This window comes from Streptomyces sp. NPDC090106 (assembly GCF_044747265.1).
Lineage (GTDB): Bacteria > Actinomycetota > Actinomycetes > Streptomycetales > Streptomycetaceae > Streptomyces.
The window spans coordinates 55,696-112,803 of the sequence record NZ_JBIVDS010000001.1 but is presented as its reverse complement, the minus strand read 5'-3'; the positions used below and the strand labels follow the sequence as shown (position 1 = coordinate 112,803).

Here is a 57,108-nt window from a genome sequence, read left to right as displayed (position 1 = left end):
CGGGCGCGTTCTCCGACAACACCGTCCAGGAGTACACGGGCCTCAGGGGCAACAAGCTGACGGGCGCCCAGAAGAAGAAGCTCCTCGGCATCGTCGAGGCGTTCGTGGGCCGCGCCAAGGCCGACGCCGCGAAGGTCCGGATGGCGGAGGTCGCCCGGCACCTCTCCGACACCTACGTCACCTGGTCGGGCGGCACCGGCGACGACGACGCCTTCTACGTCCGGGTGCACAGCCCGGTGGTGTGGGTCGAGGTGGACTGCCAGGCCCCGGGCCCGCTGGCCGGTGCCTACGGCGCCACCCAGGGCGACGGCGCCACCCAGAAGCACGTCCACTCCGTCATCCGCACGCCCAACGGCAACGACTACGGAAGGGAGCTCCTCAGGCAGCACTACCTGACGTCGCCGCACCACCGGTGACAGAAAACTTCCCGTCATACGGCAACCTCTGCGGGACCGGCGGCGACCTGAGGGCGAAGGAGTTCCCCCGAACACAGGTAAGGACCTCATCCGTGGTGTCCTCTTCGCATCATCGCCGCCGCCCCCGCAGGGGTCGCGCCGTCGCCGTCTCCGCCGTCGTGGCGGCCGTCGTCCTCGCGGCGGCCCTGGTGGCGGCCCTCCGTGACGACGACGGCGGGGGAGGCGGCACCACCGTGGCCGGCCGCCCGGTCGCGGCACCGTCGTCCACCGCGCCGCCCGCGCCCGCACCCTCGGAGCCCGCGTCGGCCTCCCCGTCCGCCTCCGCCTCCGCGTCGGTCTCCCCGTCCGCGTCACGGACCGCGGCCCCGGCGTCCGGCGCCTCGAAGCGCCCCGCCACCACGCCCACCCGCGAGGCCGCCGCCGTCCCCGCCGGCGCGCCGCTGGCCGGCCGTATCGTGCCGGGCCGGACGTACCAGGGGGTCGCCACCTTCTACGACACCGCCGACGGCGACGGGGCCTGCACCTTCGGCCCCACCGACGACACCATGACCGCGGCGATGAACCACACCGACTACGAGACGTCCAAGGCGTGCGGGGCGTACGTCGTCGTCCGCGCCGGCGGCGCGTCGGTGACGGTCCGGATCACCAACGAGTGCCCCGAGTGCGGGCCGGGCGACATCGACCTGAGCCCTCAGGCGTTCGCGAAGCTCGCGGCGCCGGTCACCGGCCGGATATCCGTCACCTGGACCCTGACCAGCCCTGCCGACGCCGGCACCCTCTCGCTGCGCTACAAGACCGGGTCCAGCGCCTACTGGTGCGGCGTCCAGGTCCTCGGCCACCGCAACCCGGTGGCCCGGCTGGAGGTGAGCAGCGGCGGCGGCTGGACCGCCCTCCCGCGCACCGAGTACGACTACTTCCTCTCCGAACAGGGCACCGGCTGCGGCGGCACGATCCGGATCACCGACATCTACGGCGAGCGCCTGACGGTCCAGGCGCTCCCGGTGCGCCCGGACACGGTCCAGCCGACCCGGGTCCAGTTCACCCGCCGCTGACCCCGCGCCCTGCCGTGCGGGACGACGGACGCCCCCTTCCTCCGCCATGGGGGAGAGGAAGGGGGCGTCCGGTCGTCGGTGCCGTGCGGTCAGCTGGTCGTGACGGCTGTGTCGTCGATGACGAAGCTGGTCTGGAGCGAGGAGTCCTCGACGCCGGTGAACTTCAGCGCCACCGTCGAGCCCGCGTAGGAGCCGAGGCTGAAGGACTTCTGGACGTACCCGGAGGCCGCGTTGAGGTTGGAGTACGTGGCCAGGGTGGTGGATCCGGCGGTGACCGTCAGCTTGTCGTACTGGGTGCTGGTGGTGGTCTCGGCCGTGTCGATGTGCAGGTAGAAGGTGAAGGTGGTGCCCGTGCAGCCGCTCGGGATGGTCACCGACTGGGACAGCGTGTCGGTGTGGGTCGAGCCGTAGCCGTCCAGCCACGCCTTGTAGGAGCCGGTGCGGGCCGCCTGGCTGCTGGAGCTGGTGATGACCCCGCTGGTGGCGGTCCAGGAGGTGCTGCCCGACTCGAAGCCCTGGTTGGCCAGGAGCTGGGTGGAGGTGCAGCTGCCGCCGCCGGTGGAGCTGACGGTCCAGGTGAAGGACGCGGTGCCGGTCGCACTGGCGCTGTCGGTGACCGTGACGGTCGTGCTGTACGTCCCGGCGGTGGTCGGCGTGCCGGAGATCAGGCCGGTCGAGCTGCTGATCGACAGGCCGGTGGGCAGACCGGTCGCGGCGTAGGTCAGGGTGCCGCTGTTGGTGGAGCTGGCGCTGATCTGGAGGCTCGCGGCGGTGCCGACCGTGCTGGACTGGCTGCCCGGGTTGGTGACGGTGACGCCGGTCGTGGGCACGGTGATGTGGCTGCCGACGTTGATGCCGGCGAAGGCGTTGCCGACCCCGGCGTACTGGACGGAGCTGGAGCCGTACAGCGCGGAGGCGGCGCTGAGGGCGGCGGTGCGGGCACCGGCGTAGTTGGTGCTGGACGTCATGTACGTCGTCAGCGCCTTGTACCAGATCTGCAGGGCCGCGGCCCGGCCGATGCCGGCGACGGCGACACCGTCGGAGGTCGGGCTGTTGTAGGTGACCCCGTTGATGGTCTTGGAGCCGCTGCCCTCACTGAGCAGGTAGAACATGTGGTTCGCCGGACCCGACGAGTAGTGCACGTCGAGGTTGCCGATCCCGGAGTACCAACTGTCGGCCGACGAGCCGTCCTTGTCGGGCTCGTCCATGTAACGCAGCGGCGTGCCGTCGCCGTTGATGTCGATCTTCTCGCCGATGAGGTAGTCGCCGACGTCGGTGGAGTTGTTGGCGTAGAACTCCACACCGGTGCCGAAGATGTCGGAGGTCGCCTCGTTCAACCCGCCGGACTCACCGGTGTAGTTGAGGTTCGCGGTGTTGGAGGTGACGCCGTGGGACATCTCGTGTCCGGCCACGTCGAGCGAGGTCAGCGCGTGGGTGGAGCTGGTGCCGTCGCCGTAGGTCATGCAGAAGCAGTCGTCGTCCCAGAAGGCGTTGACGTACGCCGTGCTGTAGTGGACGCGGCTGTAGGCGGCGACGCCGTCGTTCTTGATGCCGCTGCGGCCGAAGGTGTTCTTGTAGAAGTCCCAGGTGGTCTGGGCGCCGAAGTGCGCGTCGACGCCCGCGGTCTGGGTGTTGGAGCCGGAGCCGGTGCCCCAGGTGTCGTCCGTGTCGGTCATCAGGGTGCCGGTGCCGGACGTGCCGTTGCTCAGCGTGTACGTCTTGTGCCCGCCGCGCGAGGTGTCGTACAGCTGGTACGTCGAGCCGGACAGATACGTCCCGATGGTGACGGTGCCGCTGTACTGGCTGTTGCCGGTGCCGGTCTTGACGTCCTCGAACCGGGAGAGCTCGGCGCCGGTCGTGGCGTCGTTGATGACGTGCAGCCTGCTGGGCGTGCCGTCGTCCTGGAACCCGGAGACCACCGTCTCCCAGGCAAGCTTCGGGGTGCCCTCGCCGGCCCAGACGACCTTGCGGGCGCTCTGCGCGGCGGGCGACTCGGCGTCGAGGGCCTTCGCGGTCTTCAGCGCCTTCGCCTGCGCGGAGGACTTGGTGAAGGTCGCGGTCGTCGACTTGACCGAGACGGTGCGGCGGTTGTTGTTGAAGGTCGTGCTGACGGTGCCGGCGGCCAGCGAGGCCGGGGGCGTGTGCACGACGAGGTCGCCGCCGAGGACCGGCAGGCCGGCGTAGGTGCGCTCGTAACGGGTGTGCAGGGTGCCGTCGTTGTCCTTGACGACGTCCTTGACGACCAGCTTCTCCTTGGCGCCCAGGCCCAGGGTGTCGGCGGTCGCGCCGGTCTTCTGCGTCTGGGTCCTGATGAGCGCGGTGCGCTGGGCCGGAGTGAGATCGGCCTGGAGGCCGCCGGAGCGCACGGGGGAGGGGTGGGGGGAGGCGGGTGCCGCGGTCGCGGGGACCGACTGCACGCCGAGTGCCAGCAGGGCGGCGGTCGCGGCCAGGGCTCCCGCCGCGGTCGCCTGTCGGGGGGTTCGTCTCACTCTTGCTCCTACTGCGACGGTCGCCGCTGTGGGCGGCCGGTGCCGGAACGGGCAGACGGGGTGTGCTGCCCGGGTGCGCTGAGCAGTGCGGTGCGGGTGACCGTGAGTGGGGGGTAGGACGTGGGGGGTGGGACGTGCAGGCAGGATGGCAGCTTTGACGTAGGCATGTCATTGCTGTGCGGGTGTTCGAGGGGTGCCGGGAGGCATTCGAGGGTTAACCCTCTACGCGGGTCCCCCAGGCAGGGGCGCCTGCCAGGTCTCGGCCGTGCCGCGGGCGCCGCCGTCACCGTCGTCGCGCACCGTCAGGCGGACACCGGCCCGGCCGTCCGGCAGGGTCGCCGTCGCGTCCACCGCCACCTCGATGCGGGTCACGCCGGGGCGGCGGGAGGCGGTGGCGAGGGCCCGCCGCAGCGCCGTCAGGAGGTGGCCGGCGGTCTCGTCGGGGACACGGGACTCCACCGCGCCGGTGAACTGCGTGGAGGGCGCGAAGCCGAGGACGGCCGCCGCGCCCGCCGTCTCCCGCAGCACCTTGCCGCGGAACGTCGTCGGGGCGTCCGCCGGAGGCTGCTGGAGGGCGAAGATCGTCGTACGGACCTCCTGGATCGTCGACTGGAGTTCGTCGACGGCCCGGCCCAGGGTCGCGGTGACGGCGGCGGTGTCGGCGGACCCGCTGCGGCGCTCGGCGCTCTCCAGCATCATCCCGGTGGCGAACAGCCGCTGGACGACCAGGTCGTGCAGGTCGCGGGCGATGCGGTCGCGGTCCTCGAAGACGGCGAGGCGCTCGCGGTGGTGCCGGGCGTCGGCGAGGACGAGGGCCAGCGCGGCCTGGGAGGCGAACTGCGTGGCCAGGAGCCGTTCCACGGAGGTGTAGGGGCGGTCGCCGCGGCGGCGGGGCAGGGCCAGGGTGCCGATGAGCCGGCCCTCCGCCTGGAGAGGGAGCATCATGCTCGGGCCGAAGCGGTGGCGCACATGGGTCGTCATCCGCGGGTCGGTCGCCGAGTCGTCGATGAACACCGGCTCACCGCCGAGGAGTTGCACGAGGACCGGGCTGCCGGGGGCGATCGTGGCGCCGACGATGTCGCCGGGGTCGTCGTACGTCGAGGCGGTCACGATCTCCATGCCGCCCTCGTCGGTCGGCTGGAGGATGACCCCGGCGCGGGCGTCGGCGAGGATGCGGGCGCGTTCGGCGACGGTGGCCAGGGCGTCCTCGGCGCAGACGTCGCTGAGCAGGGCCGTGGTGACGGCCGCGGCGCCCTCGATCCAGCGCTCGCGCTGACGGGCCGCCTCGTACAGCCGGGCGTTGCCGATGGCGATCCCGGCCTGGGCGGCGAGGACGTGCAGGAGCTGCTCGTCCTCGGGGGTGAACAGGGCGCCCGGCTCCTTGTCGGCGAGGTGCAGGGTGCCGAAGTCCTCGTCCTGGACCGTGATCGGCACGGTGAGCGTGGCCGCCGAGGCGGGCGGCACGGCGCCCGGGGTGCGGAGCTCGATGAGTCCGTCCTGCCCCGGGTCGGTCGTGCCGAGGGCGGCGTGCCGGGCGCCGGTCAGCTCGGCGGCGGCGTCCACGATGTGCTGGAGCGTGGTGCGCAGTTCGAGGTCGGTGCCGACGCTCAGGACGGCCTCCAGCAGGGGCGGGAGCGGATCCCTCGGCACGGGCGGCTGCGGATTCGGCGGGTGGGGGCGGCGGGCGCCGGTCAGTCGGTCAGGGGCGCCAGGGCGATGGGCTCGATCCGGCCCTCCAGCATCGCGCCCAGGCCCTCCACCGCGCACACCTCGGGCCGCTCGGCGATGTGCACCGGCATGCCGGTCGCCTGACGCAGCATCTGGTCGAAGCCGGGGAGCAGCGCGCTGCCGCCGACCATCATGATGCCCCGGTCGGCGAGGTCGGCGACCAGGTCCGGCGGGCAGTCCCGCAGCACCTTGCCGATGCCGTCGAGCACGGCGGTCAGCGGCGTCTGGATCGCGTCGCGCACGGCGGCGGTGTCGACCTGGACCGAGCGGGCCAGGCCGGTCGCCACGTCCCGGCCGTGGATCTCGGTGGAGGTCGGGCCCTGTGCGGTCAGGCCGTTGCCCGACAGGGCGAGCTGGAGCGGCCGTACCGACTGGCTGGGCAGCATCAGCTCGTGCTGGTGGCGCAGGTGCTGCACGATCGCGTGGTCCACGGCCTCGCCACCCACCGGGATGCGCTGGGCGGTGACGATCGAGCCGAGGGAGAGCACGGCGATCTGGGTCGCCGCGGCGCCGCAGACCAGGATCATCGTCGCCTCGGGGCGCTCGACGGGCAGTCCGCAGCCCACGGCGGCGGCGATCAGCGTGTCGACCAGCTCCACCCGGCGGGCGCCGAGACCGACCAGCGTCTCGATGCAGGCGCGCTGCGCGAGGGGGTCCGCGTCGTGCGGGGTGCAGGCGGCGGCGCGCAGGATCGGCTTGCGGCGCAGCGAGCGGCGGATCTTGTCGCCGAGCAGGTGCCGCAGCATGCGCTGGGCCATCTCGATGTCCACGACGGTCCCGCCGGACACGGGGCGCACGACCCGGATGTAGTCGGGGGTGCGGCCCGTCATCCGCTCCGCGAACTCGCCCACCGCGATCAGCGCGCCGGTCCGGGTGTTCATCGCGGCGACCGACGGCTGGTCCACGACGAGCCCGGCGCCCTTCACGTACACCCGCGTCCGCGCCGCGCCCAGGTCGACGGCGAAGTGGCAGCGGCGCAGCTGCTCCAGACTGGCACTGGCGGTCATGGCAGGGTCCTCCCGAGAGCACTGACCGTGGGGCGCGCCGGGCGGCGGGCCTCATTGGCATCGTGGGCGGGGCGGGAGGGGCGCGCCGCTTGGAGGGGGCCGGGTGGGGAGCGGCTGAATGGGGGTTTTTGCGGCTTATGTCCGATGTAAGGGTTGGGTAAATGTCGGGTGGGCGGTGTGCGGGGCGCCGCCCGCGCGAGGTGCCCGCACGGGCTCTCCCGATCCCGTTCCCCACCTCAGCGGAGCCGGATCACCCCCAGCTCCGCCAGGTCCTGCGGGCGGATGCGGAGCTGGTCCGCCGTCGCCTCGGTCCGCTCCGGGGGGCGCTTCAGGATGGCCGCCGCGAGCTCCGGGGCGATGACGGAGAAGTAGCTGTCGGGGGTCGCGTACGTGGCGCCGGGGGCGGCCAGGGCGAGCGCGCCGCCCGAGCCGCCCTCGCCGATCAGCAGGGTGGTGACCGGGGTGCGGGCGGTGGCGACCGTCATGAACAGCTCGGCGATCGCCGCGCCCGCGCCCGCGCGCTCCGCCTCCGCGTCGTTCGCGGCGCCGGGGGTGTCCACGAGGGTGAGCACGGGGACGCCCAGCCGGTCCGCGAGCCGGACGAGCCGCGTCGCCGTGCGGTAGCCCGCCGGACGGGTCGCCGTCCCGGTCTGCGCGGCGTACGCGATCGTCCGGCCGTCGCGTGTACCGAACCCGCACAGCATGCCGGGGTCGACGCCACCGCAGCGGTCGCCGGAGAGGGGCAGCCGGTGCTCGAAGTAGGCGTCCAGGTAGGCGGCGGCGCGCGGCCGTTCGGGTGCCCGGGCGCGCCGCACGGCGTCCCAGCCGGTGGCGGGGAGGCCGGTCGCGCCCAGCGGGCCGGGGGGCGGGGCCGGGGTCGCCGTGCCCCCCGTCAGCAGGCGGAGCCAGTCGCCCAGGGTCCCGCGCAGCTCCTCGGGGGCGACGATCGCGTCCACCGCTCCCGCCGCCAGCTGGGACTCCGCCGTGTACGCCGTCGGGTCGGTGTCCGGCGGGCGGACCCGGGAGCCGGCGAAGCCGATCTGGGCGCCGGGCAGGGCGAGGGCGATGTCGGCGCCGGCACCGAGGGTGGCCCAGCCGCCGCCGGTCGTCGGGTCGCGCAGGACGGCGACCTGGGGCAGGCCCGCCTCCCGGGTGAGCGCCGACTGGCGTGCCACGCGTTGGAGCTGGGTCAGGGCGAGCATGCCCTCCTGCATCCGGCTGCCGCCCGTCGCGATCAACGGGACCACGGGCAGCCGGTGTTCGCGGGCGTATGTGTACGCCGCCGCCAGCCGGTCGCCGGTGCGCACGCCCAGCGAGCCGCCCAGGAAGCCGAACTCGAAGGCGATCAGCACCGCCGGGGCGCCCTGGACGTGCCCCGTGCCGCAGACCGCCGACTCCTCCTCGCCCGTGCGTTCCCTCGCCCGGGCGCGCGCGGCGTCGTACCCCTCCCAGCCGAGAGGGCCGTCCGGGGGCAGGACCGTGGACGGGGAGGGGAGCTCCTCGAAGTCGTCCGTCAGCAGGCCCAGGATCTCGCGGGCCGGCCGGCGTCGCGGGCGGTCAGGCACGCAGCGCCCGCTTCATGATCTTGCCCATGTCGTTGCGGGGGAGGACGTCGAGCCAGTGGACGACCCGCGGTCGTTTGTGCGGGGCGAGGCGCGCGGCCACGTGGTCGGCCAACTCGGCCGCGGACGGCGGGGACTGGGGGTCCGCCGGGACGATCCAGGCCACGACCCGTTCCCCGAGGTCCGCGTCCGGTTCGCCGGTCACGGCCGCCTCCCGGACCGCCGGGTGCTCCAGCAGCGCGTTCTCGATCTCACCCGCCCCGATCTTGTAACCGCCGCTCTTGATCAGGTCGGTGGCCTTGCGGCCGACGATCCGCACATAACCGTCGGACTCCCGCACCGCCATGTCACCGGTGCGGAACCAGCCGTCGGAGGTGAACGCGGCGGCCGTCGCGTCAGGCCGGTTGAGGTACTCGGTGAACAGGTTCGGCCCGCGCACCTGGATCTCGCCGACCGTCTCCCCGTCGTGGCCGGGGATCGCCGAACCGTCCTCCTCCACCAGCCTCAGCTCCACGCCCGGCAGCGGCACTCCGACCGTTCCGGCCCTCGCCTCGCCGTCCGCGCGGACACTCGTGTTCATGAGGGTCTCCGTCATGCCGTACCGCTCGACGACCCGGCGGCCGGTCGCGGCGGTGATCCGCTCGTGGTCGTGGACGGGCAGCGCGGCCGAGCCGGAGACCAGCAGCCGCGCCCCGGACAGGGCACGCACCAGCCCGGGGTCGTCGGCGAGGGCGCCCGCGACGCGGTGGTACATCGTCGGCACGCCGAAGAGCATGGTCGCGCCCGAGGTCAGCTCCCGCGCCACGCCCTCGGTGGAGAAGCGGCCCAGATGGCGCACCGAGCCGCCGCGCCGCAACGGGCCCAGGGTGCCGAGGACCAGCCCGTGCACATGGAAGAGGGGCAGCCCGTGCACGAGGACGTCGTCCCCGGTCCACTCCCAGGCGTCGGCCAGCGCGTCCAGGGTCGAGGTGATCGCCCGGCGGGGGAGCACCGCGCCCTTGGGCGGGCCGGTCGTGCCCGAGGTGTAGACGACGAGCGCGGGGTCCTCGGCCGAGACCCGGGGCTCCGGGGCCGGTGCCGTGGCCGCCGCGTCCACGGCCCTGTCCGTCTCCACGTCGAGCCGGGGCAGATCCGCCAGCGGCGGGGGCAGCTCGGCACCCGGTGCCGCGAGCACCAGCGTCGGCGCGCTGTCGTTCAGGATGTGCCCGAGCTCCTTCTGGCCCGACTTCGGGTTGAGCGGTACGGCGGCCACGCCGGCTTCCAGCACCGCCGTCACCGCCACCGCCGTCTCCAGCTCCGCGGTGGCCCACACGGCCACCCGGGCGTGCCCGGCCAGCCGGGCCGCCAGGGCGGCGGTGCGGGCGGCGAGTTCCGCGTAGGTGAGCGCGCGGTCGCCGAACCGCAGGGCGGGACGGTCCGCGTCGGTGCCCCTGAGGGCCGGGAAGAGAGAGGTCTCGCTGGTCATGCCGGACAACTCCTGGTCTTTCGTCGTCTGTCGGTCCTACCCCATGCCGGGTACGACCGTCACCCACCACACCACCACGGCCACCACGGCCACCACGATGCTCCCGTAGAGCATCAACGGCCGGAAGAAGCGCTCACGGTCGACGTCCGGCGCGGCGGCCGACGCCCTCGCCCGCCCAGTCGATCGTGCCCATCTCGTCCAGGACACCGACGTACGTCAGGACACCGCAAGCACGTCCGCCACCGCGCAGCACACGTTGTCCGGGGCGCCCGCGGTGTTCGTCGTCGTGATCAGGGCGTGGACGGCGTCCTCGGGGGTGGCGGCCGTGGTGAGGATCTCGCGCAGCCGGGACTCGGGGACGGCGGTCGTGAGACCGTCCGTGCACAGCAGATAGCGGTCGCCCGGCACCGGCTCGTGGAAGCGGAGGTCGGGAGGCGCGGTGCCCAGCGCCTTGAGGAGCAGGGCGCGCTGCGGGTGTGTCGCGGCCTCCTCCGGGGTCAGCCGGCCCGCGTCGACCAGGGACTGCACGAGGGTGTGGTCCTGGGTGATGCGGAACAGGCCGCCCGCGCGCAGGAGATAGGCCCGGGAGTCGCCGATGTGGACCAGGGCCAGCGCGCCCGCGTCCGTGCGGATCAGGGCGGTCAGCGTCGTACCGGTGCCGGGCACACCGCGCACCGCCTCGGTCGCCTCCTCCAGCACCGTCAGGACGTCGCCCGCCGCCGCCAGGCCCGGCTCCAGGTGCCGCAGCGCGTCGACCGCGGCGCCGCTGGCCCGCTCGCCCTCGGGTCCGTAACCGTCGGCCACCGCCAGCAGGCCGGGGCCCGCGTACGCGGTGTCCTGGTTCTCCGCACGCACACGGCCCCGGTCGGAGGCGGCGGCGCAGCGCAGCCGCAGCCCGGGGGCGGGCGCGGTGTCCGCCGAGGCCAGATGGGCCACCAGGAACCCGGCGAGATCGCGGCGCTCGGCCGTCTCCGCCTCCACCCGCTCCCAGTACGCGCGGATCTCCGCCGCCGCGGCCCCGGGCCCCAGCGCGCACACCTCGCGGATCCGGGCGAGCGGCATCCCCACCCGGCGCAGCCACGCCACCAGCCGGGCCCGCGGCAACTGGTCGGGCGTGTAGTAGCGGTAGCCCGTCTCCGGGTCGACCCGCGCGGGGCGCAGCAGGTCGAGGTCGTCGTACAGCCGCAGTGCCTTGGGGGTCAGGCGGCAGGCCTTCGCGAAGGCCCCGATCGTCAGCATGCGTGTTCCCGTCCCTCCGGCCCCGCGCGTTCCGCCCCCGATGCTGGGGCTTCACCGAGGGGGAAGGTCAAACGGGTTGCCGTGGTTGCGGCCGGCCCGGTTAGCCTGCCGGTGATCCGCAGTACCGGCCGTACCGGAAGGGACCCCGCCCGTGCCCCGAGTCGCCCTCGCCACCTACGACCCCCGGCCCGAGCCCTCCAAGGACCGTGACCTGCCGGTGCTCCGCCAGGCGCTCCGGGACGCCGGTGCCGAGGCGGACGCCGTCCCCTGGGACGACCCGGACGCCGACTGGGGCTCCTACGACCTCGTCCTGATCCGCTCCACCTGGGACTACAGCTGGCGGGCCGCCGAGTTCACGGCCTGGGCGGAGCGGTGCGCGAAGGCCACCCGGCTCGCCAACCCGGCCGAGGTCGTGCGCTGGAACACCGACAAGCGGTACGTCGGACAGCTCGCGGACGCCGGGGTGCCGACCGTCCCCACCCGGTACCTCGCCCCCGGCGACCCCGTCGACCTGCCCCGGGAGCACGAGTACGTCGTCAAGCCGACCTCGGGCGCCGGTGCCCGGTACGCCGCCCGGTACACGCCCGGGCAGCACGGGACCGCCGTGGCGCAGGTGCGGCGGATGCACGCCGAAGGGCTGACCGCGATGGTCCAGCCGTACATGCGGGGCATCGACACGGGCGGGGAGCGGGCGTTGCAGTTCTTCGGCGGGAGTCTGCTGCACGCCAGCCGCAAGCGGGCCGTCCTCGCGCCCGGCACCGCCTTCGACGCCGACAAGGTCGCCCACCCGGGCCTGGAGCGGTGGCAGCCCACGGAAGCCGAACTCGAAGTCGCCGAACGGGCGTTGGCGGCCGTGCCGGACGGGGCGGAGGTGCTGTACGCGCGCGTCGACCTCGTCGACGGTCAGGACGGGAAGCCCCGGGTGATGGAGCTGGAGCTCGTCGAACCGAACCTCTTCCTGTTCCTGCACCCCGAGTCGCTGCCCCGGGTCGTCGCCGCGGTGCTGGACGCGGCGTCCGGTCACGCCTGAGGGCCGTCCTGCACGCCGAGGCGTTGCAGCAGCCCCCAGGTGAACTCCGCCGCGCACTCCCGCGGCACGCCGTCCCGGTCCGGCGCGGTGAAGGCCAGGCCCCAGCGGGTCGGCGCCGTGCCCTCCAGGGGGCGGGCCGGGGCGAACGCGCGGGCCACCTCGTCGACCGTGCACGACCAGGGCGTGAGGTCGTCGAGCGTGCGCGGCTCGGGCCCGGCCGCTCCCGGTGCCCTGACCAGCCACTCGTTCCACACCGACGTGCCGCCCGGGGCCAGCAGCACCTCGAAGCGGAGATCCGGCCACAGGGGGACCGGGAACAGCCACGCCTCGCACTCCATGTCGCCCACCGTGCGGGTGACCACCCGCTCCGGGGCGCCGAGCACCGAACGGTAGCGGGAGGCGGCGGGCCGGGCGCGCGGCGAGCGGAGCATCGCCTGCCACCGCTTGTTCGCCTCGCGCATGTCCGCGAGGGAGACGCCCAGCGCGTGGCGGGCGTCCTCGACCAGGTCCGGGTTGTGGTCGGCCATGCGGCGCAGCAGCACCAGCTGGAAGTCGAGCGGGGTGAGGGGCCTAGCGGGAGGCTTCGCGGGAGGCATGCCCCCCATGGTGCCCGCCGTGGCGTCCTTCACGGCGCCCTTCACGGCGCTCCTCAGGGTCGCCGCGCCGCCGTGCCCGCGGGCGTCGGCCGTCCGGGAGGAACAGGACGGAGTTGACGTAGCGCGGCCCCCGGAACGGCAGCACCCGGCGCAGCAGCCCCTGGCGCACCACGTACGACGCGGCCTCCTGATGGGCCCGGAGCGGGAAGTCCGACAACCGCACCCAGGTGCGGCCGGGCAGCACCCAGCCCGCGTACCCGAGGACCTCCAGATACGTCACCACCGGGGCGACCGGCCGGATGCGGGACTCCAGCTCGATGAACAGGGCCGGGCGGTCGCGGGCCAGGATCGCCGTCGCGCCGCGCAGCACCGCCAGCTCGCCGCCGTCCACGTCGATCTTCATGAACCCCACGTCCCGCAGGCCCAGTTCGTCCAGGGCGACACAGCCGACGTGCAGCGCCCGGTCGTGGATGTCGCGGCGCAGCAGCGAGGAGACACCCCGGTCGCCCGCGTCGTCCGGGGGCAGCCAGAGGCGGGCCGTGCCCGGGCCCTCGGCCGCCGCGGCCTGCACCACCCGCACGTTGGCCGGGGCCGTCGCCGCGAGCAGCCGGGCCAGATGGGGCACCGGCTCCACGGTCACCACCCGGCGGGCCCGCCGCGACAGCCGCCGCGTCCACGGCCCGTACCAGCCGCCCACGTCCACGGCGGTCCCGCACCCGGCCGGACACAGCTCGTCCAGCCGGGCCAGCTCCGGCTCGAACCGCGGGTACACGGCCCGGGCGAGGGCGGCCACCAGCCGGGTGGGCAGCACGGGGGCGACGCGCGCGGCCAGCGTCATGGCACCATCCGCCGGAGGAGTTCCTCGTGCTCGTCGTCGGAGACCTGCTCCCCGGACGACGGCAGCAGCTGCGGGATGCCGTCGGTGATCGGGTAACGGCGGCGCAGCCGCGGGTTGTAGAGCGCCTCGCCCGGGTCGATCAGACGCAGCGGCCCCTTGTCGAGCGGGCAGGCGAGGATCCGGAGCAGCGGGTCGTCGGGTTTCACGGTGGGGTCAACTCCTCGGCCGGAACGGCGGATCGGGCGGGACGGTCGTGTTTGGGCATGGACAGCAGCACGGACACCGCGAGCGCGGTCCCCGCCAGACGCAGCGCGAGCCGCACCGGATCGTGCGGCAGCGCCTCACCGAACGACAGCGTCCCCAGCACCGCCGTGAACAGACAGGTCACCGTCGTGCACACCGGCACGATCAGCGAGGCCCGGCACCGCTGGAGCGCCGCCTGCGACATGACGAGCCCGAACGCCCCGGTGAACAGCAGGAGATACGGGTACGGCGAGCGCAGCACGTCCATCACCGCCGCGCCGGGTCCGCCGGACGTCAGCCGGCTCGACACCCCTTTGATCGCCAGCGAGCTGACCCCGTACAGCAGCCCCACCGCCACCCCGTACTCGACGCCGGTCGTCGGCAGCCGGTGCCGGTGACGGGACCGGCGCTCGGCCGAGCCGTACAGCCACACGCCGAACGCGAGCGAGGGCACGCAGATCAGCAGGATCAACTGGTAGGGCGCCGACCGGCTGACCGTGTCCGTGCGCTCGTCCAGCGACAGGACGACCATCAGCAGCGCCCCGAGGATCGCCCCGAGCGCGTACCGCTCGCGCCCACTCGTCTCCTCGCCCAGCAGCCGCGCCGACAGCAGCACCAGCAGCACCAGGCCGGAGACGAAGATGCCCTGCGCGGCGGCGATGGGCAGCGTCCGGTACACCACCAGCTGCGCCGCGAACCCGGCGGCCAGCGCCACCGATCCGCCGATCCACAGCGGGCTGCCCAGCACCAGCCGCAGCAGCCGCGCGGGCTCCCGGACCGACACCGCCGGCAGGGAGCCCAGCGCCCTCTTCTCCAGGACGAAACCGACGCTGTACAGCGTGTTCGCCAGCAGGGCCGCGGCCACTCCCCACCACATGGTCCACGCCCCTCTACGTCTTCCGCGCGTGCAACAGCAGGATCGAGGCGAGCGACGGTCTGCGGCACACCAGCCGGTCCAGCGGCCGGAGCGGACGCGGCACCCCGTGGAAGGGCGCCCCCTGGAGCCCGACGACGGCGAAGCCGGACGCGGTGACCAGCTCCCGCAGCGCGCGGGCCGTGCACAGCCGCAGATGCCCGACGACCTCGCGCCCGGGACGCCCGTGGATCGCCCGCAGACTCACCTCGGAGAACACCGGCTGGACTCCCGCCAGCAGCAGGGCGCGGTTGTACCAGGCCGCCAGGTTCGGGGTGGACAGCAGCAGATGGCCTCCGGGGCGCAGCACCCGCCGGATCTCCTCCAGCGCCGCGTCCGGGTCGACCAGATGCTCGATCACCTCGCTGAACAGCACCGCGTCCACCGACTCCGTGCCGAACGGCAGCCCGCTGTCGCCGAGTTCACCGCGCACCGCGTACGGCAGCCGGGTGCGGGCGCGGCGCAGCGCGTCCTGGGACCAGTCGACGCCGACGAGCCGGTGCCCGGGCAGGAGGGGGGCGGCGAGGGCGGCGGCCGTGCCGTCGCCGCAGCCGATGTCGAGCACCGTCCGCGGCCGGCCCGTGCCGAGGGCGGCGGCCAGCATGCGGGCCTGGCGCAGGCTGCGGGACGGGCCCGACGCCACCGGGACCGCCGGGTTCTCGTAGAAGTCCCGCAGGCCGGGAGGGTGCGATGTGGTGGCCGTCATCGCGGGCCCCCGTCCGTGGTGTGCAGATGGTGCTCGAACAGGTCCCGCAGATGCGCTCCGTCGCCGTGGCTCAGCAGCGTGCGCGACCAGCGCAGGGCGAGGTGCAGCCGGCCCGCGGTGGAGGCCGTCGTGACGGTCAGACCGCGGGGCATCCGGGCCGGCGCCGAGAACCACACCGCGTGGGCGCGGCCCGCCTCCTCGCCGAAGTCCAGCGGGTAGGGGACGCGGCCGATGTTGCTGAGCAGGGTCGTGGACGTCCAGGGCGCGGCGGCGCGGCGCAGCCCCCTGGTGAGGGCGGCCCGCCAGGCGACCGGTGTCACCGGTGCGGTCAACAGGGTCGCTCCATGGCCGAGTTGGGGGCGGGGCCGGGACTTCAGGGCGCGGGTGCGGGCCGCCGTGCGGGTCAGCAGGGCGGGCAGGTCCCTCGTCGTCAACTCCGCCGGTGCGAAGGGGACTTCGACCAGGCGGGTGCCGTTGCCCATCGGCATGGTCATGTCGCGGGGGCGGTCGTCGACGGGCATCGTGATGCGCAGGGGGCGGGGCCGGTCGCCGTGTTCGCGGTTCCAGTGGGCCAGGGTCAGGGCGGTCGCCACCATGAGCTGGTCGTTCACCGTGTACGGGGCGCCCCTGGGGCGGTGGGGGAGGGGCAGGTCGGTGAGGAGCATGCCGTTGCCGGGGGAGGGTTCGGGGGTGCCGGGGGCGACCCGTGCGGGGCGTGACCAGTTGGACGGCATCCTGGTGGCGGGTTCGTGGGGGCGGGGCGCGGTGCGGACGGGCGGCGCGGCGGGGGAGTTGTCCCTGCCGCCGTAGATCTCGGCGGCGGTCGCGAGGACACGGAGGCAGGCGGGGCCGTCCAGGGCGGTGTGGTTGATGGTGAGGAGGAGGACCGTGCCCGGGTGCCGGCCGGCGGACGGGGGCGCCTGCCGCCGCGGGGCGGGTGCCGCCGCGCCCACCGGTGCCGCCCCGGCGGCACGGCTGCCCGCGGCTTCGCCGGTGGAGCCGGTGGGGCCGGTGAGGTCGTTCGCCACCTCCACCACCTCCAGCCGCACCGGTGGCGAGTCCGTCAGGGGCGGGGCCGTGGTCAGGGCGCGGGTGCGGGCGTCCCGCAGGGCGTCGCGGCCCGGGGCGGGGAAGGTGACGACCTCGACGTCGGGGCGGTCGGTGAGCTCCCAGGTGTAGCGGCGGCGGTACCAGCGGCCCCGGGCCTCGCGCATGAGGGCGCGGGGGTGGCGGGCGAGCGCCTCGTGGAAGGCCTTGCGCAGATGCGAGGGGTCGAGCCGTCCCGGCAGATGCACCTCGATGTGGACGGTCTCCGGTTCCTCCTCCTGGAGGCAGTGCCGGGCGACCTCGTCCACGACGGGGAACGGGATGGTCCTCATGCCGTCCCGCCCCCTCGCACCCGGGGCAGTTCCCGGGTCGGTGGGTCGTCCGGCTCCCGCCCCGGCTCCGGTTCCGGTTCCCGTACGCTCACCAGCCCGGCGAACAGGCCGATCAGCGCCAGCAGTTGAGCGACGTGCCCGAAGGCGCCCTCGCCCGCGGAGACCGGCTCGCCCGCCCCGGCCGCCGCCGCGATCCCCGCGCCCGCGAGGCCCACGAGGGCGATCGGCACGAGCCACTGGTGCCGCCGGTGCGCCAGCAGCGCGAGCGCCGGCACGAGCAGCGCGAACCAGCCGGCGATCACGACGGCCACCGCCGTCAGGGCGACCGCGCCGAGCCACGGCCCCGGCGCCGCGGGCACCGGCCGCGGCCCGTCCTGGCTGGGCGAGCGCCGCCGCCACAGCCCCAGGGCCACGAGCACCAGCAGCGCCGCACCGGCGCCGATCAGCGCACCGTCGTAGGTCTTGGCGGGCTCGTAGGACAGTTCCACGGTGCCGCCCGCGCCCGTGGGCACGCGCCAGCCCTGCTGCCAGCCGTCGAGGCGGACCGGGGAGAGTTCCTTGCCGTCGAGGGTGGCCCGCCAGCCGTCGTTGACGTTCTCGTACGTCGTCAGATAGGCGGCGGCGCCCGAGCCGACGGTCACCGTGCGGCGGTCGCCGAGCCAGTCCCGGATCTCCAGGGAGCGGGCGGCGGCGGGTTCGGCGACCGTGCCCCGGGTGAGGGTGACATCGGTCGGCGTGAGCGCCCCGGCGTCACCGGCCTCGACGCTGTGCTCGCCCTCGCCCAGCTGCACCTCCGGTGCGGAGCGCCCTTCCTGGCACAGCGTCAGGGACACCCCGCGCCGCTCGCGCAGATCACCGACGGTGCCCTTGACACCGGTCTGGTACAGCTCGCCGTCGACCGCGAGGTCCGGGCCCTTGCCGCAGGGCAGGGTGAACTCCCGGTCGCTGTCGGGCTGGGGGGTGCGGGCCGACGACGTGAGGGTCTCCAGCGACGGCAGATAGGCCTCGGTGAGACCGACCGGCAGGCGCAGGTTCTCGTCGACCATCGGGTTGTAGAGGGTGACCGGGGCGGTCCGCGTGACGGTGATGTCGAGGCGGTCCGTGGTGATGGCGGGGAAGCGGACCCAACCGTTCTCGTCGACCGCGGCGACCGTGGAGCCGTCCGGGGAGCTGATGTCGACCTCCGTCGGCCGGGTGGACAGACCGCCCGCCGGGGCCAGCACCAGCTCGCCGACCGGTTGCTTCCCGTTCCAGCTGAGATGGAGGGTGGGCCGGTCGCCCGCGATCCACGCCGTCGTCAGGTCGCCGTCGGTGAGGTTGCGCGCCGACAGGCCCGTGCCGAGGGTGGAGGTGGAGTCGGCGGTGGCGACGACCCGGTTCGTCTGCTCCGGGTCCTCGGGCGCCACCTCGTACAGCATCCGGTCCAGGGCCTCGCCCGGCACGGTCGCCGCGCTCGCCCGCACCTCGTACGTGCCCGCCGTCGCCGTCGTGAAGCGGCGGTGCAGGCCCGCCTCGGTGCCGTCGGCCGCGCGGTGCAGGGAGATCAGATCGGCGTCGGCGGCGCCGCTGCCGTCGGCGTCGGTCGGCAGCCGCAGCAGCCGGGTCACCTGGACGTCCGGCAGGGTGATCTCGGAGAAGCCCGCGCCCAGCAGGTTGGCCCGGCGCTCCACGGAGCCGACGATCGTCAGCCGCATCCAGTCCGTCTCGCCCGGCGGCGCCTTGACGCTCTGCGCGGAGCCGTCGGCGCGCAGGAAGCTCGTCCGCGCACCCTTCTCCGTCTCCACCCGCACCTTGGTCGGCGCGGCCCGCACGCTCTCCTGCGGCAGCGGGGCCACCTTGAAGGAGGACGGCATGTCGTAGGCGCCGTCCGAGAACGCGATGCGCAGCCACTGGCCGTCCGCCGAGCCGAGCGAACCCTCCACCCACGCGGTGTCCGGGTCGCCGTCGAAGGCGTTCACCGGGTCGAACTGCGGGAGATGGAAGAGCCAGTTGCCGTACGAGGACGCCGTCACCGAGGCGGCGCCGCGCAGTTGGGCGACCGTCTGACGGTCCTGGCCGGTCGTGGGGAGGATCTGGTGCGGTGCGTCACCGGCGTCCTGGGAGGCCCCGGACGCGTTGCGCTCGCCGCTGGTGTACGTGTACGAGGTGTTGTGGTTCACCAGCCCGAACCGGGTGTCCGCGCGACGCAGCCCGTCCCCGGTGATCCGCAGCGGGGGCGTCCCGAGCCCGGGATGGTTGTCCCCGCTCAGCACGCTCGCCCGGCCCCGCAGTCCGGAGGCGAGGGGCAGCAGCGACTCGGGGCCGCCGGAGACCACGGCGGTGTCGGAGACCTGCGTCAGCGCGGCCTGCCCCGGACGCGGGGTGCCCTCGGGGGGCTGGTAGATCTCCACGGCCCGCTGCCTCGGGTACAGGCCCTCCACGGCGAGCGGCGCGTCGTGCACGATCCGGCCGCCGGTCATCACCGGGCCGTACCCGATCATCCGGGTGTACCCGGACTGCTCCAGGGTCCGCTTCACCACGGTGGTGGAGACGTACCCCAGCTGGTCCGGGTCCAGGTCGTTGCGGACGACGACGAAGAAGATGCCCGAGCGGGCCAGGTAGTCGGCCAGCCCCGGCACCGCCACGCCGCCGGCCAGCGCCTGCTCCACCGCGTCCATCGCCCGCCGGTTGCCGGGGGTGCCGAAGGGGACGTAGTCGCGCTGCGCCCAGCGGGACTCGGCGGTCACGTCGAGCGGCTGGTCGATGGTGGAGCCCCAGGTGTGGATGCCGTGCGCGGTCGCGGGCACGACCAGGGCGCGGGAGTCGGGGGAGTACTCCTTGAGCCAGGAGGCCGTCGCCGTCCAGTACTTGGGGATCTCCTGGAAGGAACCCGGGCTGAGGATCGACCCGTTGAGGTACGGCCACAGCAGCCCCGGCAGGATCAGCACGGCCGCGACCAGCGGGGCCAGCCGCCGCCCCCGTACCGGACGGGCGCCGCGCGACTCGGCGGCGACCCCGACGAGATGGGCGATCCCCAGGACCAGCGCGAGGGCGAGGCCGGTCTGGAACTTGTAGATGTTCCGGAAGGGCGCGAGCCCGCCGTCCAGCCAGTCCTGCACGATCCCGTGGAAGGGCGCCCCGAACGCGCCGCCGTACCCGGCGAGCAGCACCAGCACCGCGACGAGCACCGTCAGCACCAGCCAGCGCCGCTCCGGCATGTCCCGCCGGGCGAGCCCCGCGAGACCGAGGCCCGCCGCGAGCGCCGAGCAGACGATCACGACGACCGACGCGGCGACCGTCCACCCGGCGGGCAGCCAGGCCTCGCCGAAGTGCAGGTAGGCGACCCAGTTCCCGGCGCCGCGCAGCGCCTCGACGGCCGACATCGGGTCGGTGGTGGTCTGCGCGCTCTCCACGTACGGCAGGAAGTTCTCGCCGTACACGCCGAGCAGCAGCAGCGGGATCCACCACCAGGCCGTCGCGAGGACCACGCCCGGGATCCACCAGGCGAGCAGCCTGCGCTGCCGGGGTCCGGGCGGCCGGGACAGCAGATACAGGCCCGCCGGGAGCAGCGACGCCAGCGTCGAGGACGCGTTGACGCCGCCCATGAACGGGACGACCAGCGCCGAGCGCACCGCGGCGACCCGTGCCGTGTACCGCTCGTCGGCCAGCGGCAGCAGCACCCAGGGCAGGAACGCGCCGGGCAGCGCGGCGGCCGAGGTCGAGCCGACGACCACCGTGAACACCGGCCACAGCGCGTACGCGAGCGACGCGAGCAGCCGCGACGCCCCGCTTCCCACGCGCAGCCGCTCCGCCAGCCTGAGCGCGCCCCAGAACGCGACCGACACGATCAGCGACAGCCACAGCCGCTCCGCCAGCCACACCGGCACGTGCGCCACGTCGGCGAGCCAGTAGTACGGCAGCATCGGCCACAGATAGCCCGAGTACTGGTCGGAGATCCCGCCGAAGCCGCCCTGGTCCTGCCAGAGCTGGCCCAGGTCGCCCAGGAACCGGGCGGGGTCGACGGTGACGCCCAGCTTGGTGTCGAAGGTCTGCCGCCCCGGGTGCACCGCGAGGAGCAGGACGAACACCACGGCCCAGAACCCCAGCAGCCACCGCCGTGACCGCGGTCCCTCCGGCGGGCCCGACATGCGCGCGGTGGAGGGTACGGCGGCCGGAGGAGGGGTCTGGACCGTGGACGTCGTCATGGTGGACACCGCCGGAGGATGAGAAGGAGGTTCCAGGTGGCCACCTCGCGTATCCCCGGCGCCTTCACGACGGTCTCGGCGAGGAACGGCCAGTAGCGGGAGCGCGCCGAGACGATCCGTACGTCGTCGCGTGCGCGCACCTGCCGCAGGGTGGGGCCGATGTGCACGGCGAACAGGTTCTCGCCGAGGGTGTGCTTGGCGGCCCTGCCGGTACGGCGCCGGTAGCGGGTCCGCGCCCGCTCCGCGCCCAGGTAGTGCCAGGGCGCCCACTCGTGACCGCCCCACGGGGACAGCCAGTTGGTGAACGACAGGTAGATCAGCCCGCCGGGCCGTGTCACCCGCACCAGTTCGCTGACGAAGGTCTGCGGATCGGCCACGTGCTCGAGGACGTTGGAGGAGAAGGTGACGTCGGCGGCCCCGTCGTACAGCGGGAGCAGGTAGCCGTCCGCGATCACCGCCCCGTCGGGCGGTCTCTCCCCCAGCTCGCCCGCGTCGGGCTCGAACAGGTAGGCGTGGGCGCCGCGCCGCCGGAACTCCTCGGTGAAGCACCCGCTGCCGCCGCCGACATCGACGACGACCCGCCCGGTGACGGGCCCGTCGTACGCCTCGACCTGGTCGACGGAGTCACGGGCGAGCAGCGAGTAGCAGGCCTGCGGGTCGTCCTGCTCGCGCAGGAAGGCCCGGAAGAGGGCGACGGACCGCCGGAGCGACGGATCCCGGTACCCCGGGTCCCTACGGCGCATGGGCGGATTCCCCCCTCACCGCCTCGGCGGCCACCGCCCGGAACTGTCTGACGGTCCGCTCCCAGCGGTACCCCGCCGCCGCCTCCCGCGCGGCCTTGCCCATCAGCTCCCGCCGGTGCGCGGACAGGGCCAGCGCGCACCAGGCCGCCGCGAACGAGGACTCCCCGCGGGCCAGCACCCCGGTCTCCCCGTCCACGACGGAGTCCCGGAGCCCCGGTACGTCGAAGGCGATCGTCGGTGTCCGGCGGGCGGCGGCCTCGGTCACGACCAGCCCCCACCCCTCGACGGCGGACGGATGCAGCAGCAGCCATGCCTCGCAGAGCAGCCGGTGCTTCTCCGCCTCCGGGACATGCCCGGTGAACTCGACTCCGGGGCCCGCGAGGTGCTGGAGCCGCTCGCGCTCCGGGCCGTCCCCGACGATGACCAGCCGCCCGCCGGTGACGGGACGCACCCGCTCCCACAACCGCAGCAGCAGATCGATCCGCTTGTACTCGACGAGCCGGCCCACGGCCACGAACAGCGGGTCGGGGGAGCGGTCGGCGCGTGGTCCGGGCTCCTCGACGCCGTTGTGGACGACACGGATGCGGTCCCGTTCGACGCCGATGCCGTGCAGCGCGTGGGCGGTCGAGGGGGAGACGGCCACCAGCAGGTTGCGGCGCTGCGCCCCGGTCAGGGCCCAGTGCTCGAGTCTTCGGCCCAGGCGCGCGGCCGGGGTCAGCGGCCCGCCGAACCGCATCTGCCACAGATCGGTGTGGACGTGGTTGACCAGGCACAGCGTGGGACCGCGGTGCCAGAGGGGCGCGAAGTACGGCATCCCGTTGCACACCTCGACCAGCAGGTCGCAGTCGCCGACCTGGCGGGAGAAGGCGGAGCGGGCGCGCAGATAGTGGCCGAACTCGCCCCCGGCGGAGACCACCCGGTAGTCGCGGTACGACGCGGGACCGCCGCACAGGAGGGTGACCTGGTGGCCGAGGCGGGTCAGGCCGTCGGCGAGCCGGTCCACGAGGAGCTCGGAGCCCCCGGCGGCCTGGTTGCCGAGGTCCCGATGGGCGAGGAAAACGATTCGGCGCGGAGGTGGGGGATGCGCCGAGGGGTGCTGCGGCACCGTCCAGGAGGGGGCGGTGTGCAGCAGCGGTGGCACGTGCTGGGGCATGTGCGCTCCAACTCGTCTCAGGGTGCGGAACTTCAGAGCGGTGCGTGGTTCTGCGTTCCTGTGGGGGAATCGAGGGCTTCTTACGAGCGGGTTGTGGGCGGGCTGTGCGGAGGTGGGGGTGGACAGTTTTCGCCGCCCCGTTCGCCCTGGCTACTCACCGGCGTGACAATTTCCGGCCTTATGAGAACTGACGTCACATCACATCGTGAGAGAAGGGCCGGGCGAATCGGACGAACGGGGATGCCGCCTCCCGCGTACCACCAAAACGGAACCGGCCACCATCAGGACGAACCCGGCCACGGCGGCGCCCACCGGCACGGTCACACCGATCGCCTTCAGCTGTCCGCTGTCCGCCCTCGCCTTCTCCACGGCGTCCTTCTGCGTCGCGGTCGTGAACGCGATCCGCTCGCTGTCCAGCAGCACCACCGCGTCCTTCGTCGCACCCGGCGCCCGCAGGGTGCGCCGGGGGCCGGTCCGCGCGTACACCACCCGGCCGGTGCGCTGGTCGACGACCAGCTCGAAGCCGTGGTTGGAGTACCACTCCTCGGCCAGCACCTGCGGGCTGTCGTCCTGCCCGACGAGACTGCCCGGCACCTGGCGGGTGCCGACCCGCGTCGGGGCGACGGTTCCGGTGAACCGGTAACCCGTGTACCCCTGAACCTTCTTGCTACCCCGGTAGTGCAGCACCACCGTGTTGCCGAGGGTGTTGTCCCACCACTGGTAGTCGCGTTTTTGCACGTCGAAGGGGAACTTCAGATAGGCCTCGCCCTCGATGTACGGGGTCTCGCCGCAGCAGTGCACCGGCTCGGTCGTCCTGCGGTCCATCACCCAGCGGTGCGGGGTGAAGTCCAGCGCGTCGTGCGGATCGGCGGCCGGCAGCGTGTCGTCCGTGTCGACCGTCGTCGTGACGTCCCACACGGCGTCCCCGCTGCGCTCGCTGTCCTCGACGTTCCCGCGCACCCGCTGGGTGACGGTGATCGTCCGGTCGTCCACCGTCCTGACCTGCTCGACGTCGAACACTCTGCCCGTGCCCTTGTAGACGGCGGTCTGGTCGATGTCGATCGGGTTCACGGCGGCCCGCGGGGTCACGTACCACGCCAGCAGCGGCGCCAGGACCAGCAGGAACGTGCCGAGTCCCAGAAGAATCAAGGAAAAAGGAGAGGCTGTACGGCGCATCCGGGCACTCCAGGGGCGTCTGAGGACGGAGTTCGGGCCGCTCTATGGGCCGGGAACCGTAGGCGGGTCTTGACGCGGTGTCAATGTCTTGCTGACACTGGGCGCGACAGGCAGGGTGGGACGCCGGGGTGGGGACGACCGCCGGTACGGAGCCATGGAAAGGCTGACCCTGCGATGTCCAGACTGCTCGCCGCCGCACTGACCGTCGCGGTGGCCGCCGCGCTCGCCGTGGGCGCCGCCCTCGGAATCGTCGCCGTGCTCGACGCGACGCCCGAGCAGCCCAACACGCCGTTGATCACGTACGAGCAGGCGGGGCAGGGGGGTTGACCCCGTGACGGCCCGCCCGGCGACGGTGCCCGCGCGTTCGGCCTGGCACGACGTGCCGCGCGTCCAGGTGCGCCGGTTCGCGGCGATCGCCATGGCCGAGGCGCCCGGCCTCGCCGAGGAGATCCTGCGCGAGATCCGCCGCGAGCACCCCCATCTGCCCCTGGTCCTCGACGAGTCGGGCGAACCCATGGCCCTGGTCGGCATCCGCCGCGCCATCGAGGTCTTCGTCCAGCACCTGGAGACCGCCGAGGGCCGCCCCCGCGTCCCACCCGGCGTCTTCCAGGAGTTCGGCCGCGGCGAGGGCCTGGGCGGCCGGAGCCTGGACTCCCTCCAGGCGATCTACCGCATGGGCGTACGGCTGGCCTGGCGCCGCTTCGCCGAGATCGGCCAGCGCGTGGAGATCCCGCCCCCGGCGATGTACGAACTCGTCGACGCGGGCTACGAGTACCTCGACGGCCTGGTCGACCAGTCCGTGCGCGGCTACGCCGAGGCCGCCGCCCGCCAGGCCGGCGAACGGCTGCGCCTCCAGCGCGGCCTGATGGAACTGCTGCTGACGGAGCGTCAGCGCGGTGCCGACCCCGGCGACCTGCTCGGCGAACGCGCCGCCCGGGTCGGCTGGCCGCTGCCCGAGAAGGTCGCCGTCGGTGTGCTCCTGCGCCCGGCCCGCGAGGCGATGGCCCCGGCCGTGGGGCAGAGCGTCCTGCTCGACATGGAGTACGAGCAGCCCCGCATGGTCGTCCCCGAACCCGACTGCGCGGGCCGCCCCGAACTCCTGCACCGCGCGCTCGGCGGCTGGGCCGGCGCGATCGGCCCGCCCGTGCCGCTCGCCGACGCCGCCAAGTCGCTGCGCTGGGCGGAGGCGGCGGTGCGCCTGATGGAACGCCGGCTGCTCCCGGCCGGGGAGGTGCTGTACTGCACCGAACACACCGAGGCCCTGGTGCTGTTGCAGCCCGAGGAGCTGATCGACGACCTCGCCGTGCGCTGCCTGGCCCCCCTCGCCGACTGCGGTCCCACCCACGGCCGGCGCCTCGCCGAGACGCTGCTGGCCTGGCTGGAGACCCGGGGCGGCGCCCCCGAGGTCGCCACCCGCCTCGGCGTCCACCCCCAGACCGTCCGCTACCGGCTGCGCCAGATCCGCGAACTGTGGGGCGAGGGCATCGACGACCCCGACCGCCGCTTCGAACTCGAACTGGTGCTGCGCGCCCAGCGGTTGAGAGGAGCGCTCGGCGAGACGAGAGGATGAGCCGATGCCTCAGGACCGGCGCTTGAACTCCACCGGGCCCGCGTTCATCTCGATCGTGCCGTCCGTGTGCAGCACCGGGCGGCGTTCGTTCATCCGGCCGCTGTACGCCTCGACGTGGTGGATCGCGGCGCCGTCGGGCCCGGTGAAGTCGACCAGCGCGATCGCCACCCAGTAGCGGGTCTTGGTGTTCTCGAAGAGCGGGACGGTGACCGTGGAGCCGCGCCCGTCGTCGATCACGACCCGGGCGCCGAAGCTCTTGAAGGAGCCGAAGCCGTTGCTGACGGCGGAGTAGGCGCACAGCAGGACATAGCCCTGCTCGTCGGGCCGCACGACACGGACCGTCTCCCGGCCGGGCACCTTGGAGTCGCCGTCGAGCCGGATGTACGGCGCCTGCGTCAGCGAGCCCAGGTTCTTGTAGTAGACGACGTCCGGGGTCTCGCCCTTCTTCGCCGCGCGTGCGGTCCTCACGATCGTGCCGGGCGGCTGCGCCCCGTCCCGCAGGGCCTTGCCGGCGGGCACGAACAGGGCGTACAGATCGAGGTCGGCGCCCTGGCGGCGGCGCGAGTCGCTGCCGCCGTCCCACTCCAGGGCGACGGTGACGACGAGTTCACGGTCCTGCTTGTCGAGGCTGATCGAGACCTGGCCGCCCTTGTCGAGGCTGACCTTGCCGAGCGGCGGCTTGACCAGGCTCGGGGGAGCGGACGCCCAGGGCGGCGCGGGCTCGGGCGTCCGCTCGGCCTCCGGTTCCGGTTCCGGCTCCGACACGTCGATCCCGAAGTCCGTCGCCAGACCCGCGAGGCCCGCCGCGTACCCCTGTCCGATCGCCCGCAGCTTCCAGCCGTCACCGCGCCGGTACAGCTCCATCAGCAGCACCGCGCGTTCACCGCCGTCCAGCGGCGGCTGGCGGAAGACGACGGCGTCCGTGCCCGGCTGGGACGCCCGCACCGTCACGTCCCCCACCTCGCGGAACGTACGTGTGACGTCGTCCGGGTCGGAGCTGGCGACCAGGACCACCCGGTCCACGTCGGCGGGCAGCGAGCCGGGGTCCACCGCGATCCGCTCCGGGGTGCCGGCGAGGTGCCGCAGCGCGCCGGACTCGGCGGTGGGCTGGTTGTAGAAGACGAGGTCGGCGTCCGAGCGGACCTTGCCGCCCGCCCCGACCAGCAGCGCGCTCAGATCGACCCCGTCGCCGGAGGTGTGCAGCTCGACGGTGAGGAGATCCGCTCCCACCGGGGTGTTGCCGCCCTTGGAGAGTTCTCCCATGCCGTCCCCCAACCCGTTGAGGTCACCTTGTCACAAGGCGTGCGCGCAGGACCATTGCCCGGACAAACCCAGGTTGAGTAGCCTGTGTTCGTCATTCCGATCGGCTGTTGAAATCTCGAACGCAGCCTCACAGACACCTACAAGGGAGGGGGCCGCACGTGGGACGTCTCGTACCTGCCGTGACCCGGGCTCTCGACATCCTGGAGCTCTTCCTCGACGGGGACGGCACGCTCTCCGCCCCCGACATCGTGCGCAAGCTCCAGCTGCCTCGCACCACCGTGCACGAGCTGGTGACCACGCTCGCCGCCCGCTCGTACATCGTCCCGGTACCGGGCCAACCGGGACGGTACCGGCTGGGGGTGCGGCCGTACCAGCTCGGCAGCCGGTACGCCGAGCAGCTCGACCTCGCCGCCGAGGGCCAGCAGGTCGCGCGCTCGGTCGCCGAGACCTGTGACGAGACGGTACACGTGGCCATCCTGGAGGGTACGGACGTCATCTACATCGCCAAGGTCGACTCCACGCACGCGGTGCGCATGGTGTCCGCGGCGGGACGCCGGCTGCCCGCCCACTGCACCTCCGTCGGCAAGATGCTGCTGGCCTCGCTGCCCGCGCCGGAGCTGACCTCGCGCATCCCGGACGACGCCGACCTCGTCCGGATGACGCCCAACAGCATCACCGACCCCAACGCGCTGCGCGAGGCCCTCGACGAGATCCGTGAGCGCGGCGTCGCGGTGGAGAGCCGGGAGTCCAACCCGGACGTCTCCTGCGTGGCCGCCCCGGTCCGCGACCGCACCGGCCGGGTCGTCGCCGCGCTGTCCATCTCGGTGCCGATGATCCGCTGGAGCGACGAGCGCCGCGAGGAACTGGAACAGCTCGCCGCGAAGGGCGCCGTCGAACTCTCCGAGCGGCTCGGCCACCGGAGCGTGGGATGAACCTCTCCTACGACGTCGCCGTCCGCGCCGAGGCCACCCTCGGCGAGGGGCCGACCTGGGACGCGGCCGAGGCCCGCCTCCTGTGGCTGGACATCCTCGGCGGCCGGATCCACACCTACGACCCCGCGACCGGCCGGCGCACCGTCCGGGTCACCGACCAGCACGTGGGCGCCGCCAAGCCGCGCGCGGGCGGCGGTCTCGTCCTCAACCTGCGCGACGGCGTCGCCCTGCTGGACCCGGACGGCTCCCGCCGCTGGCTGCGCCACGAACCCGTCCCCGGCCGCCGCGCCAACGACGCGGCCGTCGCCCCCGACGGCTCCCTGTGGGCCGGGACCATGCGCTACGACGAGGCACCGGGCGGCGGCACCCTGAGCAGGATCACCGCCGACGGCACCGCGGCGACGGTCCTGGACGACGTGACCGTCAGCAACGGCACGGGCTGGAGCCCCGACGGCCGCCTCATGTACTACATCGACTCCCCGACCCGCCGCGTCGACGTGTTCGACCACGCCGACGGCCGGGTCACCGGCCGCCGCCAACTGGTGGAGATCGAGGACGGCGCGGGCTTCCCCGACGGCCTCACCGTCGACGCCGACGGCTGTGTGTGGGTGGCCCTGTGGGACGGGGCGGCGGTGCGCCGCTACACCCCCGACGGGGTGCTGGACCGGACGATCGCCCTGCCCACCCCGCGCGTCACCGCCTGCGCGTTCGGCGGCGCCGACCTCACCGACCTGTACATCACCACCGCGCGCGTCGGCCTCGACTCCCCGCACCCGGTGGCCGGTTCGCTCCTCGTGGTGCCCGGCGCGGGCAAGGGACTGGCCCAGCCGGCGTTCGCCGGATAGCCGTCACTGCAAGCCGGCCCGCTTCAACTCGTCCACGGACAAAGGCGGTTCGTCCAGGGCTGGCTTGAGCGGGCCGCGCACCGCGGCCAGCAGCACGGACGGGCTCAGCAGCACCTCCGCCCGCCGCTGGAGCGACGTCACGTCGGTGACGCGGCGGGCGATCCGCCCGTTGCCGGTGGCCGTGTACATCAGCCGGTCCACGTACGCGGCCACGAGCCGGTCCCGTGCCGTGGGGCCGCTCCCGGTGGCCCCCGGGTAGAACACGTCCTGCCCGATCGCCAGGTCCCAGGCCGCGCCGACCGGCCGGGCCACCGCCCGCTGCACCCGCCGCGCCAGACCGGGCGCGCCCCAGCCGTGCCGCCGCGTCAGGTCCCGCAGCAGCAGGGCGCTCTGCGCGCCGACGGCCAGCCCGTGCCCGTACACCGGGTTGTAGGCGGCCAGCGCGTCACCGAGGACGACGAGGTTCTCCGGCCAGGCCGGCATCCGCTCGTAGGAGTGGCGGCGGTTGACCGTCGTCCGTGTGAACGACACCTCCGACAGGGGCTCGGCGCGCTCCAGGAGCCGGCCGATCAGCGGGTGGCGCAGCTCCTCCCGGGCGAAGCGGGCGAACGCGTCGCCGGAGGCGTTCTCCGGGGTCGGTTCGCCGCCCCGGGTGCCGCTCAGGGTGACGATCCAGCGGCCGTCCTCGACGGGCAGCAGGAAACCCGCCCGGCCGGGGCCCTGGGCCCGGGGCTCGGTCTGGACGTTGACGACGGGGAAGCCGTCGCGGGCCTGCTCGGGGGCGAGGTAGAGGCGGCTGGCGTAGACGAGACCGGAGTCGACCTCGCGGACCTCCGGTGCGGGCAGGCCGAGTCCGGCCAGCCAGTGCGCGGTGCGCGAACCGCGTCCGGTGGCGTCGACGACCATCCCGGCGGCCAGCGTCCGCTCCCCGCCGTCGCGCTCGCGCACCCGGACGCCGGTGATCGCCGCCGGGCCGCCGTCCAGCCCCAGCACCTCGGTGCCGTCGAGGAGTTCGACGCGCTCGTCGGCGAGGACCTGCGCGCGGACCGTCGCGTCGAGCAGGTCGCGGCCCGCGAGGATCACATGGTGGGACTCCGGCCAGCGGCGGAACCAGCCGCGCGCCGACAGCGCGACCATGTCGGTGGTGACCGGCGCCCGCCGCGCGCCCGCCGCACGCAGCTCCCCGGTGACGCCCGGCAGCAGCTCCTCCATCGCGTGCACCCCGCCCGACCACAGCATGTGGGCGTGCCGGGCCTGGGGCAGGCCCTTGCGGGGCGCGGGTCCGCCGGGCAGCTCGTCGCGTTCCACGACCACGACCCGGTCGGCGAGGCCGGTCAGGGCCCGGGCCGCGAGCATGCCGGTGTGGGACCCCCCGAGAACCACGGCGACTCTGGCGGGGGAGGGGCGTTCAGTCATGGAGGGACATGCTCTCTGCCGGGACGGCCGCGCGGGCGCGCACCGCCTTGATCTCCTCGGTGCTGTGCAGGGCCTCGGACACGGCCTGGATCTCCTGCAGCAGATAGGTGGTGTCGGGCGCGGCCGACTCCTCGCCGTCCGGGGCGCGCCGCCGGGTCCGCACGGCGTCCTGGATCGCGACGGCCGCGGCCAGCGCCCGGGCCCGGTCGGGGCCGGAGCCGAGGGCGAGCGCGGCGGCGTGGGCGCGGCGGCGCAGCTCCTCGTCGAGGTGGCGGGCGAGGGTCAGCAGCGCGTCGCGGATGAACGTCTCGCGGCGGATCAGCCGGATCTCGGGCGGCGCGTGCAGGGAGAACGGTTCGCGTTCACCGGACACGGTCCGCATCAGCCGGGCCAGCGGTCGCAGCGCGCGGTGGCGGCGGCGGACCAGCCAGCGTTCGCGCAGATACTGTCCCGCGTGCGGCACGATGAAGCCGACCGCGACCAGGGTGGCGGCGACACAGGCCGCCGACGGGGCCACGTTGGTGTTCAGCCAGTCCAGGTCGTGTCCGCTCCAGCGGGCCACGATGGCGGTGAACTTGGCGCCGCTGAACACGAGGTTGGTGGCGTAGCCGACGCCGAGGAACCGCAGGCCCCAGCGCAGCCAGGCGTCCAGTCCTTCGGTGCGGATCCAGTTCCACACCAGCCACGCCGTCGTCGAGCAGGCCACGGTGTGCGCGGTCAGGTAGAGGAGGATCAGCTCCCGCATGAACGGGGTGTTCGCGTAGTAGGTGTCCAGGTCGCGGATCTGCTCCACGGGGGTGTCGGCGAGGGCGAACAGCACCCACAGCGCGATGACCACGCCCGCGTAGACGGACACCACCCAGCGGGTGGCCCGCCGGGTCTGCTCCCGGCGGTCGGTGGGGCCGTTGCGCCAGTGCACGACGAGCAGCAGCCAGGACGCGCACAACGCGGTGAGCAGCGAGTACACCCAGGGCGCGGCGATGTTGGGGACGCCGGTGACCCGGTTGGTCCAGGCGATCGTGCTGGGCGCGGCGAAGACGAACACCGCGCAGGCGAACAGCAGCAGTCCGCCGACGGCCCGCAGCAGCGGGTCCCGCCACAGCTTGAGGATGCTGGGCAGTTTGATCGCGAGGGCGGCGGTCAGCACGGCCGTGGGCAGCCAGAAGGAGACGTACATCCCGCTGAGCGGGTTGCCCGCCGCGAGCAGGTCGTTCACCGGTCCGTGCCCCGGGGGCCGCGGTAGCCCATCGACCGCTCCAGCGGGTCGAGGTCGAGCCGTCCGCCGCGGCCGGTGAGATAGGGGCGGAACGCCGCCGCGAGCCGGTGCCCGAAGGCCTCCGCCTCGGCCTCGTCGTGCTGCCGGGAGCCGTTGCGGGCGGCGACGGCCAGGGCGTCCTGCCAGTTCGGGGCGCCGGTCAGGGCGCGCGCGGCGGCCGGGCCGCCGCCGTGCCGGTGACCGGCGTGCAGATGCCACAGCTCATGGCCCAGGATGACCAGTTGCTGGACGGCCTCGGCCCGCTCCTCGACGATGATCAGGTCGAAGTCGGGCAGCTCGACCCAGAGTCCGGTCACCTCGATCTCGTCGGGGAACCGCTCGAAGCGCAGCTCGACGGGGCGTCCGTCGCGGTGGACGGTCATCTCCTCGCACAGCGCCCGGCACACGGCGCGCACTCCGTACGGAGGCCGGGGTCTGGCCCGGACGGCGGCACCCAGCTCGCCCGCGAGGTCGCGCATCGCGGAACCGGTCCGCGCACGCCGTAACGCTCCGGCGATCCGCCCCGCCCTCTTGCGCGCGCCAGCGGTGTCCATCCCGCCCCCTCCTCACCGCCCCCACGGCAGCCCTCAGAGCGTACGCGGCGACCTGGGCCCGCGTCACGGGTCGGCCAGGGGTTGGTTCAACCGAGAACCAACAGGTGTGCCCTACATCTGAGAACCCCCGGGCCGTCCTGAAATTTCTGCCGCACCCATTGACGTCGAAGCGCTTCGAATCTACGGTCCCGTTCGAAGTTACGGGCGCCTTTCGACATATCGAACCGATCTTGAGAGTGCATCGATCGCTCACTGACATGTAAGGGCAGGCACATAGTGGGACGACCTGACCTGAATCGCAGGCAACTGCTCACCGCCGCGGGCGGACTGGCCGTGGCGGGCAGCTTCGGATTCGCCGCGCTCGGCACCGGGGCCGACGCCCTCGCCTCCAGCGCCGACACCCGGGTCCGCTACTGGAACCTCTTCAGCGGCGGCGACGGCGCCAACATGATCGCGATGCTGGACTCCTTCCGCGCGGAGCACCCCGACATCGCCGTGAAGGACTCCACCCTCCAGTGGGGCAACCCCTTCTACACCAAGCTCGCCATGGCCGCGGCGGGCAACCGTTCCCCCGAACTCGGCGTGATGCACATGGGCCGCGTCGCCGGATTCTCCCCGGGCCGCCTCCTGGACCCCTGGGACGTGGACCTCCTCGCCGAATACGGCATCCACGAAAAGGACTTCAACCCCGCGCTGTGGAGCCGCGGAGTCATCGACGGCAAGCTCTACGCGCTGCCCCTCGACATCCACGTACAGCTCTGCTTCTACCGCAAGGACGTTTTGAGCAAGGCGGGCCTGCTCGGCGACGACGGCCGGATGATCCCCGTCGGCTCCACCACCGAGTGGTTCGACGTCCTGAAGAAGGCCAAGTCCGCCCAGAAGAAGGGCCTTCAGACCATCGGGCTGTGGACCAACGACCAGAACTTCCAGTGGTGGTTCTTCGTCGCCTTCTACACCCAGCTCGGCGGCGAGTGGTTCAACGACGAGCGCACCGAGGTCCTCTTCGACACCGACAAGGCCACCCAGGTCCTGGAGTTCTTCCGGCAGCACGTCACCGACGGCTACGTCATCCCCGGCGCTCCCACCGGCGAACAGTTCATCAACGGCGCCCCCTTCACCTGGGAGGGCAACTGGTCGGTGCCCGTCTTCTCCGGCGCGAAGCTCGACTACGGGGCGACCCCGCTGCCGCCCGTCTTCGGCAAGCAGGCCACCCACGCCGAGTCGCACGCCTTCGTCCTGCCCCACCAGGCCGGCCGCGGCGGCGCCACCGACGACGGCGCCCACCAGCTCGCCGCCTACGTCGTCCAGCACGCCCAGCAGTGGGCGGCCGGCGGCCACATCCCCGCGTACACGCCGACCCTGTCGACGCCCGCCTACCAGAAGCTCACCCCGCAGAACGAGTACGCGAGCGCCATGGACCACCAGGCCACCGAACCCAAGGTCTGGTTCGCCGGCTCCACCGGCGTCCTCGCCCAGGACCTCGGCCCGGTCGTCGTCTCCTCCACGATGGGCTCGGCCAAGCCCGACACGGTCGCCCGGACCATGAAGAGCCACCTCGTGAAGCTTCTCGCCAGCAAGAACCCCATGGACGGCAGGACCGCCGCGCAGGGAGGTGCCGTCGCATGACGACCAGCGCTCAGACCGTCGCCGTACCGGCCCGTGCCAGGACCGCCACCGCCACCGCGACGGTCCGCCGCAAGCAGGGCTTCCAGCACGGCGGCTGGTTCATCGCCCCGTTCCTGCTGCTCTTCGTCCTCTTCGTGGTGTGGCCGCTGCTGCGCGGCGTCTACCTCAGCTTCACCGACGCCAACATCTCCGGCGAGGGCGCCCGGTTCATCGGCTTCGACAACTACCGCGAGGCCTTCGGCGACCAGGCCATGTGGGACGCGCTCGGCCACAGCGCCTGGTTCACCCTGCTCGTCGTCCCCTGCATCACGGTCCTCGCGTTCGGGCTCGCGATGCTCGCCCACCACATCGAACGCGGCAAATGGCTGTGGCGGCTGTGCTTCTTCGCCCCCTTCCTGCTGCCGTCGACCGTCGCCGCCAACATGTGGCAGTGGCTGTTCACCCAGGGCATCGGCCTGTTCAACGAGACGTTCGGCCTCGACACCCCCTGGCTGACCGACAAGTCGTACGCGATGCTCGCCATCGTCATCACCACCCTGTGGTGGACCGTCGGATTCTCCTTCCTGCTCTACCTCGCCGCCCTCCAGGGCATCCCGGAGCACCTCTACGAGGCCGCGAAGCTGGACGGGGCCAACGCCTGGCACCGGATGGTCCACATCACGCTGCCGATGCTGCGCCACATCACGGGTCTGGTGATCGCGCTCCAGATCCTCGCCTCGCTGCAACTCTTCGACCAGGCCGTCGTGATGATGGACTTCGGCCCCGGACCGGAGCTCTCCACCCGCTCCTTCGTCCAGTACACCCTCGAACAGGGCTTCACCAGCTACCGCGTGGGCTACGCCTCCGCGATGTCCATCATCTTCTTCGTGATCATCGCAGTCGTCGCCCTCGCGCGGATGTGGCTGCTCCGCAACCGTGAGGAGGGCGCCCGATGAGCACCGCCCGGATACAGGTCAGGTCCCGCAGGCCCTGGACACCCAGCCAGATCGTCCTCACCGTCGTCGGCGTTCTGGTCTCCGCCGTCTTCATGGCCCCGATCGCGGCGGCCCTGTTCACCTCCCTGAAGTCCGAGGCGGAGGCGGCCGAGATCCCGCCGCACTGGCTGCCGAAGGTGTGGACGGTCCAGGCGTGGAAGTCGCTGTGGGAGACCGGCAACATCAACAACTGGTTCGTCAACTCGCTCGTCGTCTCCGTCTGCGTCACCACCGTCGTCCTCGTGGTCAGCGCGCTCGCCGGATACGGCTTCGCCCGCACCGAGTTCCGTGGCAAGAGCGTCCTCATGGGCATCGTGATGTCGGGCCTGATGATCTCCCCGGCCGTCCTCGGCGTGCCCCTGTTCACCACCGTCCAGCAGATGGGGATGGTCGACACCTACTGGGGCATGATCCTGCCGCAGTGCGCGCCCGCCGCGATGGTCTACATCCTCTACAAGTTCTTCCAGGGCGTGCCGCGCGAACTGGAGGAGGCCGCGTTCATCGACGGCGCCGGCCGCTGGCGGGTGTTCTTCACGATCGTCGTGCCGCTCGCGCGGCCGTCCCTCGCGGCGGTGGGCATCTTCACCTTCATCGCCTCGTGGAACAACTTCCTGTGGCCGTACATGGTCACCAACAACCCCGACCTGATGACCATGCCGAACGGCATCGCGACCGTCATGAACTCCTACGGCATCCAGTGGGCCCAGCTCATGGCCGGCGGTCTGATGGCGGGCCTGCCGCTGATCGTCGTCTTCGTCTTCTTCCAGCGGCAGATCGTGGCCGGCGTCGCCCACACCGGACTGGCGGGACAATGACCCTGCGCGGAACGCTCACCACGACGGCCGCGGCGGCCCTGCTCGCCCTGCTGCCCCACACCGCCCGGGCCGCCACCGACTACCCCGACCCCCGGCCGATCACCGGCCAGCAGATCATCCACGACCCGACCGTCATCCACCTCGGGTCCGGCGGCTACGTCGCCTACTCGACCGGCGGCGTCATCGGCGCCCGCCTGTCGAAGGACGGCAAGCGGTGGGACGACTCCGGCAACGCCTTCGCCGAGCCGCCCGCCTGGTGGTACGAGTACAACGCCACCGGCGACCCCTGGGCCCCGGACATCTCCTACCGGGCGGGCCGGTACTGGCTCTACTACGCCGTCTCCTCCTGGGGCACCAACCACTCCGCGATCGGCGTCGCCACCTCCAGGAGCGGTCTGCCCGGCACCTGGACCGACCACGGCAAGGTCTTCACCTCGGAGACCACCGACTCCTGGAACGCCATCGACCCGGCGCTGATCCAGGCCGGCGGCAGGCTGTGGATGTCCTTCGGCTCGTACTGGACGGGCATCCGCATGGTCGAGCTGGACCCGGCCACCGGAAAGGCCCGCACCGGCGCCACCGTCCACCACCTGGCCACCCGCCCGGACGCCCCCTACGCGGTCGAAGGGCCGTACATCGTCCGGCACGGCCGCTACTTCTACCTCTTCGCCTCCTACGACGCGTGCTGCGCCGGCGTGAACTCCACGTACAGGATCAGAGTCGGCAGGTCGACGGCGGTCACCGGCCCCTACACCGACAGCACGGGCACCTCGCTGCTGGACGGCGGCGGCGACCTCCTGCTGGCCGGCCACGGCAGGTTCATCGGGCCGGGCGGTGAGTCGGTGTTCCGCGACAAGGGCCGGGACGTGCTGGCGTACCACTACTACGACGGGGACGACGGCGGCACGCCGAAACTGGGGCTGAACACCCTCTACTGGACGGAAGACGGCTGGCCTAGTCTTCAGTAAGCGCTTTCTCGGCTTGAAAGGATCCCATGAGCACGCGTACCGCCCGCTTCACGCTCGACCCCGCCTTCACGGTCGGCGAAGTCAACCCCCGTATCTTCGGCTCCTTCGTGGAACACCTCGGCCGCTGCGTCTACACCGGGATCTTCGAACCGACCCACCCCACCGCCGACGAGGACGGCATCCGCCAGGACGTCCTCGACCTCGTGCGCGAGCTCGGCGTCACCGCCATCCGCTACCCGGGCGGCAACTTCGTCTCCGGCTACAAGTGGGAGGACTCCGTCGGCCCCGCCGAGGAGCGCCCCCGCCGCCTCGACCTCGCCTGGCGCTCCACGGAGACCAACCGCTTCGGCCTCTCCGAGTTCATCGCCTTCCTGAAGAAGGTCGGCCCCCAGGCCGAGCCCATGATGGCCCTCAACCTCGGCACCCGCGGCGTCGCCGAGGCCGTCGAACTCCAGGAGTACGCCAACCACCCCTCCGGCACCGCCCTCTCCGACCTGCGCGCCGCCCACGGCGACAAGGACCCCTTCGGCATCAGGCTCTGGTGCCTCGGCAACGAGATGGACGGCCCCTGGCAGACCGGCCACAAGACCGCCGAGGAGTACGGCCGGATCGCCGCCGAGACGGCCCGCGCCATGCGCCAGATCGACCCCGACGTCGAACTCGTCGCCTGCGGCTCCTCCGGCCAGTCCATGCCGACCTTCGCCGCATGGGAGGCGACGGTCCTCCAGGAGACCTACGACCTCGTCGACCACATCTCCCTGCACGCCTACTACCAGCCCGAGGACGGGGACGTCGACTCCTTCCTCGCCTCCGCCGTCGACATGGAGTCCTTCATCGAGAACGTGGTCGCCACCGCCGACCACGTGGGCGCCCGCCTCAAGTCGAAGAAGAAGATCAACCTCTCCTTCGACGAGTGGAACATCTGGTACATCTCCGAGTGGCACGCCATCGAGAACTCCAGCACCCGGGACTGGGCCGAGGCCCCCCGGCTCCTGGAGGACCACTACAGCGTCACCGACGCCGTCGTCTTCGGCTCCCTGCTCATCGCCCTGCTCCGGCACGCCGACCGCGTCACCGTGGCCTGTCTCGCGCAGCTCGTCAACGTGATCGCCCCGATCATGACCGAGCCGGACGGTCCCGCCTGGCGCCAGACCACGTTCTTCCCGTTCGCCCAGGCCGCCCGGTACGGCCGCGGCGAGGTCCTCGACGTCCGCGTGGACTCCCCGACCTACGAGACGAAGAAGTACGGCGAGGCCGACCTCCTGCACGCCACCGCCGTGCGCGCCGAGGACGGCACGGTCACCGTCTTCGCCGTCAACCGCGGCCGGAGCGAGGCGCTGCCCCTCGAAGTCGCCCTCGGCGGCCTCGGTCTGTCGTCCGTCGTCGAGCACAGCGTCCTCGCCGACGCCGACCCCGACGCCCGCAACACCCTCGACGACCCCGAGCGGGTCGCCCCGCACCCGGCCGAGGGCACCGCGCTCACCGACGGCACCCTCACAGCGGTCCTCGAACCGCTGTCGTGGAACGTGATCCGGCTCGCGTGAGCCCGGGCACGCACCGCGGGTGAACGTCAGGGCGGGGTCGGGCCGACGAGCTGTACGCCCACCCCGCCCGCCGTCGTCCCCAGCAGCTTCAGCCGGACGTCCCTCGGCCCCGAGTCCGTCGTGCCGTCCGAAAGGACCGCCAGCGCGAGGGAGTTGACGCCCCGGGTGCGCAGGATGCCGTTGGGCAGCACGAAGTCGTGCTGAGGGCCCACGTCGTTGACGTACTGGCCCATGTTCCAGCCGTTGAGGAAGATCTGCACCCGGTAGGCGCGCTCCGGGTCGTCGTCCAGGGTGAGCGCCACCGAGGCGTCGACGTCCGTGCCGACCGACAGCCGGAACGAGGTGCGGTACCAGGTGACGCCCTGACGGCGGTCCTCCCGCGGCGACTTCACCGCCTCCCACCCGCTGTCGTCGAGTTCCGGCAGATGCCAGCCCTCCCGCTCGCCGAACAGCCCGCCGTTGTTCAGCGGACCGCGCAGCGCGTCGGCCGGCCCCTCGCCCTGCAGACGCCAACTCGTCCTCGGCGAGCCGCCCTTGAAGGTGACGGAGGTCAGCCCGCGGGCCGCCTTGTGGGTGTCCTGGGACGTGTCGTCCAGGTCGTGCTGCATCCGCCGGACCAGCGCCGACAGCACGTGCGTGTCCCGCTCGCGCAGTTTCTTCGGCACCTTGAAGGACGCCGTCGCCGTCCACGTGCCCTGCCGGGCCGTCCGCTCGTCCGGCACCGGCATCCGGTGCGTGCCCAGCGGCTTCCCGTCCAGCCAGGCCATCAACAGGCCCTGGGTGCCGGTGCTGTAGGCCAGGGAGAGCGACTCGACGTCCGCGGCGTCCGTGAGACGTCCCCGGTACCAGACGTCGCCGTAGTGGAAGCCGTGGCCGTCCGCGGGCAGTGCGTCCGGCTCGGCCTCGGCCCACGCCGAGTCGTCGAAGTCCGGCGCGGACTCAGGGTTCTCGGCGCGCCGCCGCCAGCCGTCCAGCACGGGCAGGGTCACCGGTGCCGGACCCGGGAGCTGGCCCAGGGACAGCAGGCTCCCGGTCGCGCTGGTCCGGGTGGCCACCGGCTGCCCGTTCCAGGTGACGTGCCCGATCCCGCGCGGCCCCCACACCTCCATGCCGGTCGCCGCCGCCGTGTCCCCGGTCAGCTGCACGATCGAGTCCTGGACCGACACGCTCCGCACCAGCGAGGGCCCGTACACCAGCGCCGTCCCCGACGGCGTCTCGTACGGCCACAGCCGCAGGGCCGTCGCGTCGTCGGCGAACAGGACCAGCAGCGGCCGGTCCGAGCCGCCGTTCTCGACCATCACCCGGGACAGCAGCCCCACGCCCAGCGGCGCGTTGATGCGCAGCAGCCCCCGGTCGAAGATCCACGCCGGTTCCGCGTCCAGCCGGGTCGCCTCCGGCTCCTCCGGGCACTCGAGGACGACCTGCGCCATGTCGCCGTACCGCCCGGTGAACACGGCGATGTCCTGCCGTCCGGCGGAGACGAACATGGCGAGCTGCGCCGTCGCGTACCGCAGCGTCCGGCCGCCGAGCCGGAGATTCGCGGTCAGCAGCCGGGCGTCCCGCGCGGGGACGGTCACCGGGACCTCGATCCCGGCGTCGGGGATCGGCGTGGAGACGTCCTCGGCGGAGTCGTTGCGCACCACGTACACCTGGGCGTCGGTGTCGGGATTGGCCAGGTGGTACACCGTCAGCCGGGGGTCGGGGGAGGTGATGTCCTTCGCCCGGTCCAGCTTCGCCAGGTCCGGTACCTGGCGCAGCAGATGGCCGGTCTGGTGCATCGGCGCCAGCTTCCCGGTCTGCCGCCGCCCCTCGTCGATCGCCGCCCCGTGGTCGTACGACGTGTAGACCTGCGGCGCGGGCAGCCAGCCCCAGGAGGTGCCGCCGAACGTCATGTAGACGTTGTGGAGGGTGATCCCGTTGGCGAGGCTGGTCAGATGGAAGCGCCGCTCGTAGGCCGCGTCCCGGGTCCGCCGGGACTCCGCGTACCCCTTGCCGCCGGACGCCGCGCCGCCCCACCCGTCGGACCGGCCGCCGCCGAACTCCGGCAGGAAACCGGGGGTCTTCGGGCTCGCGGCGGCCCGGGTCGCACCGAAGGCACCCCAGTCGGGCGGGGTGGTGTCCGGCTCCGGGAAGGCGTCGAAGCCGTACAGCCAACTCCCCTTCTCGCCACCGGTGTCGAAGGAGCCGGGCGCCCAGTGGCCGTTCCTGCCGCGGTCGTTGTGGAAGAGGGGGACGTCGATCCCGTCCGCCCGCACCTTCTCGTACAGGTGGGACATGTAGGCGCGGCCGGTGGCGTCGGTGACGTCGTACTCGTTCTCGATCTGGTACAGCAGGACCGTGCCGGTGCCCTGGGTGTACTGGTGGCCGACGACGATCGCGTCGACCTCGGTCAGCCACTGGTCGACGTGCCCGAGGTACACCGGGTCGTCGGTGCGGGCCCGGCCCTCGGTGGCGGTCAGCCAGCCGGGGAAACCGCCCGCGTCGACATCGGCGCCGATGTACGGACCGGGGCGCAGCACCACGTACAGACCGGTCTCGGCGGCCATGGTCAGGAACAGGTCCAGGTCCCGGACGCCGGTGAAGTCGTACGTGCCGGGGGCGGGGGAGTGGAAGTTCCAGGCCACGTGCGCGCTGACCGTGTTGTAGCCGTGCGCCCGCATCTTCTGCAGGACGTCCCGCCACAGCGACGGGCTCGGCAGCCGGAACGGGTGCATCTCGCCCGACCACACCACGAGCCGCCGGTTGTCCACGAGCAGCGAGTACCGGTCGTACCCGATCGAGTGGGCGTAGCCGTCGGCGGCCGGGGTCGGCGGCGGGGGGCCCGTGGGCGCGTAGCGCGGTCTGCGGGGCGTGGCCGAGAGCACGCCGGCGCTTCCGGTCAGCGCCAGGCCGAGAGCCGTCGTACCGGCCAGTGCGCTGAACGTACGTCTGCTGAGATCCACGCGGGCGTCGCCTCCTGTTGTGCCTGCGTTTGCCGGGACGCGAGTGAGGGACCATTCTCCATGCCGCGCGGGGCACACTTCACAATGGACCCCATGAGGATCTCGGCACGGGCGGACTACGCGGTACGGGCGGTACTGGAACTCGCCGTACGACAGGGCGACGGGCCCGTGAAGGCGGAGTCCGTCGCCGCCGCGCAGGACATTCCGCACAAGTTTCTGGAGGGGATCCTCGGGGACCTGAGGCGCGCCGGGGTCGTCGACAGCCGGCGCGGCGGCAACGGCGGCTACCGGCTGGCGAGGCCGGCCGGGGAGATCACGGTCGCCGACGTCATCCGCGCGGTCGACGGCCCGATCGTCTCGGTCCGCGGAGAGCGCCCGACCGGCCTCTCCTACACCGGCTCGGCGGAGCCCTTGCTGCCCCTGTGGATCGCGCTGCGCGCCAACGTGCGCCGCATCCTGGAGGGCGTCACCGTCGCCGACCTCGCGGGCGGGGCGCTGCCGGAACCCGTGCGGGAGCTGGCCGCGGAGCCCGCCGCCTGGGAGAACCCATGACGAACCGTGCATGTCCGGCGGACGGGCGGGGCCCGGCCCGTGCCGCTCGGGCAGCGCGCGGGGCGTTGTCTGTGAACGTCCCCATCTCCCGCTAAGGCTGTCCTCAGATTCACCGCCTACCGTCCCCTCCCGTCCATCCCTACCTCACCGGTGGGAAAGCCAGGAAACGACGACGGGACCCTCCCCATGCGCACCCTGATCCTGCTCGCCCTCGCGGGCCTGGGCGCCCAGCTCGTGGACGGCAGCCTCGGCATGGCCTACGGCGTGACCTCCACCACGCTGCTGCTGGCCCTCGGCACCAACCCGGCGATGGCCTCGGCCACCGTCCACCTCGCCGAGATCGGCACGACGCTGATGTCGGGCGCCTCGCACTGGCGCTTCGGGAACGTGGACTGGAAGGTCGTCCTCAAGATCGGCGTCCCCGGCGCGATCGGGTCCTTCCTCGGCGCGACGGTCCTGTCGAACCTCTCCACCGAACTCGCCGAACCGGTGATGTCCCTGATCCTGCTCGGCCTCGGCCTCTACGTCATGTCCCGCTTCACCCTGCGCGGGCTGCCCAAGGACCGGCTCGGCAAGCCGCTGCGCAAGCGGTTCCTCTCGCCGCTCGGTCTGGTCGCCGGGTTCCTGGACGCGACCGGCGGAGGCGGCTGGGGGCCGGTCGGCACTCCGGCGCTGCTGGCCAGCGGCCGGATGGAGCCGCGCAAGGTGATCGGCTCGATCGACACCAGCGAGTTCCTCGTCGCGGTCGCGGCGAGCCTCGGCTTCCTGTTCTCCCTCGGCTCCCAGGGTCTCGACTGGAGCTGGGTCCTCGCCTTCCTGCTCGGCGGCCTGGTCGCCGCGCCCGTCGCCGCCTGGCTGGTCCGGCTGGTCCCGCCGCGGGTCCTCGGCTCCGCGGTCGGCGGCATCATCATCGTGACCAACGTCCGCACGCTCCTGAAGAGCGACTGGATCGGCGCGAGCAGCGCGCTCAGCATCCCGGTGTACATCGTCCTGTACGTGGTGTGGGCCGCCGCCCTGACGTACTCGATCCGCGCCTACCGGCAGGAGGAGGCGACGGAATCGGCCACGGAACCGGCCCCGGAGCCCGCGAACGCGTGACGGCCCGGTGAACGTGGCTGGGGAAGCGGGCCGGCGGTGACCCCGGTGCACTCGGGGTCACCGCCGTCGGTTCAGGAGGAGCTGACGCCGATGGTCAGGGTCGCCGCGTAGCCGTCGGAGACGTCGGAGCCGAGGGCGGTCAGGGTCAGCAGGCCCGAGGAGGCGCCGCCGTCGTCGTAGATCGAGTCGTCCGCCAGCGCGGTCTCCCTGGTGGTGTTCGCCGAGTAGGGCGAGGCCGCCTGGATCTCGGTGTTGATGTCCGGGTCGAAGAAGAGCTGCCCGGTGTGGATGATCTCGCCGCCGGTGTACGAGTCGTCGGTGAGGGTCACGTCCGTGTGCACCCGCATATGGACGTGGACCGCGCGGGACACGTAGTGGCCGGGCCAGATGGAGGTGATCCTGACCTCGCCGTTCTCGTCGGACATCTGGCCGCCGCGCAGGAACGTCCCGTTGTCCTCCTCGTCGTGGCCGTTGCCGCCCACGAAGCCGGAGTACTCGCCGAGGGCGTCGCAGTGCCAGATCTCCACCAGGGCGTCGGCCAGCGGGGCGCAGTCGTCCGCCGTGTCGACGACCGTGAAGGTGTACTGGACCTCGAAGCCCTCCTTGTCCTCCCGGATGTCCTCGCGGACGAGGGCGCCCTCCAGGGAGTAGGGGCCCTCGGTGACCTCGGCGTTCAGCACGCAGACGCCGCTGGTCGACGACGCGTCGGCGACCGCCGCCTCGGTGGTGGCTCCCTCCGTGGTGGCGCCGGTGTCGGCCGAGGCGAAGCCGGCCACCGCGAGGCCGCCCGCCACGGCGACACTGCCGCCGCCGATGAGGACCCGGCGCCGCTTGACGCCCGGGTCGATGCGGTGCCTGCCGGCTTCCCGCTGTTCGTTGGAATCGTTGACTTCGTGGTGCTCGGTGTTGTTTCCCGTCATGGGGACGAAGTTAGGGACCCATCTGAAGAAATCCTTGATGTGCGGCTGTGAATGACCTGGGGACGGATTCCTCAACACCCCTCTATTTCCCGAGAGTTCGGACACTGTGCGAGCGATGTGAAAGCAACGCCTGTGAATGGCTTGAGTTCACCCTGACCCTCCGCCGCGCGCCTTCCTACGATGCGTTCGCGCCTCGGGTCTTCACAGGAAGCACACAGCTGTGTCGGTGGGCCCGGGGCGAAGCCACCCCCCGATCCCTAGGAGAGACCATGACCGGTGGACTCCTGCTGAGCGGCGCGGTCGCCGCTCTGCTCACCACCGCACTGCCCGCCCAGGCCGCCCCGGCCGGCGGGTTCGAGGACCCGCCCCCGGACAAGATCGTCATCAAGGTCGCGACGGTGAACGGCTCCGGCTGCCCGGCGGGCACGACCGCGGTGGCCGTGTCCGAGGACAACACGGCGTTCACGGTGACCTACAGCGACTACCTCGCCCAGGCGGGCGGGGGGTCGGACCCGACGGCGTTCCGCAAGAACTGTCAGCTCAACCTGATCGTGCACGTGCCCCAGGGCTTCACCTACGCCATCGCCAGCGCCGACTACCGCGGGTTCGCCGCCCTCCAGAGCGGGGCGACGGGCACCCAGAGGGCCTCCTACTACTTCCAGGGCTCACCGAGCACGGCCTCGCGCTCGCACCCCTTCAGCGGACCGCTCAACGACAACTGGCAGGCCACGGACACCACGGACTGGGCCCAACTGGTCTGGGCGCCCTGCGGAGTCCAGCGCAACTTCAACATCAACACCGAGCTGCGGGTCGCCGCGGGCACGACCTCCGCGGACAAGGTCAGCTTCATGACCATGGACTCCACGGACGGCGACATCAGCACGGTGTACCACCTGGCCTGGAAGGAGTGCCCGGAGTCCTGACCCGGGACGCGAAGAGAGGAAGGCGAGGAACGGGACGCGAGGAACGGGGCACGAAGAGGGGCCGCGCCCGCTCCGAGGAGTGGGCGCGGCCCGGTGCCGGGGAGGTCGGGTCAGGTCAGCGTTCGACCCCGAGGGTCAGGGTTCCGGTGTAGCCGGCCGAGGGGCTGCTGCCGATCGCGGTGAGGGTCAGCAGACCGGAGGACGCGCCGGCGTCGTCGTAGATGGAGTCCTGCGCGAGGGTCGTGCGGGTGACCGTGTTGGTCGTGTACGGCGAGACGGCGGCGACCCTGGTGGTGATCGTCTCGTCGAAGAAGAGCTGTCCGGTGTGGAGTTCGGTGCCGCCGGTGAACGAACCGTCGGAGGTGAGCGTCACGTTGACGTGCACCTTGACGTGGATGTGCACACAGCGGCCCCGGTACCAACCCGGGTACACGGTGGTGATGTTGGCGACGCCGCTGGAGTCGGTCAGCACGCCGCCGCGCAGGAAGGTGCCGCTGTCCGGCTCGCTGTGGCCGTTGTTGCCGACGTACCCGGAGTACTCGCCGAGGACGTCGGAGTGCCAGATCTCCACGAGGGCGTTGGGGATCACGGCGCAGGTGTCGTCGTCGACGACGGTGAGGGCCAGCTTGAGGGGGAAGCCGGTCTTGCCCTCGGTGATGTCGGCGCGGACGTACTGTCCGTCGAGGTAGTAGGGGCCTTCGGTCATCTCCTTCGTGAGGGTGCAGACGGCCGCGGCGGCGACGGGTGTGGCGTCGGCCGCGTCGGCTGTGGGGGCTTCGGGCGCGGCGGCGCCCACGGCGACCGCTGCCGCCGTGGCGCCGGTGGCGATCAGAACGGTGCGGCGCCCGACCGGGGTGGGGGTTGCTTCCGAAGTGTCTGTCATGAACACGGCACCGTAGAAAGGGTCCCTGTCGGAGAGCTGTCAGTTAGGCAAAGTGACGGTCCGTCAAGATCCCTGCCGGACACGCCGCTTGGCGCACCGGTCGGCGGTGCGGCCGATGGGCGGCCCGCGCGGCTGCCCTCGCGGAGGGGCGCGTCCGGCCCCGCACGCCTCGCGGTCGCCGCCCCGTGGCCGTCACCCTCGCCGTTCGGGCGGCGGGGTCGCGCGTCGGCGGCGCACGGGCCCCGTCGCCGCTCCGTCCGCCACGGCTCGCGGGATGTCCGAATGCCGCTCCACCGTTTCCCGGCCGGGCGGCGCGCGCTCACAGGTTCCGGCCAGCAACGCTTCAGGTTGGTCCGGGACGTTGGCCGTCATGCATGGACACCGACCCCGAACCCCCGACGCCGAGCGCAGCCGCCGCTGGTTCATGAACAAGGCGCTGCTGGCCGGCGGAGTCGCCGCCGTGGCGACCATGACCGGCTGCTCCTCGAACTCCTCCGACACCGCCTCCTCCTCCTCGGGCGCCCCGTCCGGGATGCCGTCCGGCGGCCCCGGCGGAGGTGGCGGCGGGGGCATGGGCCCCGGCGCCTCCCAGGTGAAGTACGCCGACGTCAAGGGCGTCACCGCCGACGGCACCGTCATCGACGACCTGTACACGATCCACTCCACGGACGTCTCCACGGACGCGCTGGTCGCGGCGGCGCAGGCCTTCCTGGACGGGCTCTCCGCCAAGGAGCGCAAGTCCTGCACCTTCGACGTCGACGCCGACGAATGGACGGCCTGGAGCAACGTCGACGGCTACGACCGCAAGGGCGTCCGGATGGGCGACCTCACGGACAAGAAGCGCGAGCTGGGCTACGCGCTGCTCGGCAAGGCCCTGTCCGCCGACGGTCTCACCCAGACCCGCGGCATCATGAAGCTCAACGCGTTCCTGGGAGACTCCAACGGCGGCAACCAGAAGACCCTGACCGAGGGCCACTACTTCTTCACCTTCATGGGCACCCCGTCGACCACGAAGCCGTGGGGCTTCCAGTACGAGGGCCACCACGTCGCCATCAACTACTTCGTGCTCGGCGACCAGGTGGTGATGACCCCGACCTTCATGGGCTCGGAGCCCACCACGGCCACCTACCAGGGCGAGAAGATCACGCTCTTCCGGCCCGAGACCGAGGCCGGGCTGGCCATGGTCCGCTCCCTGACCTCGGCCCAGCGCGCCAAGGCCGTCTCCTCGCAGGAGAACGGCAACGAGGACATGAAGGCCGGCGCCGGCCAGGACAACCTCAAGCTGCCCTACGAGGGCGTCAAGGGCTCGGACCTCACTGCCGCCCAGCGCAAGAAGCTGCTCGCCCTGGCGAAGGTGTACGTCGGCTACGTCAACGAGGGGCACGCCGAGGTCAAGATGACCGAGGTGGAGAAGCACCTCGACGACACGTACTTCTTCTGGATGGGCGAGACGGAGGACGACTCCGCGTTCTACTACCGGGTGCACAGCCCGGTCGTCCTGATCGAGTACGACGCCCAGGCCCCGCTCTTCTACAAGGGTGACTCCTCCGCGAGCCCCAGCGCGAGCGCGAGTGCGAGCGCCGACGCGAACGCGGGCGGCCCCGGCGGCGGCATGGGCATGGGCGGCGGCACCCCGTCCCAGGAGCACATCCACACCATCGTCCGTACGCCCAACGGCGGCGACTACGGCATCGACCTGCTCAAGCTGCATCTGGAGAACGACCACTGAGGCGACCGGGGCCGTCGGCGGGGCGACCGCCGGGGCTGCGCGGACCATTGACGCGCAAGGGGTTCGATTCTACGGTCCGTTCGAGTATCTGATCGGCGATCGGTATGTCGAACGGACCGTTCCTTCGGACCGAACCCCCACAAGGAGCCTCAGCGTGAGCCGCACCTCCCGCATGTTCCTCGCCCTGCCCGCCGCCGTCCTGCTGGCCCTGCTCCCGGGCACGGCGTCCGCGTACCCCAACCCCGGGACCGTCACCGGCAGCACGGTGGTCCACGACCCGACGATGATCCGCACCTCGGCGGGCCGCTACCTGCTGTACGCCACCGGTGGCGGCATCAGCTACAGGACCTCCACGGACCGGACCGCGTTCAGCGCCGGCTCCGACGCCTTCGGCTCCAGGCCGAGCTGGTGGTCGACGTACTCGTCCGTGCCGGAGGCCTGGGCGCCGGACATCTCGTACCACGGCGGCAAGTACCTGATGTACTACTCCGTCTCGTCCTTCGGCTCGAACACCTCGGCCATCGGACTCGCCGGATCGACGACGGGCCTGCCGGGCTCCTGGTCCGACTACGGCATCGTCTACACGTCGTCCGGATCCAGCGACTACAACGCCATCGACCCGAACCTCTTCGTGAACGACGACGGCAAGTGGTGGCTGTCGTTCGGGAGTTGGTGGACCGGCATCAAGATGATCCAGATCGACCCGTCCACCGGGAAGCAGCTCTCCTCCAACACCACCCGCTACTCGCTGGCCTCCCGCCCCACCGGGACGAAGGCCGTCGAGGCGCCGTACATCGTCAAACGCAACGGCTACTACTACCTGTTCGCCTCGTACGACGTGTGCTGCTCCGGCACCAGCTCCACGTACAAGGTCAAGGTCGGCCGCGCCACCAGCGTCACCGGGCCCTACTACGACGCGAACGGCGTCTCCATGCTCAACAACGGCGGTACGGCCGTCCTGGAGAGCCACGGCAGTGTCATCGGCCCCGGCGGACAGTCGATCATGAACGACTCCGACGGCGACCTGATCGTCTACCACTACTACGACGGCAACGACGGCGGCACACCCAAGCTCGGCATCAACCTCCTGAGCTGGAGCACCGGTTGGCCCGTCGCCTACTGACGACGGGCCGACGCGTCCCGGTCCCCGGCCGGGCGGGGCTCAGCCGGTCTGTCCCATGCCCGCCGCGTTGGGCCAGCTCTGCGAGGGCGAGTTGGGCCAGGCGGGCGCCGGCGCCGGCGTGAGCCCGTTGGTCCCCCGCACCTGAGCGGCCGTGAGCCCGCCCCGCGCCGGTACCCCCGGCGGGGTCGGGCCACCGGAGGTGGCGAAGGGGGAGGGGGCCGGCGCCGGCGCCGGGGCCATCGCGGCGGGTGCCATCGCCGGGGCCATCGGCATCGGCTGAGGCTGAGGCATCTGGACCGGCATCGGCTGGACCGGCATGGGCTGGGGCTGCATCGGCGGGGCCGGCTGCATCCCGACGGCCTGCGCCGCGAGCCCCTGCATGCCCTGTCCGTTGGTCGCCCCGACGAGCCGGTCCACGGCCGCCGTGCCCGAGCTGTAGCTGGTCCCGGTAGCCAGCTCGGGCACGGCGCCCGCTCCCCTCCTGGTCCCGTAGAGCACCGATTCCAGGCCGGACACCAGGCGACGCACGTCCGTCTGGGGGCGCACCACGAGCCGCAGGAAGCGGCTGGAGGAACCGATCTTGTTGCCGCACTCGCGGACCAGGATGCGGTGCTCGGTGAGCAGCCGGTCCCGGACCACGGTGCCCTCGGCGCCCACGGGCAGGCGCACGAAGAGGAAGTTGCCCTGGGAGGGGTAGACCGTCAGACCCGGCAGCGCGGAGAGCTGGCTCGCCATGTCGAGACGGTCCCGGTACACCTGGTGCAGGCTCTGCGCGTACTCGGCGCCGTGCTCCTTGAGCATGAACACCACGTACTCGGCGAAGGCGTTGAGGTTCCACTTCGGCAGCATCGAGCGGACCCGGCCCGCGAGCGCCGGGTTGGCGACCATGTAGCCGAAGCGGATGCCGTGCAGGCCGAAGTTCTTGCCGAGCGAGCGCAGCACGATCACGTTCGGCCGCAGCATCGCCTCCTGGACGACCGAGGGCTCGGCCTCCGCGTCGGCGAACTCCAGGAAGCTCTCGTCGATGACGACCAGGTCCAGGTCGGCCATGGCGTCCATGAACTGGACGATCGCGTGCTTGTGGAGGTAGCCGCCGTCGGGGTTGTTCGGGTTGCAGATCACCGCCGCGCGGGTGCCGCGGGCGCGGATGAACTCGGCGTACTGCGCGAGGTCCAGGGCGAAGCCGCTGGACTCCTGGAGCGGGAACATGTCGACGCGCTTGCCGGTCTCCATCGGCTGGTCGGTCCAGCGGCCGAAGGTGGGGACGGGGATGGCGAGGGACTCCCGGACCAGCAGGTGGTCGATCCAGGTGATGAGTTCGGTCGAGCCGTTGCCCATCGCGACCGCGGACGGCGGGAGTTGGAGGAGGTTGCAGAGCTCGGAGGTGATGGTGTCGGCGCTGCTCGGGTAGTACGTGATGATGTCGCGCAGCCGACCCGACATCTCGTCCCACATCCCCGGGGTGGGGAAGTAGGGATTGACCGGGATACAGAAGTCGATCGGCCCCGCCCCGTCGCCGGCCGCTCGCGTCAGCGCAGCCATCGAGGGGCTGTGCGCTGCGGTGGCCTGGAACAGCGAGGTGACGTTGTTGGCCATGGAACCTCCGTATGGGGCGGGCCCGGTGGGGAGGACCGGGTCCGTCGTCTTTGGGTGGCCCGCGCGGGGGAGCACGGGCCGCCCTTACATACGGAGACTGGGGTGACGCTGTTCAACCACTGAGAAATTGGTAAGAACTTGTGCCCCACCTGTGAGGGGTCAAACGCCGGGGCCCGCGATCTGCACCTCATCGGCACCGGCCGGCCCGGACCGCGCCCATGGGCAGGGCCCCGCCGAAGACGACGGGGCCCTGCCGACTCTACGGCCAACTGGCCTGCTACGAACCGGACTTGCGCTTGTTCCAGACGTCGAATCCGACCGCGGCCAGCAGGGCGAGGCCCTTGATGACCTGCTGCCAGTCGGAGCCGACGCTGAGCAGGTTCATGCCGTTGTTGAGCACGCCGAGGACGAGACCGCCGATGATCGCGCCCAGGACGGTGCCCACACCGCCGCTCATCGACGCGCCGCCGATGAACGCCGAGGCGATGGCCTCGAGTTCGTAGTTCAGGCCCGCCTTCGGGGACGCCGCGTTCAGCCGGGCGGCGATGGCCAGACCCGCGAGGGCCGCGAGCGCGCCCATGTTCAGGAAGACCAGGAAGGTGACCTTCTTGTCCTTCACACCGGACAGCTTCGCGGCCGGCAGGTTGCCGCCGATCGCGTAGATGTGCCGGCCGAAGATCGAGTTGCGCATCACGTAGCCGTAGCCGACGACGAGCGCGCCCAGGATCAGCAGGACGATCGGGGCGCCCTTGTAGCTGGCGAGCAGCATCGTGACGACGAGGATCGCCGCGACGATCGAGACGAGCTTGAGCAGGAAGATGTTCCTGGGCAGCACGTCGAGGGAGAACTCCTGCTGGCGTCCCCGGTCCCGGACCTCCTGGAGCACCACGAAGACGATCAGCACGAGGCCGAGCAGCAGCGTGATGTTGTGGTAGTTGGTCTCGGGGCCGGCCTCCGGCAGGAAGCCGTTGCCGATCTTCTGCAGGCCGTCCGGGAACGGGCCGAGGGTCTGGCCCTCCAGCAGGATCTCCGTGAAGCCGCGGAAGACCAGCATGCCGGCCAGCGTGACGATGAACGAGGGTATGCCGAGATACGCGATGAAGAAGCCCTGTGTGGCACCGGCGACCGCGCCGACCGCCAGGCACAGCACCATGGCCAGCGGCCACGGCACGTCGTGCTGCACGGTCAGGACGGCCGCGAACGCGCCGACGAACGCCGTCACCGAACCGACCGACAGGTCGATGTGGCCCGCGATGATGACCAGCATCATGCCGATCGCGAGGATCAGCACGTAGCTGTTCTGCAGGACCAGGTTGGAGACGTTGCGCGGCAGCAGCAGGTCCCCGTCGGTCCAGACCGCGAACAGCGTGACGATCAGGCCGAGGGCGATCAGCATGCCGTACTGGCGCATGTTGCGGCGCAGGCCGTCCAGCATCAGCTGGAACAGGTTGTCACCGGAGGCCGATCCGCTCTTGCCGGGCGGCGCCGGCGCCGGCGTCTTGGCGGTCACATCCGTGCTCATCGGGTTACCTCTTTGTCCTTGGTCATCTGGCGCATCAGCGATTCCTGTGAGGCCTCGGCCCGCGAGAACTCGCCGGTCAGCCGCCCCGCGGCCATCGTGTAGATGCGGTCGCACATACCGAGCAGTTCCGGCAGCTCGGAGGAGATGAAGACGACCGCCTTGCCCTGTGCGGCCAACTGGTCGATGACGGTGTAGATCTCGTACTTGGCGCCGACGTCGATGCCGCGGGTCGGCTCGTCCAGGATCAGCACCTCGGGACCCGCGAAGATCCACTTGCTGAGGACGACCTTCTGCTGGTTGCCGCCGGACAGCTTGCCCACCGGCTCGAAGACGGTCGGGGCCTTGATGTTCATCGACTTGCGGAAGCGCTCGGCGACCTTGCGCTCCTCGTGCTCGTCCACCACACCGTGCTTGGCGACCTTGTCGAGGGCGCTCAGCGAGATGTTGCGGTTGATGGTGTCGATGAGGTTCAGGCCGAAGTGCTTGCGGTCCTCGGTGACATAGGCGATCCCGTGCCCGACGGCCTCGGGGACCGACCTGGTGCGGATCTCCGCGCCGTCCTTCAGGACCGTGCCCGCCGCGTGCCGGCCGTAGGAGCGGCCGAAGACGCTCATCGCGAGCTCGGTGCGGCCCGCGCCCATCAGGCCCGCGATGCCGACGATCTCTCCGCGCCGCACATGGATCGACACGTCGTCGACGACCTTGCGCTGCTGGTCGATCGGGTGGTGCACGGTCCAGTCCCGGATCTCCAGGGCCGGTGCCGCGTCCACCTCACCGGCGTACTCGGTGCGTTCGGGGAAGCGGTGGTCGAGGTCGCGGCCCACCATGCCGGAGATGATCCGGTCCTCGGTGGTCTCCTCGGACGTCACGTCGAGGGTCTCGATGGTCTGCCCGTCCCGGATGATCGTGACCGAGTCGGCGACCCTGCGGATCTCGTTGAGCTTGTGCGAGATGATGATCGAGGTGATGCCCTGCTTCTTCAACTCCAGGATCAGGTCCAGGAGTTTGCCGGAGTCCTCGTCGTTGAGCGCCGCGGTCGGCTCGTCGAGGATGAGCAGTTTCACCTTCTTCGAGAGCGCCTTGGCGATCTCCACCAGCTGCTGCTTGCCGACACCGATGTCGGCGACCCGGGTCTCGGGGTGCTCGCTCAGCCCCACCCGGCGCAGCAGCTCGCTCGCGTGCTTGAGCGTCTCGCGCCAGTCGATGAACCCGCGCGAGGCGTGCTCGTTGCCGAGGAAGATGTTCTCCGCGAGGGAGAGGTAGGGCACCAGCGCGAGTTCCTGGTGGATGATGACGATGCCGTGGGCCTCGCTCGCGCGGATGTCCTTGAAGGAGCAGAGCTCTCCTTCGAAGAGGATGTCGCCCTCGTACGTGCCGTGCGGATGGACGCCGGAAAGCACCTTCATCAAGGTGGACTTTCCGGCACCGTTCTCACCGCAGATGGCGTGGACCTCGCCCTGCCGGACGGTCAGTGTGACGTCCGAGAGCGCCTTGACGCCCGGAAAGGTCTTGACGATCGAGCGCATTTCCAGGACGGGTCCCGCCATGGTCGTGCCTTCCAATCTGGATCTTTTACAAGCGGCTACAGGGGACGGGGACTACTTGAGCTCGTCCGCGGTGTAGTAGCCGCCGTCGACCAGGATCGACTCGTAGTTCGTCTTGTCGACGCTGACCGGCTTCAGCAGGTAGGCCGGGATGACCTTGGACCCGTTGTCGTAGGTCTTGGTGTCGTTGGTCTCGGGCTTCTTGTCGTTGAGGACCGCGTCCACCATGTTCGCCGCGACCTTGGCCAGCTCACGGGTGTCCTTGTAGACGGTCTGCGTCTGCTCGCCCGCGATGATCGACTTCACGGAGGCCAGCTCGGCGTCCTGGCCGGAGAGGACCGGGAGCGGCTTGGACTTGGTGCCGTAGCCGTCGGACTTCAGGGCGGACAGGATGCCGATCGAGATGCCGTCGTAGGGGGACAGGACCGCGTCGACCCGGCCGGTCTTGTAGGAGCCGGTCAGGATGTCGTCCATGCGGCGCTGGGCGGTGGCGCCGTCCCAGCGCAGCGTGGTGACCTTGTTGAGGTCGACCTGGCCGGACTTGACGACCAGCTTCTTGTCGTCGATGTACGGCTTCAGGACGCTCATCGCGCCGTTGAAGAAGTACTTGGTGTTGTTGTCGTCGTTGGAGCCGGCGAAGAGCTCGATGTTGAACGGGCCCTTGCCGCTCTCCAGGCCCAGCTTCTCGACGATGTAGCCGGCCTGGAGCTCGCCGACCTTGGTGTTGTCGAAGGAGGCGTAGTAGTCGACGTTCGGCGTGCCGAGGATGAGGCGGTCGTAGGCGATGACCGGGATGCCCGCGTCCTTCGCCTCCTGGAGCACGTTGTTGAGCGACTTGTTGTCGATCGCCGCGACGATCAGGGCCTTGACGCCCTGGGTGATCAGGTTCTCGATCTGCGAGACCTGCTGGTCGGGCTCGTCCTCGCCGTAGACCAGCTTGGTCTTGTAGCCGAGCTTCTGGAGGTTGGTCTCGACGTTCTTGCCGTCCGCGATCCAGCGCTCGGACGACTTGGTCGGCATGGCGATGCCGATGGTGCCGCCCTTGGCGTCACTCTTGCTCTCCTCGCTGCCGCCGTCGCTGTTCTGGCCGCAGGCGGACAGGGTGAGCGCGAGGGAGGCGGCTCCGGCTATGGCGGCGAGGGCAGCTCTGCGGTTTCGCATGATCATCTTCCTTGATGTTCTAGAGAGGCCAGGGGCGTTGAGGTTCAGCACCTGTAGGTGGTGCGAGGAGAAGCTAGTGAAGACGTGTCGGAGTCTGTTGGACTCCGTCGGCTTCTGTGAAGAGGCGTTGTCCGTAACGTTATGCAGGCGTACCGAATCGCTTCAGTTCGCCGGGCAGCCGGGAGCCTAGCGGTGCCATGTCGCCGTCCGCGCCGTGCCGGGCGAGCAGATCCAGTGCCAGACGGCCCCGCCGCACCCGTTCCTTGGCCGTGGAGAGCGTCAGATCGCGCATGTGATGCCCGTATGGGTAGATTCCCGGGGCCTTCGAGAGCCCGAACTTGAGGTAGAGCGGAGCGCCGCGCCGGATCAGTTCGGCGACTTCGTACATCCGAACATAGCCGCCCAGATCATCGGGAGCCTCGATGTACATGTCCATCGGGGCGCCCGACACCCTCCGGATTTCCGTGAGTTGATCGAGCGTCAGGTCACTGGGTACGTTGAGCGAGTCACCGCCGAGGTTCTCGTAGACGGCGTACGCGGCCGGGTTGACCGGACCGATGAGCGCCGACACCTTCAGCGTCGTGTCGGCCGGGATGACCCCTGCCGTGCGCGCCCGGTGCAGCGTCCACAGCACGCCCTCATCGGCCACGAGGAGACACTTGACGCCCAACTCCGTTGCGCGGACGGCGTCTTCGACGCAACCGGCGACCGCGTCGTGCCCGCGGGCGCGCAACCCGGCACCCTTGGAGTCGGTCCGGGTCGAGCCGCCGATGTCCCAGGTGCCGCGCGGACCGGTGAACAGGCAGAGCTCGATGTCCCGTTCGGCGGTCGCCTCGACCATCTCGGTGATCTCGGCGTCGGTGAGCATCCACACGCCGCTGCCCTGGCTGACCCGGTGCACCGGCACGTCGAGCCGCGAGGACTCCTTGAGGACCACGGAGAGGGCCTCGGGACCCTCCACGGACGGCACTTCGGTGCGCCAGCGTCCGCCGCCCGGGAAGGTGTGCGGGGAGGCGTCGGCGGGGTCGAGGGCGGGAGCGTTCAGCCCCAGCGCGGTGAGCGCCGGTTCGCCGGGTCGTCGGGCCGCGCTGGCGGTGGTCTCGGTCACAAGCTGTCCTTCATGTTCGGTATTTCGGACGAGGGTCGCGGCTCTGGATGGAGAAGGGGCGGGGCGTACGCCGGTGCGGAGTCGTCAGGTACTCCGCACCGGCGCACGGCTCAGGGGTGGTTCATGGCCTCAGGAGCACCTTTCCGACCATCGGATCGCCGGACCCCACCAACTCGATGGCCCGCGGGAACTCGTCCAGCGGCAGCTCGTGCGTGACCAGCGGCAGCGGGTCCAGCAGCCCGGCCCCGAAGACCCGCACCGTGTGCGCCCAGGCCTCCGGCGGTGCCCCGAACACGGTGTGCACCTCCAGCTGCCGGACCACGAGGTCGGTGGGGTCCAGGCCGTCGGCGCCCGGGGCCGGGATGCCCGTCAGGACGAGCCGGCCGCCGCGCCGCAGCAGCGCCGCCGCGGTGTTCGCGGCGGACGCCGACCCGGCGGTCTCGATGACCACGTCGAAGTCGTCCGGCAGCTCCTGGTCCCGGGTGCGGAAGTCGGTGGCGCCGAACGTCTTCGAGAGCTCCGCGCGGTCCGGGCGGGTGCCCACCACCAGCAGCTCCGAGGGCGAACCCGCCCGCAGGAACTGCACGGCGAACATCCCGAGCGTCCCCGTGCCCACCACCGCGACCCGCTCACCGGGGCGCGCGTTGGCCTTCAGCGCGGCGGCGGCGATGCAGGCGGCGGGTTCGAGCAGTGCCGCGGCCGTCAGGTCGGCGTCGTCCGGCAGGACGTGCAGCAGCCGGGCCGGCAGCGTCAGTGTGGCCGCCATCGCGCCGGGCTCGGTGAAGCCCGTCTCCTCGTACCCGGCCGTGCACAGCGTGGTCTCGCCCGCATGACAACGATCGCACACCTGGCAGTTGCGGAACCCCTCGCCCACCACCCGGCGGCCGACCAGCGACTCCGGGACCCCGGAGCCCACCGCCTCGACCGTGCCGGACCACTCGTGGCCCGGGGTGAGCGGGTAACGGACGTACCCCTCGGGCCGGTTGCCCTGGTACACCTCGCGGTCGCTGCCGCAGATGCCGACCGCGTGGACGCGCACCAGCGCCTCGCCCGCGCCGGGCTCGCGCGGGGTGTGCGCGACGAGCCGGTGCTCGCCGGGCGCCTCGATGACGACCGCGGAGCTCACTGCTCGGCGCCCTTCGGCTTGCGCTGCTCCCAGCCCTCGGCCCACAGGTCGAACCGGGCCTGCTGCTGCGGGAACTCGGCGGCGGCGTCCACGTCCAGCTCGACGCCGAGACCGGGTGCGTCGGAGAGGTGGAAGTAGCCGTCCACGACCTGCGGGGCGCCCTTGACGACCTTCTTGATGTCCGCGTCCGCGAAGTCGTTGAAGTGCTCCAGGATCTTGAAGTTCGGCGCGGTGAAGCCGACCTGGAGCGAGGCGGCGGTCAGCACCGGACCGCCGACGTTGTGCGGGGCGACCAGCATGTAGTGGGTCTCGGCGGTCGCTGCCAGCTTCCGGGTCTCCCAGATGCCGCCGATGTGGCCGACGTCCGGCTGGATGATGTCCACGGCCTGGCTCTCGAAGAGCTCGCGGAACTCGATGCGGTCGTGGATGCGCTCACCGGTGGCGACCGGCATGTCGACCTTGGCGGCGACCTTCTCCAGTGCCTTCAGGTTCTCCGGCGGCACCGGCTCCTCCAGCCAGGCCGGGTTGAACGGCGCGAGGTCCTTGGCGAGGCGGACGGCGGTGGCGGGGGAGAAGCGGCCGTGCATCTCCAGCATCAGCTCGGCGTCCGGGCCGATGGCGTCCCGGACGGCCTCGATGAGCGACACGGCGTACAGGCTCTGCTCGTGGTCGAGCTCGAAGTGCCCGGTGCCGAAGGGGTCGATCTTGAGCGCCTTGTACCCGCGCTCCATCACGCCCTGGGCGGCCTTGTGGTACGCCTCGGGCGTCCGCTCGGTGGTGTACCAGCCGTTGGCGTACGCCTTGACCTTGTCGGTCACCTTGCCGCCGAGGAGCTGCCACACCGGTACGCCGAGGGCCTTGCCCTTGATGTCCCAGCACGCCATCTCGATCACGGCGATGCCGGACATCACGATCTCGCCGGCCCGGCCGTAGTCGCCGTACTTCATCCGCTTGACGAGATCCTCGACAGCGAACGGGTCCGACCCGAGAATGTGGTTGGTCTTCGCCTCGTGCAGATAGCCGAGCAGGGCGTCGGTGTGGCCCAGCATGCGGGTCTCGCCGACTCCGGTGAGTCCCTCGTCGGTGTGCACCTGGACGTAGGTCAGGTTGCGCCATGGCGTCCCGACCACGTGCGTGCTGATTCCCGTGATGCGCACGTCAGCTACTCCCTAGGCTTTTCAGCTTGTTCGAAATTTCGGC

47 protein-coding genes and 1 pseudogene (1 of these 48 only partly in view) are annotated in these 57,108 nt (G+C 71.9%); 17 read left to right on the top strand and 31 right to left on the bottom strand.

All coding sequences use genetic code 11. The features are described 5' to 3' along the window. Window positions 1-416: the 3' end of a DUF3500 domain-containing protein gene (locus ACIPSE_RS00515; RefSeq protein WP_401655804.1), read on the top strand. Its footprint begins 889 nt before the window's first position; 416 of the gene's 1,305 nt are visible here — the last part of the coding sequence; the start codon falls outside the window, past its left edge; its stop codon occupies window positions 414-416. Window positions 417-511: 95 nt separating this feature from the next. Continuing rightward, window positions 512-1,468 carry an expansin EXLX1 family cellulose-binding protein gene (locus ACIPSE_RS00510; protein ID WP_401655802.1) on the top strand — a complete coding sequence of 319 codons (957 nt, stop codon included), beginning with the start codon at window positions 512-514 and terminating at the stop codon, window positions 1,466-1,468. An 89-nt stretch (window positions 1,469-1,557) separates the two neighbouring features. Here the strand turns inward: ACIPSE_RS00510 and ACIPSE_RS00505 are convergent, their stop codons facing one another. From ACIPSE_RS00505 to ACIPSE_RS00475, 7 genes and pseudogenes are all read right to left on the bottom strand, one after another. After that, window positions 1,558-3,957, bottom strand: coding sequence for a M4 family metallopeptidase (locus ACIPSE_RS00505; protein WP_401655800.1), 2,400 nt, complete (start codon window positions 3,955-3,957; stop codon window positions 1,558-1,560). A 222-nt stretch (window positions 3,958-4,179) separates the two neighbouring features. After that, window positions 4,180-5,607 carry a GAF domain-containing sensor histidine kinase gene (locus ACIPSE_RS00500; protein WP_401655798.1) on the bottom strand — a complete coding sequence of 476 codons (1,428 nt, stop codon included), beginning with the start codon at window positions 5,605-5,607 and terminating at the stop codon, window positions 4,180-4,182. 41 nt (window positions 5,608-5,648) lie between these two features. Continuing rightward, complete coding sequence (locus ACIPSE_RS00495; protein ID WP_401655796.1) at window positions 5,649-6,692, bottom strand: rod shape-determining protein; 1,044 nt, start codon at window positions 6,690-6,692, stop codon at window positions 5,649-5,651. Window positions 6,693-6,928: 236 nt separating this feature from the next. Next, window positions 6,929-8,257, bottom strand: coding sequence for a carboxyl transferase domain-containing protein (locus tag ACIPSE_RS00490; RefSeq protein ID WP_401655794.1), 1,329 nt, complete (start codon window positions 8,255-8,257; stop codon window positions 6,929-6,931). After that, the gene (locus ACIPSE_RS00485; protein ID WP_401655792.1) at window positions 8,250-9,719 is read right to left on the bottom strand and encodes an acyl-CoA synthetase; all 1,470 of its coding nucleotides are present in this window, start codon (window positions 9,717-9,719) and stop codon (window positions 8,250-8,252) included. Before ACIPSE_RS00485 ends, ACIPSE_RS00490 begins: the two co-directional genes overlap by 8 nt. A gap of 36 nt (window positions 9,720-9,755) precedes the next feature. After that, window positions 9,756-9,948, bottom strand: a pseudogene (locus ACIPSE_RS00480) (hypothetical protein); the annotation flags it as partial. Beyond that, the gene (locus ACIPSE_RS00475; protein WP_401655790.1) at window positions 9,936-10,958 is read right to left on the bottom strand and encodes a MerR family transcriptional regulator; all 1,023 of its coding nucleotides are present in this window, start codon (window positions 10,956-10,958) and stop codon (window positions 9,936-9,938) included. The pseudogene ACIPSE_RS00480 and the gene ACIPSE_RS00475, both read right to left, overlap by 13 nt. Window positions 10,959-11,109: 151 nt before the next feature. Between ACIPSE_RS00475 and ACIPSE_RS00470 the strand changes: the two genes are divergently transcribed. Next, window positions 11,110-11,988, top strand: a complete 879-nt coding sequence (locus ACIPSE_RS00470; RefSeq protein WP_401655788.1) for a RimK family alpha-L-glutamate ligase — start codon at window positions 11,110-11,112, stop codon at window positions 11,986-11,988. Here the strand turns inward: ACIPSE_RS00470 and ACIPSE_RS00465 are convergent. From ACIPSE_RS00465 to ACIPSE_RS00420, 10 genes are all read right to left on the bottom strand, one after another. Beyond that, the gene (locus ACIPSE_RS00465; RefSeq protein WP_401657608.1) at window positions 11,979-12,593 is read right to left on the bottom strand and encodes a hypothetical protein; all 615 of its coding nucleotides are present in this window, start codon (window positions 12,591-12,593) and stop codon (window positions 11,979-11,981) included. The genes ACIPSE_RS00470 and ACIPSE_RS00465 overlap by 10 nt on opposite strands. Next, window positions 12,559-13,422: an FkbM family methyltransferase gene (locus ACIPSE_RS00460; protein WP_401655786.1), complete on the bottom strand. Its 864-nt coding sequence runs from the start codon at window positions 13,420-13,422 to the stop codon at window positions 12,559-12,561. The genes ACIPSE_RS00465 and ACIPSE_RS00460 overlap by 35 nt, the downstream gene beginning before the upstream one ends. Next, entirely contained in the window at window positions 13,419-13,628 is a 210-nt protein-coding gene (locus tag ACIPSE_RS00455; protein ID WP_401655783.1) for a Trm112 family protein, read from the bottom strand. The genes ACIPSE_RS00460 and ACIPSE_RS00455 overlap by 4 nt, the downstream gene beginning before the upstream one ends. Further along, on the bottom strand, window positions 13,625-14,530 hold the full coding sequence (locus tag ACIPSE_RS00450; protein WP_401657606.1) for a hypothetical protein: 906 nt from the start codon (window positions 14,528-14,530) through the stop codon (window positions 13,625-13,627). Before ACIPSE_RS00450 ends, ACIPSE_RS00455 begins: the two co-directional genes overlap by 4 nt. Before the next feature lie 25 nt (window positions 14,531-14,555). Next, window positions 14,556-15,284, bottom strand: coding sequence for a methyltransferase domain-containing protein (locus ACIPSE_RS00445; protein ID WP_401655781.1), 729 nt, complete (start codon window positions 15,282-15,284; stop codon window positions 14,556-14,558). After that, the gene (locus tag ACIPSE_RS00440; protein WP_401655779.1) at window positions 15,281-16,663 is read right to left on the bottom strand and encodes a condensation protein; all 1,383 of its coding nucleotides are present in this window, start codon (window positions 16,661-16,663) and stop codon (window positions 15,281-15,283) included. The genes ACIPSE_RS00445 and ACIPSE_RS00440 overlap by 4 nt, the downstream gene beginning before the upstream one ends. Further along, window positions 16,660-20,847: an alpha-(1->3)-arabinofuranosyltransferase family protein gene (locus ACIPSE_RS00435; protein WP_401655777.1), complete on the bottom strand. Its 4,188-nt coding sequence runs from the start codon at window positions 20,845-20,847 to the stop codon at window positions 16,660-16,662. Before ACIPSE_RS00435 ends, ACIPSE_RS00440 begins: the two co-directional genes overlap by 4 nt. After that, window positions 20,844-21,590 carry a class I SAM-dependent methyltransferase gene (locus ACIPSE_RS00430; protein ID WP_401655775.1) on the bottom strand — a complete coding sequence of 249 codons (747 nt, stop codon included), beginning with the start codon at window positions 21,588-21,590 and terminating at the stop codon, window positions 20,844-20,846. The genes ACIPSE_RS00435 and ACIPSE_RS00430 overlap by 4 nt, the downstream gene beginning before the upstream one ends. Continuing rightward, the gene (locus tag ACIPSE_RS00425; protein ID WP_401655773.1) at window positions 21,580-22,743 is read right to left on the bottom strand and encodes a glycosyltransferase family 4 protein; all 1,164 of its coding nucleotides are present in this window, start codon (window positions 22,741-22,743) and stop codon (window positions 21,580-21,582) included. Before ACIPSE_RS00425 ends, ACIPSE_RS00430 begins: the two co-directional genes overlap by 11 nt. 198 nt (window positions 22,744-22,941) lie before the next feature. Further along, complete coding sequence (locus ACIPSE_RS00420; protein ID WP_401655771.1) at window positions 22,942-23,919, bottom strand: DUF3068 domain-containing protein; 978 nt, start codon at window positions 23,917-23,919, stop codon at window positions 22,942-22,944. Between the two features lie 174 nt (window positions 23,920-24,093). On the opposite strand from ACIPSE_RS00420, the gene ACIPSE_RS00415 reads away from it, so the two are divergent. Both ACIPSE_RS00415 and ACIPSE_RS00410 read left to right on the top strand, forming a co-directional pair. Next, window positions 24,094-24,246, top strand: a complete 153-nt coding sequence (locus ACIPSE_RS00415; RefSeq protein WP_401655769.1) for a hypothetical protein — start codon at window positions 24,094-24,096, stop codon at window positions 24,244-24,246. Between the two features lie 4 nt (window positions 24,247-24,250). Then, a complete protein-coding gene (locus ACIPSE_RS00410; RefSeq protein WP_401655767.1) occupies window positions 24,251-25,489 on the top strand; it encodes a helix-turn-helix domain-containing protein in 1,239 nt (412 codons plus the stop codon). A gap of 9 nt (window positions 25,490-25,498) precedes the next feature. Here ACIPSE_RS00410 and ACIPSE_RS00405 read toward each other — a convergent pair whose 3' ends face one another. Continuing rightward, window positions 25,499-26,752, bottom strand: coding sequence for a TerD family protein (locus tag ACIPSE_RS00405; protein ID WP_401655765.1), 1,254 nt, complete (start codon window positions 26,750-26,752; stop codon window positions 25,499-25,501). Between the two features lie 158 nt (window positions 26,753-26,910). On the opposite strand from ACIPSE_RS00405, the gene ACIPSE_RS00400 reads away from it, so the two are divergent. Next, window positions 26,911-27,684: an IclR family transcriptional regulator gene (locus tag ACIPSE_RS00400; protein ID WP_401655763.1), complete on the top strand. Its 774-nt coding sequence runs from the start codon at window positions 26,911-26,913 to the stop codon at window positions 27,682-27,684. After that, window positions 27,681-28,529 (top strand): SMP-30/gluconolactonase/LRE family protein, encoded by an 849-nt coding sequence (locus ACIPSE_RS00395; RefSeq protein ID WP_401655761.1) that lies wholly within the window; start codon window positions 27,681-27,683, stop codon window positions 28,527-28,529. Before ACIPSE_RS00400 ends, ACIPSE_RS00395 begins: the two co-directional genes overlap by 4 nt. A 3-nt stretch (window positions 28,530-28,532) precedes the next feature. On the opposite strand, the gene ACIPSE_RS00390 is transcribed toward ACIPSE_RS00395, so the two are convergent. From ACIPSE_RS00390 to ACIPSE_RS00380, 3 genes are read right to left on the bottom strand one after another with little or no spacing between them, the layout of a single operon-like run. Beyond that, window positions 28,533-29,945 carry an FAD-dependent oxidoreductase gene (locus ACIPSE_RS00390; RefSeq protein ID WP_401655759.1) on the bottom strand — a complete coding sequence of 471 codons (1,413 nt, stop codon included), beginning with the start codon at window positions 29,943-29,945 and terminating at the stop codon, window positions 28,533-28,535. After that, window positions 29,938-31,122 carry an MAB_1171c family putative transporter gene (locus tag ACIPSE_RS00385; protein WP_401657604.1) on the bottom strand — a complete coding sequence of 395 codons (1,185 nt, stop codon included), beginning with the start codon at window positions 31,120-31,122 and terminating at the stop codon, window positions 29,938-29,940. The genes ACIPSE_RS00390 and ACIPSE_RS00385 overlap by 8 nt, the downstream gene beginning before the upstream one ends. A gap of 35 nt (window positions 31,123-31,157) precedes the next feature. Further along, entirely contained in the window at window positions 31,158-31,754 is a 597-nt protein-coding gene (locus ACIPSE_RS00380) for a toxin-antitoxin system, toxin component family protein (RefSeq protein ID WP_401655757.1), read from the bottom strand. 276 nt (window positions 31,755-32,030) lie between these two features. Here ACIPSE_RS00380 and ACIPSE_RS00375 point away from each other — a divergent pair, with 276 nt between their 5' ends. From ACIPSE_RS00375 to ACIPSE_RS00355, 5 genes are read left to right on the top strand one after another with little or no spacing between them, the layout of a single operon-like run. Continuing rightward, window positions 32,031-33,380, top strand: a complete 1,350-nt coding sequence (locus ACIPSE_RS00375) for an extracellular solute-binding protein (protein WP_401655755.1) — start codon at window positions 32,031-32,033, stop codon at window positions 33,378-33,380. Beyond that, window positions 33,377-34,315, top strand: coding sequence for a carbohydrate ABC transporter permease (locus ACIPSE_RS00370; protein WP_401655753.1), 939 nt, complete (start codon window positions 33,377-33,379; stop codon window positions 34,313-34,315). Before ACIPSE_RS00375 ends, ACIPSE_RS00370 begins: the two co-directional genes overlap by 4 nt. After that, complete coding sequence (locus tag ACIPSE_RS00365; protein ID WP_401655751.1) at window positions 34,312-35,169, top strand: carbohydrate ABC transporter permease; 858 nt, start codon at window positions 34,312-34,314, stop codon at window positions 35,167-35,169. Before ACIPSE_RS00370 ends, ACIPSE_RS00365 begins: the two co-directional genes overlap by 4 nt. Then, window positions 35,166-36,137 (top strand): arabinan endo-1,5-alpha-L-arabinosidase, encoded by a 972-nt coding sequence (locus tag ACIPSE_RS00360; RefSeq protein WP_401655749.1) that lies wholly within the window; start codon window positions 35,166-35,168, stop codon window positions 36,135-36,137. Before ACIPSE_RS00365 ends, ACIPSE_RS00360 begins: the two co-directional genes overlap by 4 nt. A 26-nt stretch (window positions 36,138-36,163) precedes the next feature. Next, window positions 36,164-37,681 (top strand): alpha-N-arabinofuranosidase, encoded by a 1,518-nt coding sequence (locus ACIPSE_RS00355; RefSeq protein WP_401655747.1) that lies wholly within the window; start codon window positions 36,164-36,166, stop codon window positions 37,679-37,681. 26 nt (window positions 37,682-37,707) lie between these two features. Here ACIPSE_RS00355 and ACIPSE_RS00350 read toward each other — a convergent pair whose 3' ends face one another. Then, complete coding sequence (locus ACIPSE_RS00350; RefSeq protein WP_401655745.1) at window positions 37,708-40,623, bottom strand: beta-galactosidase; 2,916 nt, start codon at window positions 40,621-40,623, stop codon at window positions 37,708-37,710. Window positions 40,624-40,716: 93 nt separating this feature from the next. Here ACIPSE_RS00350 and ACIPSE_RS00345 point away from each other — a divergent pair, with 93 nt between their 5' ends. Both ACIPSE_RS00345 and ACIPSE_RS00340 read left to right on the top strand, forming a co-directional pair. Next, window positions 40,717-41,175 (top strand): RrF2 family transcriptional regulator, encoded by a 459-nt coding sequence (locus tag ACIPSE_RS00345; RefSeq protein WP_401655743.1) that lies wholly within the window; start codon window positions 40,717-40,719, stop codon window positions 41,173-41,175. A 186-nt stretch (window positions 41,176-41,361) separates the two neighbouring features. Continuing rightward, window positions 41,362-42,273 carry a sulfite exporter TauE/SafE family protein gene (locus ACIPSE_RS00340; RefSeq protein WP_401655741.1) on the top strand — a complete coding sequence of 304 codons (912 nt, stop codon included), beginning with the start codon at window positions 41,362-41,364 and terminating at the stop codon, window positions 42,271-42,273. Between the two features lie 71 nt (window positions 42,274-42,344). On the opposite strand, the gene ACIPSE_RS00335 is transcribed toward ACIPSE_RS00340, so the two are convergent. Beyond that, window positions 42,345-43,193 (bottom strand): intradiol ring-cleavage dioxygenase, encoded by an 849-nt coding sequence (locus ACIPSE_RS00335; RefSeq protein ID WP_401655739.1) that lies wholly within the window; start codon window positions 43,191-43,193, stop codon window positions 42,345-42,347. Window positions 43,194-43,462: 269 nt separating this feature from the next. Between ACIPSE_RS00335 and ACIPSE_RS00330 the strand changes: the two genes are divergently transcribed. Further along, entirely contained in the window at window positions 43,463-44,116 is a 654-nt protein-coding gene (locus tag ACIPSE_RS00330; protein WP_401655737.1) for a DUF4360 domain-containing protein, read from the top strand. 115 nt (window positions 44,117-44,231) lie between these two features. Here the strand turns inward: ACIPSE_RS00330 and ACIPSE_RS00325 are convergent, their stop codons facing one another. Next, the gene (locus tag ACIPSE_RS00325) at window positions 44,232-44,999 is read right to left on the bottom strand and encodes an intradiol ring-cleavage dioxygenase (protein WP_401655735.1); all 768 of its coding nucleotides are present in this window, start codon (window positions 44,997-44,999) and stop codon (window positions 44,232-44,234) included. 370 nt (window positions 45,000-45,369) lie between these two features. Between ACIPSE_RS00325 and ACIPSE_RS00320 the strand changes: the two genes are divergently transcribed. Together ACIPSE_RS00320 and ACIPSE_RS00315 are read left to right on the top strand one after the other, a co-directional pair. Then, the gene (locus ACIPSE_RS00320) at window positions 45,370-46,728 is read left to right on the top strand and encodes a DUF3500 domain-containing protein (protein WP_401655733.1); all 1,359 of its coding nucleotides are present in this window, start codon (window positions 45,370-45,372) and stop codon (window positions 46,726-46,728) included. Between the two features lie 172 nt (window positions 46,729-46,900). Next, window positions 46,901-47,851 (top strand): arabinan endo-1,5-alpha-L-arabinosidase, encoded by a 951-nt coding sequence (locus ACIPSE_RS00315; RefSeq protein WP_401657602.1) that lies wholly within the window; start codon window positions 46,901-46,903, stop codon window positions 47,849-47,851. 39 nt (window positions 47,852-47,890) lie between these two features. Here ACIPSE_RS00315 and ACIPSE_RS00310 read toward each other — a convergent pair whose 3' ends face one another. The 7 genes from ACIPSE_RS00310 to ACIPSE_RS00280 form a co-directional block, all read right to left on the bottom strand. After that, on the bottom strand, window positions 47,891-49,447 hold the full coding sequence (locus ACIPSE_RS00310; protein ID WP_401655731.1) for a pyridoxal phosphate-dependent aminotransferase: 1,557 nt from the start codon (window positions 49,445-49,447) through the stop codon (window positions 47,891-47,893). A gap of 277 nt (window positions 49,448-49,724) precedes the next feature. Next, window positions 49,725-50,969, bottom strand: coding sequence for a multiple monosaccharide ABC transporter permease (gene mmsB / locus ACIPSE_RS00305; RefSeq protein ID WP_401655729.1), 1,245 nt, complete (start codon window positions 50,967-50,969; stop codon window positions 49,725-49,727). Then, complete coding sequence (gene mmsA, locus ACIPSE_RS00300) at window positions 50,966-52,516, bottom strand: multiple monosaccharide ABC transporter ATP-binding protein (RefSeq protein WP_401655727.1); 1,551 nt, start codon at window positions 52,514-52,516, stop codon at window positions 50,966-50,968. The genes mmsB and mmsA overlap by 4 nt, the downstream gene beginning before the upstream one ends. Before the next feature lie 51 nt (window positions 52,517-52,567). Next, the gene (gene chvE / locus ACIPSE_RS00295) at window positions 52,568-53,674 is read right to left on the bottom strand and encodes a multiple monosaccharide ABC transporter substrate-binding protein (protein WP_401655724.1); all 1,107 of its coding nucleotides are present in this window, start codon (window positions 53,672-53,674) and stop codon (window positions 52,568-52,570) included. A 139-nt stretch (window positions 53,675-53,813) separates the two neighbouring features. Further along, a complete protein-coding gene (locus ACIPSE_RS00290; protein ID WP_401655722.1) occupies window positions 53,814-54,782 on the bottom strand; it encodes a hypothetical protein in 969 nt (322 codons plus the stop codon). 121 nt (window positions 54,783-54,903) lie between these two features. Next, a complete protein-coding gene (locus ACIPSE_RS00285; RefSeq protein ID WP_401655719.1) occupies window positions 54,904-55,908 on the bottom strand; it encodes a zinc-binding dehydrogenase in 1,005 nt (334 codons plus the stop codon). Then, the gene (locus ACIPSE_RS00280) at window positions 55,905-57,065 is read right to left on the bottom strand and encodes a mandelate racemase/muconate lactonizing enzyme family protein (RefSeq protein ID WP_401655717.1); all 1,161 of its coding nucleotides are present in this window, start codon (window positions 57,063-57,065) and stop codon (window positions 55,905-55,907) included. Before ACIPSE_RS00280 ends, ACIPSE_RS00285 begins: the two co-directional genes overlap by 4 nt. Between the last annotated feature and the right edge of the window lie 43 nt (window positions 57,066-57,108).

Bases quoted from the DNA above. Each gene is read 5' to 3' on its own strand.
- ACIPSE_RS00495 (WP_401655796.1), bottom strand. From the start codon at position 6,692: ATGACCGCCAGTGCCAGTCTGGAGCAGCTGCGCCGCTGCCACTTCGCC.
- ACIPSE_RS00485 (WP_401655792.1), bottom strand. From the start codon at position 9,719: ATGACCAGCGAGACCTCTCTCTTCCCGGCCCTCAGGGGCACCGACGCG.
- ACIPSE_RS00475 (WP_401655790.1), bottom strand. From the start codon at position 10,958: ATGCTGACGATCGGGGCCTTCGCGAAGGCCTGCCGCCTGACCCCCAAG.
- ACIPSE_RS00465 (WP_401657608.1), bottom strand. From the start codon at position 12,593: ATGGGGGGCATGCCTCCCGCGAAGCCTCCCGCTAGGCCCCTCACCCCG.
- ACIPSE_RS00460 (WP_401655786.1), bottom strand. From the start codon at position 13,422: ATGACGCTGGCCGCGCGCGTCGCCCCCGTGCTGCCCACCCGGCTGGTG.
- ACIPSE_RS00445 (WP_401655781.1), bottom strand. From the start codon at position 15,284: ATGACGGCCACCACATCGCACCCTCCCGGCCTGCGGGACTTCTACGAG.
- ACIPSE_RS00440 (WP_401655779.1), bottom strand. From the start codon at position 16,663: ATGAGGACCATCCCGTTCCCCGTCGTGGACGAGGTCGCCCGGCACTGC.
- ACIPSE_RS00435 (WP_401655777.1), bottom strand. From the start codon at position 20,847: ATGACGACGTCCACGGTCCAGACCCCTCCTCCGGCCGCCGTACCCTCC.
- ACIPSE_RS00430 (WP_401655775.1), bottom strand. From the start codon at position 21,590: ATGCGCCGTAGGGACCCGGGGTACCGGGATCCGTCGCTCCGGCGGTCC.
- ACIPSE_RS00425 (WP_401655773.1), bottom strand. From the start codon at position 22,743: ATGCCCCAGCACGTGCCACCGCTGCTGCACACCGCCCCCTCCTGGACG.
- ACIPSE_RS00420 (WP_401655771.1), bottom strand. From the start codon at position 23,919: ATGCGCCGTACAGCCTCTCCTTTTTCCTTGATTCTTCTGGGACTCGGC.
- ACIPSE_RS00415 (WP_401655769.1), top strand. From the start codon at position 24,094: ATGTCCAGACTGCTCGCCGCCGCACTGACCGTCGCGGTGGCCGCCGCG.
- ACIPSE_RS00405 (WP_401655765.1), bottom strand. From the start codon at position 26,752: ATGGGAGAACTCTCCAAGGGCGGCAACACCCCGGTGGGAGCGGATCTC.
- ACIPSE_RS00395 (WP_401655761.1), top strand. From the start codon at position 27,681: ATGAACCTCTCCTACGACGTCGCCGTCCGCGCCGAGGCCACCCTCGGC.
- ACIPSE_RS00390 (WP_401655759.1), bottom strand. From the start codon at position 29,945: ATGACTGAACGCCCCTCCCCCGCCAGAGTCGCCGTGGTTCTCGGGGGG.
- ACIPSE_RS00385 (WP_401657604.1), bottom strand. From the start codon at position 31,122: ATGTACGTCTCCTTCTGGCTGCCCACGGCCGTGCTGACCGCCGCCCTC.
- ACIPSE_RS00380 (WP_401655757.1), bottom strand. From the start codon at position 31,754: ATGGACACCGCTGGCGCGCGCAAGAGGGCGGGGCGGATCGCCGGAGCG.
- ACIPSE_RS00370 (WP_401655753.1), top strand. From the start codon at position 33,377: ATGACGACCAGCGCTCAGACCGTCGCCGTACCGGCCCGTGCCAGGACC.
- ACIPSE_RS00365 (WP_401655751.1), top strand. From the start codon at position 34,312: ATGAGCACCGCCCGGATACAGGTCAGGTCCCGCAGGCCCTGGACACCC.
- ACIPSE_RS00360 (WP_401655749.1), top strand. From the start codon at position 35,166: ATGACCCTGCGCGGAACGCTCACCACGACGGCCGCGGCGGCCCTGCTC.
- ACIPSE_RS00355 (WP_401655747.1), top strand. From the start codon at position 36,164: ATGAGCACGCGTACCGCCCGCTTCACGCTCGACCCCGCCTTCACGGTC.
- ACIPSE_RS00345 (WP_401655743.1), top strand. From the start codon at position 40,717: ATGAGGATCTCGGCACGGGCGGACTACGCGGTACGGGCGGTACTGGAA.
- ACIPSE_RS00340 (WP_401655741.1), top strand. From the start codon at position 41,362: ATGCGCACCCTGATCCTGCTCGCCCTCGCGGGCCTGGGCGCCCAGCTC.
- ACIPSE_RS00335 (WP_401655739.1), bottom strand. From the start codon at position 43,193: ATGACGGGAAACAACACCGAGCACCACGAAGTCAACGATTCCAACGAA.
- ACIPSE_RS00330 (WP_401655737.1), top strand. From the start codon at position 43,463: ATGACCGGTGGACTCCTGCTGAGCGGCGCGGTCGCCGCTCTGCTCACC.
- ACIPSE_RS00325 (WP_401655735.1), bottom strand. From the start codon at position 44,999: ATGACAGACACTTCGGAAGCAACCCCCACCCCGGTCGGGCGCCGCACC.
- ACIPSE_RS00320 (WP_401655733.1), top strand. From the start codon at position 45,370: ATGCATGGACACCGACCCCGAACCCCCGACGCCGAGCGCAGCCGCCGC.
- ACIPSE_RS00315 (WP_401657602.1), top strand. From the start codon at position 46,901: ATGTTCCTCGCCCTGCCCGCCGCCGTCCTGCTGGCCCTGCTCCCGGGC.
- ACIPSE_RS00310 (WP_401655731.1), bottom strand. From the start codon at position 49,447: ATGGCCAACAACGTCACCTCGCTGTTCCAGGCCACCGCAGCGCACAGC.
- mmsB (WP_401655729.1), bottom strand. From the start codon at position 50,969: ATGAGCACGGATGTGACCGCCAAGACGCCGGCGCCGGCGCCGCCCGGC.
- mmsA (WP_401655727.1), bottom strand. From the start codon at position 52,516: ATGGCGGGACCCGTCCTGGAAATGCGCTCGATCGTCAAGACCTTTCCG.
- chvE (WP_401655724.1), bottom strand. From the start codon at position 53,674: ATGCGAAACCGCAGAGCTGCCCTCGCCGCCATAGCCGGAGCCGCCTCC.